The organism is Pseudomonas sp. GW456-E7 (assembly GCF_059424105.1).
Map to the genome: position 1 here is coordinate 57,377 of NZ_JBWKZB010000023.1, position 46,143 is coordinate 103,519.

48 protein-coding genes and 2 tRNA genes (1 of these 50 running past the window's edge) are annotated in these 46,143 nt (G+C 59.1%); 26 read left to right on the forward strand and 24 right to left on the reverse strand.

The genetic code is table 11. The features are described from left to right. From AC07YV_RS16320 to rffA, 13 genes are all read left to right on the forward strand, one after another. Nucleotides 1-105: the end of an OprD family porin gene (locus AC07YV_RS16320; RefSeq protein ID WP_102700244.1), read on the forward strand. Its footprint begins 1,182 nt before the window's first position; 105 of the gene's 1,287 nt are visible here — the last part of the coding sequence; its start codon lies off the left edge, out of view; the stop codon is at nt 103-105. Nucleotides 106-287: 182 nt separating this feature from the next. Continuing rightward, nucleotides 288-875: a PBECR2 nuclease fold domain-containing protein gene (locus AC07YV_RS16325; RefSeq protein WP_494990325.1), complete on the forward strand. Its 588-nt coding sequence runs from the start codon at nt 288-290 to the stop codon at nt 873-875. Between the two features lie 635 nt (nt 876-1,510). After that, nucleotides 1,511-1,732, forward strand: a complete 222-nt coding sequence (locus AC07YV_RS16330; RefSeq protein ID WP_007972813.1) for a tautomerase family protein — start codon at nt 1,511-1,513, stop codon at nt 1,730-1,732. Then, nucleotides 1,729-2,385 (forward strand): DsbA family oxidoreductase, encoded by a 657-nt coding sequence (locus tag AC07YV_RS16335; RefSeq protein ID WP_102700246.1) that lies wholly within the window; start codon nt 1,729-1,731, stop codon nt 2,383-2,385. The genes AC07YV_RS16330 and AC07YV_RS16335 overlap by 4 nt, the downstream gene beginning before the upstream one ends. A gap of 44 nt (nt 2,386-2,429) precedes the next feature. Further along, nucleotides 2,430-3,140, forward strand: coding sequence for an SDR family NAD(P)-dependent oxidoreductase (locus AC07YV_RS16340; protein WP_102700247.1), 711 nt, complete (start codon nt 2,430-2,432; stop codon nt 3,138-3,140). Between the two features lie 398 nt (nt 3,141-3,538). Next, the gene (locus AC07YV_RS16345; RefSeq protein ID WP_146025370.1) at nt 3,539-4,762 is read left to right on the forward strand and encodes a hypothetical protein; all 1,224 of its coding nucleotides are present in this window, start codon (nt 3,539-3,541) and stop codon (nt 4,760-4,762) included. Further along, nucleotides 4,759-5,451: a WbqC family protein gene (locus AC07YV_RS16350; RefSeq protein ID WP_102700249.1), complete on the forward strand. Its 693-nt coding sequence runs from the start codon at nt 4,759-4,761 to the stop codon at nt 5,449-5,451. Before AC07YV_RS16345 ends, AC07YV_RS16350 begins: the two co-directional genes overlap by 4 nt. Next, the gene (locus tag AC07YV_RS16355; protein WP_102700250.1) at nt 5,448-6,389 is read left to right on the forward strand and encodes a glycosyltransferase family 2 protein; all 942 of its coding nucleotides are present in this window, start codon (nt 5,448-5,450) and stop codon (nt 6,387-6,389) included. The genes AC07YV_RS16350 and AC07YV_RS16355 overlap by 4 nt, the downstream gene beginning before the upstream one ends. After that, entirely contained in the window at nt 6,386-7,048 is a 663-nt protein-coding gene (locus AC07YV_RS16360; protein WP_102700251.1) for an acetyltransferase, read from the forward strand. The genes AC07YV_RS16355 and AC07YV_RS16360 overlap by 4 nt, the downstream gene beginning before the upstream one ends. Before the next feature lie 30 nt (nt 7,049-7,078). After that, complete coding sequence (locus AC07YV_RS16365; protein ID WP_102700252.1) at nt 7,079-7,999, forward strand: glycoside hydrolase family protein; 921 nt, start codon at nt 7,079-7,081, stop codon at nt 7,997-7,999. Nucleotides 8,000-8,004: 5 nt separating this feature from the next. Next, nucleotides 8,005-8,415, forward strand: coding sequence for a GtrA family protein (locus tag AC07YV_RS16370; protein ID WP_102700253.1), 411 nt, complete (start codon nt 8,005-8,007; stop codon nt 8,413-8,415). 68 nt (nt 8,416-8,483) lie between these two features. Then, entirely contained in the window at nt 8,484-9,302 is an 819-nt protein-coding gene (locus tag AC07YV_RS16375; RefSeq protein ID WP_494990326.1) for a class I SAM-dependent methyltransferase, read from the forward strand. 50 nt (nt 9,303-9,352) lie between these two features. Beyond that, entirely contained in the window at nt 9,353-10,498 is a 1,146-nt protein-coding gene (gene rffA / locus AC07YV_RS16380; RefSeq protein ID WP_256358946.1) for a dTDP-4-amino-4,6-dideoxygalactose transaminase, read from the forward strand. Nucleotides 10,499-10,819: 321 nt separating this feature from the next. Here the strand turns inward: rffA and AC07YV_RS16385 are convergent, their stop codons facing one another. From AC07YV_RS16385 to AC07YV_RS16420, 8 genes are all read right to left on the reverse strand, one after another. Next, entirely contained in the window at nt 10,820-11,809 is a 990-nt protein-coding gene (locus AC07YV_RS16385; RefSeq protein WP_102700255.1) for an Abi family protein, read from the reverse strand. Between the two features lie 320 nt (nt 11,810-12,129). Continuing rightward, nucleotides 12,130-12,205: transfer RNA gene (locus AC07YV_RS16390), tRNA-Thr, on the reverse strand. A gap of 78 nt (nt 12,206-12,283) precedes the next feature. Then, complete coding sequence (locus tag AC07YV_RS16395; RefSeq protein ID WP_102700256.1) at nt 12,284-13,108, reverse strand: FkbM family methyltransferase; 825 nt, start codon at nt 13,106-13,108, stop codon at nt 12,284-12,286. 343 nt (nt 13,109-13,451) lie between these two features. Continuing rightward, nucleotides 13,452-14,681 carry a methyltransferase gene (locus AC07YV_RS16400; RefSeq protein WP_102700257.1) on the reverse strand — a complete coding sequence of 410 codons (1,230 nt, stop codon included), beginning with the start codon at nt 14,679-14,681 and terminating at the stop codon, nt 13,452-13,454. Further along, nucleotides 14,662-15,351 (reverse strand): ABC transporter permease, encoded by a 690-nt coding sequence (locus tag AC07YV_RS16405; RefSeq protein ID WP_015093059.1) that lies wholly within the window; start codon nt 15,349-15,351, stop codon nt 14,662-14,664. Before AC07YV_RS16405 ends, AC07YV_RS16400 begins: the two co-directional genes overlap by 20 nt. Then, the gene (locus tag AC07YV_RS16410) at nt 15,348-16,043 is read right to left on the reverse strand and encodes an ABC transporter permease (RefSeq protein WP_015093060.1); all 696 of its coding nucleotides are present in this window, start codon (nt 16,041-16,043) and stop codon (nt 15,348-15,350) included. Before AC07YV_RS16410 ends, AC07YV_RS16405 begins: the two co-directional genes overlap by 4 nt. A gap of 72 nt (nt 16,044-16,115) precedes the next feature. After that, nucleotides 16,116-16,865, reverse strand: a complete 750-nt coding sequence (locus AC07YV_RS16415) for an ABC transporter substrate-binding protein (protein ID WP_102700258.1) — start codon at nt 16,863-16,865, stop codon at nt 16,116-16,118. 13 nt (nt 16,866-16,878) lie between these two features. Beyond that, nucleotides 16,879-17,652: an ABC transporter ATP-binding protein gene (locus AC07YV_RS16420; RefSeq protein ID WP_007972784.1), complete on the reverse strand. Its 774-nt coding sequence runs from the start codon at nt 17,650-17,652 to the stop codon at nt 16,879-16,881. Nucleotides 17,653-18,216: 564 nt separating this feature from the next. Here AC07YV_RS16420 and gabP point away from each other — a divergent pair. Then, nucleotides 18,217-19,608, forward strand: a complete 1,392-nt coding sequence (gene gabP / locus AC07YV_RS16425) for a GABA permease (protein ID WP_015093062.1) — start codon at nt 18,217-18,219, stop codon at nt 19,606-19,608. Between the two features lie 71 nt (nt 19,609-19,679). Here the strand turns inward: gabP and AC07YV_RS16430 are convergent, their stop codons facing one another. The 4 genes from AC07YV_RS16430 to AC07YV_RS16445 form a co-directional block, all read right to left on the reverse strand. Next, on the reverse strand, nt 19,680-20,135 hold the full coding sequence (locus AC07YV_RS16430; RefSeq protein ID WP_102700259.1) for a hypothetical protein: 456 nt from the start codon (nt 20,133-20,135) through the stop codon (nt 19,680-19,682). Nucleotides 20,136-20,141: 6 nt separating this feature from the next. Continuing rightward, the gene (locus AC07YV_RS16435) at nt 20,142-20,558 is read right to left on the reverse strand and encodes a hypothetical protein (protein WP_102700260.1); all 417 of its coding nucleotides are present in this window, start codon (nt 20,556-20,558) and stop codon (nt 20,142-20,144) included. A gap of 36 nt (nt 20,559-20,594) precedes the next feature. After that, entirely contained in the window at nt 20,595-21,569 is a 975-nt protein-coding gene (locus AC07YV_RS16440) for an alpha/beta hydrolase family protein (RefSeq protein WP_102700261.1), read from the reverse strand. Nucleotides 21,570-21,637: 68 nt separating this feature from the next. Beyond that, a complete protein-coding gene (locus AC07YV_RS16445; RefSeq protein ID WP_102700262.1) occupies nt 21,638-22,696 on the reverse strand; it encodes a PDDEXK nuclease domain-containing protein in 1,059 nt (352 codons plus the stop codon). 254 nt (nt 22,697-22,950) lie between these two features. On the opposite strand from AC07YV_RS16445, the gene AC07YV_RS16450 reads away from it, so the two are divergent. Continuing rightward, on the forward strand, nt 22,951-23,400 hold the full coding sequence (locus AC07YV_RS16450) for a hypothetical protein (protein WP_102700263.1): 450 nt from the start codon (nt 22,951-22,953) through the stop codon (nt 23,398-23,400). A 30-nt stretch (nt 23,401-23,430) separates the two neighbouring features. Here AC07YV_RS16450 and AC07YV_RS16455 read toward each other — a convergent pair whose 3' ends face one another. The 7 genes from AC07YV_RS16455 to AC07YV_RS16485 all read right to left on the reverse strand — a co-directional run bounded on the left by AC07YV_RS16455 (nt 23,431) and on the right by AC07YV_RS16485 (nt 31,836). Next, nucleotides 23,431-24,237, reverse strand: coding sequence for a TSUP family transporter (locus AC07YV_RS16455; RefSeq protein WP_102700264.1), 807 nt, complete (start codon nt 24,235-24,237; stop codon nt 23,431-23,433). A 530-nt stretch (nt 24,238-24,767) separates the two neighbouring features. Continuing rightward, complete coding sequence (locus AC07YV_RS16460; RefSeq protein ID WP_102700266.1) at nt 24,768-27,401, reverse strand: calcium-binding protein; 2,634 nt, start codon at nt 27,399-27,401, stop codon at nt 24,768-24,770. Between the two features lie 208 nt (nt 27,402-27,609). Then, a tRNA-Phe gene (locus tag AC07YV_RS16465) sits at nt 27,610-27,685 on the reverse strand. 103 nt (nt 27,686-27,788) lie between these two features. Continuing rightward, on the reverse strand, nt 27,789-28,061 hold the full coding sequence (locus AC07YV_RS16470; protein WP_007972770.1) for an oxidative damage protection protein: 273 nt from the start codon (nt 28,059-28,061) through the stop codon (nt 27,789-27,791). Next, nucleotides 28,058-29,125, reverse strand: a complete 1,068-nt coding sequence (gene mutY / locus AC07YV_RS16475; RefSeq protein ID WP_102700267.1) for an A/G-specific adenine glycosylase — start codon at nt 29,123-29,125, stop codon at nt 28,058-28,060. The genes AC07YV_RS16470 and mutY overlap by 4 nt, the downstream gene beginning before the upstream one ends. Beyond that, the gene (locus tag AC07YV_RS16480) at nt 29,122-31,353 is read right to left on the reverse strand and encodes an AsmA family protein (RefSeq protein ID WP_102700268.1); all 2,232 of its coding nucleotides are present in this window, start codon (nt 31,351-31,353) and stop codon (nt 29,122-29,124) included. Before AC07YV_RS16480 ends, mutY begins: the two co-directional genes overlap by 4 nt. A gap of 78 nt (nt 31,354-31,431) precedes the next feature. Then, nucleotides 31,432-31,836 carry an acetyl-CoA sensor PanZ family protein gene (locus AC07YV_RS16485; protein WP_102700269.1) on the reverse strand — a complete coding sequence of 135 codons (405 nt, stop codon included), beginning with the start codon at nt 31,834-31,836 and terminating at the stop codon, nt 31,432-31,434. Nucleotides 31,837-32,061: 225 nt separating this feature from the next. On the opposite strand from AC07YV_RS16485, the gene AC07YV_RS16490 reads away from it, so the two are divergent. The 7 genes from AC07YV_RS16490 to AC07YV_RS16520 all read left to right on the forward strand — a co-directional run bounded on the left by AC07YV_RS16490 (nt 32,062) and on the right by AC07YV_RS16520 (nt 37,879). Then, nucleotides 32,062-33,726, forward strand: coding sequence for an OFA family MFS transporter (locus tag AC07YV_RS16490; RefSeq protein WP_102700270.1), 1,665 nt, complete (start codon nt 32,062-32,064; stop codon nt 33,724-33,726). Nucleotides 33,727-33,995: 269 nt separating this feature from the next. Beyond that, entirely contained in the window at nt 33,996-34,589 is a 594-nt protein-coding gene (gene hisB / locus AC07YV_RS16495; RefSeq protein ID WP_003186751.1) for an imidazoleglycerol-phosphate dehydratase HisB, read from the forward strand. Beyond that, nucleotides 34,589-35,227, forward strand: a complete 639-nt coding sequence (gene hisH / locus AC07YV_RS16500; RefSeq protein ID WP_102700271.1) for an imidazole glycerol phosphate synthase subunit HisH — start codon at nt 34,589-34,591, stop codon at nt 35,225-35,227. The genes hisB and hisH overlap by 1 nt, the downstream gene beginning before the upstream one ends. Further along, nucleotides 35,228-35,485 (forward strand): DUF2164 domain-containing protein, encoded by a 258-nt coding sequence (locus tag AC07YV_RS16505; protein WP_007989200.1) that lies wholly within the window; start codon nt 35,228-35,230, stop codon nt 35,483-35,485. A 42-nt stretch (nt 35,486-35,527) separates the two neighbouring features. After that, entirely contained in the window at nt 35,528-36,265 is a 738-nt protein-coding gene (hisA, locus tag AC07YV_RS16510) for a 1-(5-phosphoribosyl)-5-[(5-phosphoribosylamino)methylideneamino]imidazole-4-carboxamide isomerase (protein ID WP_015093076.1), read from the forward strand. Between the two features lie 9 nt (nt 36,266-36,274). Further along, a complete protein-coding gene (gene hisF / locus AC07YV_RS16515; protein ID WP_007972752.1) occupies nt 36,275-37,045 on the forward strand; it encodes an imidazole glycerol phosphate synthase subunit HisF in 771 nt (256 codons plus the stop codon). Between the two features lie 78 nt (nt 37,046-37,123). Continuing rightward, nucleotides 37,124-37,879 (forward strand): substrate-binding periplasmic protein, encoded by a 756-nt coding sequence (locus AC07YV_RS16520; RefSeq protein ID WP_102700272.1) that lies wholly within the window; start codon nt 37,124-37,126, stop codon nt 37,877-37,879. Nucleotides 37,880-38,022: 143 nt separating this feature from the next. Here AC07YV_RS16520 and AC07YV_RS16525 read toward each other — a convergent pair whose 3' ends face one another. From AC07YV_RS16525 to gpmI, 4 genes are all read right to left on the reverse strand, one after another. Then, nucleotides 38,023-38,799 (reverse strand): divergent polysaccharide deacetylase family protein, encoded by a 777-nt coding sequence (locus tag AC07YV_RS16525; RefSeq protein ID WP_102700273.1) that lies wholly within the window; start codon nt 38,797-38,799, stop codon nt 38,023-38,025. Between the two features lie 2 nt (nt 38,800-38,801). Next, nucleotides 38,802-40,118, reverse strand: coding sequence for a S41 family peptidase (locus AC07YV_RS16530; protein ID WP_102700274.1), 1,317 nt, complete (start codon nt 40,116-40,118; stop codon nt 38,802-38,804). A 31-nt stretch (nt 40,119-40,149) separates the two neighbouring features. Beyond that, entirely contained in the window at nt 40,150-41,445 is a 1,296-nt protein-coding gene (locus AC07YV_RS16535; RefSeq protein ID WP_102700275.1) for a murein hydrolase activator EnvC family protein, read from the reverse strand. Nucleotides 41,446-41,696: 251 nt separating this feature from the next. After that, nucleotides 41,697-43,226 carry a 2,3-bisphosphoglycerate-independent phosphoglycerate mutase gene (gene gpmI / locus AC07YV_RS16540; RefSeq protein ID WP_102700276.1) on the reverse strand — a complete coding sequence of 510 codons (1,530 nt, stop codon included), beginning with the start codon at nt 43,224-43,226 and terminating at the stop codon, nt 41,697-41,699. A 153-nt stretch (nt 43,227-43,379) separates the two neighbouring features. Between gpmI and AC07YV_RS16545 the strand changes: the two genes are divergently transcribed. From AC07YV_RS16545 to secB, 3 genes are read left to right on the forward strand one after another with little or no spacing between them, the layout of a single operon-like run. Next, nucleotides 43,380-43,793, forward strand: a complete 414-nt coding sequence (locus AC07YV_RS16545) for a rhodanese-like domain-containing protein (protein WP_015093082.1) — start codon at nt 43,380-43,382, stop codon at nt 43,791-43,793. A gap of 1 nt (nt 43,794) precedes the next feature. After that, nucleotides 43,795-44,049 carry a glutaredoxin 3 gene (grxC, locus tag AC07YV_RS16550; RefSeq protein ID WP_007972741.1) on the forward strand — a complete coding sequence of 85 codons (255 nt, stop codon included), beginning with the start codon at nt 43,795-43,797 and terminating at the stop codon, nt 44,047-44,049. A 56-nt stretch (nt 44,050-44,105) separates the two neighbouring features. Further along, nucleotides 44,106-44,591 (forward strand): protein-export chaperone SecB, encoded by a 486-nt coding sequence (gene secB / locus AC07YV_RS16555; protein ID WP_060544061.1) that lies wholly within the window; start codon nt 44,106-44,108, stop codon nt 44,589-44,591. A gap of 176 nt (nt 44,592-44,767) precedes the next feature. Here the strand turns inward: secB and AC07YV_RS16560 are convergent, their stop codons facing one another. Then, the gene (locus AC07YV_RS16560; RefSeq protein ID WP_102700277.1) at nt 44,768-45,223 is read right to left on the reverse strand and encodes a tRNA (cytidine(34)-2'-O)-methyltransferase; all 456 of its coding nucleotides are present in this window, start codon (nt 45,221-45,223) and stop codon (nt 44,768-44,770) included. On the opposite strand from AC07YV_RS16560, the gene AC07YV_RS16565 reads away from it, so the two are divergent. Continuing rightward, nucleotides 45,222-45,662 carry a hypothetical protein gene (locus AC07YV_RS16565; RefSeq protein ID WP_102700278.1) on the forward strand — a complete coding sequence of 147 codons (441 nt, stop codon included), beginning with the start codon at nt 45,222-45,224 and terminating at the stop codon, nt 45,660-45,662. The two genes, AC07YV_RS16560 and AC07YV_RS16565, sit on opposite strands and share 2 nt — an antisense overlap. Nucleotides 45,663-46,143 lie beyond the last annotated feature (481 nt).

A 46,143-nucleotide genomic window follows, 5' to 3' on the forward strand; every position in this document is an offset into this window, starting at 1 on the left:
AAACTGCGCAGCTCGGTCCTGCGCGTGTCGCAGAAGTCCAGCGAGTACAACGTCAGCGGCAATGAAGTGCGTGTGTTTGTGGATTACCCGATCAATATTTTCTGATGATGGGGTGTGGTAGCGAGGCCTGATCAGAGGCTGAGAAAGAAAAAGCCCCGACTGGTTCGGGGCTTTTTTGTGGCTCATAGGAATTTTCCAAACGGTTCTTTCAATGGCAATGGCAATGGCGATGCCCTTCAAGATTGTCGGAAGTCTCTGAGGGAAAAAGAGGATCCTCCTGATTTCTCGTGACGATTCAACAGGCTGAAATAGCAGTTGTTACCGTTAGAGATCACCGAATGAAAGTTCCGGGGGTAAAGGAAGCTCCTGATCAGGAAAGCTGGAAGGATCTAGGTTTGCCGGATCTGCGGGACATATCGATACCCTTGGAAACCAAGGGGGTTCGAGAGCTACCAGGGGCCGTTGATGTCTGCTCCGCTCTAAGGCAAGTAGCGCTAGGTTTTGGATTGCATGAAGGGACTGACACGGTGCTGATCGAGACGCCATATTTACCCGTGACGGTTCGGCATGAGCATCTACGTCACATTGTGGAAAAACGCCCTAACGCCCGAGAGCGCTTCACTGAGTTTGCTGTAGATACCCTGAAAAATCCCTTGGAAATCTGGCGGGTTTCCTACAGCGATGGCTCCTATCGTCTCGCCTTCATAGGCGCGTACCACACAAAGTACCAAATGTTGGTAGTGATCCATGTTGACCGTGGGTATGTACTTTGGAACTTCATGAATTGTGACAAAAAGGCGCTGAACAAGCACCGGCACGGCGGGTTGGTTTATCAACGTTACCTATTATCCAAACAAAAAAAGCAGCCTGATTAGGCTGCTTTTTTTGAGAAGCTTGCTTGATATTGTGCTCCCTCAAGCAAGGGAGAAGAGGTCTCACCCGAGCGCTGATTTTCAGGTCATCAACGGGGTTCCTAACGCCGACTATTGCCACCTGAAGGCAGTCGGTTTCGCGCTCTTGTGCAGATTTTCTGTCACGGATGACGCTTGTGTCAACCCGAGCGGTAGCCTTGAGGTTGTGTTGGTCAGGTCGGCGAAGTCGCGCATATCGACATCTACGATGGAGACCAATACAAAATGGAGAAATTGATCGAAGCTACTGAAGAATGTGATTCCTCGGCGGAGATGCGGATAGCAGGTGTGCGCGACCCTCTGAATGAGAGCCGCATCAGCTCTATCGCGCAGGGTGAGACTTAACAAATGCATTCTCGATTCAACGCGAACGTGTCGTCCTCAGCGACATGTCCCGAAGACGTGTCGCAAAAAGTGGAAAATTGCGACACGTAAGCAAATGGACGACAGAAAAAACGGTATTGAGTCCTACAGCAATCATTACACCACGTAACGAATGAAGTTCCCGCTCCCACCTTTATCCCCTCCCGCCAACCCCATACATTCATCTCCAACACCTCTCCCATCATCCCGACGGGAAGGTCACTGGAGTTGCCCTCATGCCTTTCGTAACCGTACGCATCACTCGCGATGGCGTTACCACTGAGCAGAAAGCTCAGGTGATCGCCGAAATCACTGAAACACTGGAACGCGTCCTCAACAAGCGCCCTGACCTGACCCACATCGTGATCGAGGAAGTCGACACCGATAACTGGGGTTACGCCGGTATCACCACCACCCAGTACCGCAAGCAACTGGCCGAGGCGGAGGGCAAGTCATGACGTCCTCCATCACCATCGATTTCATCTCCGATGTGGTGTGCCCCTGGTGCGCGCTGGGGGCGACGGCGCTGGAGCAGGCGATCGAGAACGTGGCTGGGGAAGTTTCGGTCGAGCTGACCTACAAGCCGTTCGAATTGAACCCGAATATGCCGGCTGAAGGTGAGCTAGCGGTCGAGCACCTGATGCGCAAATACGGGCGCACGGCTGAAGACGTCGCCGCCGGCAAGGCCATGCAGATCGCTCGCGGCGAGGCCATCGGCTTCAAATTCGATCTGGAGAAGCGCACGCATTTCTACAACACCTTTGATTCGCACCGCTTGCTGCTGTGGGCGTTGCAGGAAGGGCGGCAAGTCGAGCTGAAGAAGGTGCTGCTGCGGGGCTATTTCAGCGAAGGCCAGAACCCGAGTGATCACCAGGCGCTGGTGAGTCTGGCGACTGAAGCGGGGCTGGACGGGGCAGCTGCACAAGAGGTGCTGGCGTCCGGTGCGTTCGCTGCTGAGGTGCGGGAGCTTGAAGCGTACTACCAGCAGCGCGGCATCAATTCGGTGCCGGCCATGGTGCTGAACGGTCGCCACCTGGTGTCCGGCTCGCAATCGGTCGAGTACTACGAACAGATGTTGAGAGAAATGGCCAAGGCACATGCCGACGCTTGATTACAGATTTTCTACCCCACTTTTAATTGTCAGAGGTCTTCATCATGAGCATTTCGAAAAAAGTCATCGTCATCACCGGCGCATCCCAAGGTCTCGGCGACGGTATGGTCAAAGCCTTTCGTGAACTCGGTTACCGGATCGTCGCCACTTCGCGTTCGATCAAGCCGTCCACCGATCCGGACATTCTCACCGTGGCCGGTGACATCGGTGAGCCGGAAACTGCCCGGCGCGTCATCCGTGAAGCGATGTCCCGTTTCGGTCGCATCGATACCCTGGTCAACAACGCCGGGATCTTCATCGCCAAGCCGTTCACCGCGTACACCGCAGAAGACTACGCCAATGTGTTGTCGGTGAACGTCAATGGCTTCTTCTACATCACCCAACTCGCCATCGCCGAGATGGAAAAGCAAGGCAGCGGCCACGTCGTCAACATCACCACCAGCCTGGTGGACCACGCCATCGACGGCGTGCCATCGGTGTTGGCTTCACTGACCAAGGGCGGCCTCAACGCGGCCACCAAATCCCTGGCCATCGAATACGCCAAGCGCGGGATTCGGGTGAACGCGGTCAGCCCTGGCATCATCAAGACGCCGATGCACGGCGCAGAAACCCATGAAGCACTGGGCAATCTGCACCCGGTCGGGCACATGGGCGAGATAGACGATATTGCGCAGGCGGTCGTGTATCTGGACGGCGCCAAGTTTGTTACTGGCGAAATCCTGCACGTGGATGGCGGGCAGAGTGCAGGTCACTGAGGCCTGATTTTCCGGACGACAGAAACAACAAAGCCCTCGTATTTCTACGAGGGCTTTTTTTTGTAGGGTGCCGGCACCAGGAATCGCCCTCTGGAACTAGTGAATACAAGTGGCTTGTCCCGGCGTTTTTCCATGATTCACAGCACGATGAATCAATTCGCCATTCTCCAGGAGGAGCGCTTCACCAGACCGTACATCTAGATTATGATCGCGCTGCCGCCTGACCGTAATCCTCTATAACTACGGGCCATTCCCCCGATCGCTACCCGATTCTTACCTCGTTTGGCAGCAAATGCCGCGTTGGGCCTCCCGCACTGGCACCAATTATCCCAAGCGTATTGCGAATATTAGAAAAGATGATCTTTATAAAAAATAATAAGCTTTTCTCCTGCTTATACTTGCTGGCAGTCGTCATAACCATCGGCGTGGTGTACTCACTGGGCTTCCGGGAAGCGGCAAGCCAGATTGCGATGGCGCCCGAGCGCCTGAGAAACTTCACGTTCCCCATCTGGGAGCAACACGCTTTTTCGCAGCACGGTTTCCTCGTCTTCTATTCGATGGAGGACTACGCAAAAAAGATCGCGTATTCCAACCACTCCACGGCTTATCTGTTCTACATGTACGCCCTCTATAAAGTGGAAATGTATGTGTCGGCATTACCGATGAGAGTGACAGGGGCTTTCCTGAACATTATTTCGCTGGCAGGCGTTACGTTCTTTTTTCTGTCCCGTCTGGTGGAAAAGCGCCTGGCATTCGGTCAGGGGCTGCTGATTCTGTTATCGGTCGTATTCATGGTGTCGATGCCGGGATTCTGGATTACTTCGGCCAGATTCAACGTCGACAATACGTTCCCATTGATATTTGCGTTCCAGGCGCTGGCTGCGTTCTTGATCTGGAAAAATCCGCAACGGTCCGCAGCGGTCATGACCGTGATCGTGTTGTTTGCCGTGTTTTCTCCGATCTCGGCAGCGTTGCTGGGGCTCGCCTTGATGGTTTGGGCATGCCGCAGCGACGGTCTCGACAGACGGATGTGTCGTCTGGCATTGGTGGCCATCGTTGCGGCCGTTGCCTTCTATCTGCCGTCCCCACTGATATCGAAGGCTCTGGGTTTCACCTCGTCGAACAGCGGCTGGCTGTTTCGCGCTGGCCTGGATGGCGACACCACTTATTTCACCAACATCCTGAAGTCGGTACTTGTTCCGCAGTTCCCGCGGCCATTTGGGACCATCGCCGTGCCGATCCTGTTCCTGGTAGCCCAGTTGGCCTGTTTGCGCATGATCAAACGGCGTGAACCTGCCGGCGTTGCGGCACCGACGGGGACCTCCCCGTTGGCCGGCATCGGCCTGTTCTACTTTCTGCTTTTTTCGCAATACGTGATGACCAGCCTGCTGTGGCCGCAGGCCGTTGCCATACATCCGTACTTGTATGACTACCTGCTGATGGCACCGGTTTTCGTCGCGATTGTTCTGAATTTTGCGTTCAAACCTTCACCGGTTGCGTTGCGTTTCTGGGCGCTGGCGCTGTTGTTCTGCATTTCCTTCCATCTCCAGCAGGTCGCGCAGGCAAAATGCCAAGGGTGTTACTTCCCGGGCGCCTGGGACGCGAGCATCAAGCAACCATGAAGACGGTCGCCATTCTCCAGTCGAACTACATACCCTGGAAGGGCTATTTCGACATGATCGCGGCGGTCGATGAGTTCATCCTCTACGACGACATGCAGTTCACCAAGAACGACTGGCGCAATCGCAACCTGATCAAGACGCCGCAAGGCGTCCAGTGGCTCAGCGTGCCTGTCGGTCAAGGCATCAGCCGCCGCATTCGCGATGTCGAGCTGGCCCCTGCCTGGCAGGTCAAGCACTGGAAAACGCTGCAGAGCAACTATCGGCGTGCGCCTTTCTTCGATGAGGTCGCCCAGTGGCTCGAGCCGCTCTATCTGGCGGAGACCCACACGGGCCTGTCGTCGATGAACCGCAAGTTCATGGAAGCGATTTGCCGATACATCGGTATTGAAACCCGCATTACGAATTGCTGGGACTATGTGTCTGCCGGCGACAAAACCCGGACTGCCCGCCTGGTGGACCTTTGTCAGCAGGCGGGTGCGACACAATACCTGTCGGGGCCGGCGGCAAAGGACTACATCGAGGCGCCGCTGTTCGACGACGCCGGCATTGCGCTGCAATGGTTCGATTACGCCGGCTTCCCCGAGTATCCGCAACTGTGGGGGGAATTCACCCATGGCGTCACCGTCCTGGATCTGCTGTTCAATTGCGGCAAGGACGCGCGCCGTTACATGAGGCATGTCAAAGCATGAAGCTGTCCATCGTCGCCACGCTTTACCGCTCGGCCAAGTTCATCGAGGAGTTCCATCTCCGTGCAAGCCAGGCGGCACAACAACTGGTCGGAGACGATTACGAGATCGTACTGGTCAACGACGGCTCGCCCGATTCAAGCCTGGAACTGGCCGTCCAGTTGAGCGAAGCCGATCACCACGTGGTGGTCGTCGATCTCTCGCGCAACTTCGGCCACCACAAGGCCATGATGACGGGCCTGCGACATGCCCGCGGTGAACGTGTCTTTCTGCTCGATAGCGACCTGGAGGAAGATCCGGCATGGCTGCTCTCGTTCAGCGAGCAGATGGAGCGCGAAGAGGCCGATGTGGTCTACGGTGTCCAGCAGCAGCGAAAAGGCAAGCACTTCGAGCGCTGGACCGGGCAGGTGTTCTACAAGCTCTTCCGTTTCCTCAGTGGGCTGGATATGCCCGACAATATCGTCGTCGCCAGGCTGATGTCGCGCCGCTATGTGGACGCGCTGATTCAGCACGACGAACGCGAGTTGTTCATGGCGGGCCTGTGGGTCATCACCGGTTTCGATCAGCGTGCGCAGACCATCGACAAGCGCAGTCGTGACGAGACGACCTACACGCTGGGCAAGAAAGTGGCGCAACTGGTCAATTCGATTACTGCCTTCAGCAGTGCACCGCTGGTGGGAATCTTCGTGGTGGGCTGCGCGATTTTCCTGCTGTCGGCCGCCTACACGAGCTTTCTCGTCGTCAACTGGCTGCTCCTGGCAAACCCACCCAGCGGCTATACGTCGCTGATGGCTTCGATCTGGCTGCTCGGCGGCCTGATCATCGCATTCGTCGGCGTGGTCGGGATTTATCTCGCCAAGATCTATTCCGAAGTCAAACAGAGACCCTACACTATCGTCCGGAACGTCTACCGTCAGGCTGAGACGCGGAGCATCGAATGAAAAAACTCATTATTTTTGGTCTCACCGACGCCGCCGAGCTCGCACTCTATTATTTTTCCAACGACTCCGACTATCAGGTCGAGGCGTTTGCCGTCGATCCGGCCTACATGCCGGACGACAAGAGCTTCAAGGGATTTCCGGTGGTGGCATTCGATGAAGTCACCCAGATCTACCCGCCAGACCGGTATGTCTTTTTCGTCGCGCTCGGCTATTCCAAGCTCAACCAGATCCGCAAGGAAAAATATCTGGCAGTGAAGGCGCTGGGCTACGAAATGGTCAGCTACATCAGTTCCCGAGCCTCGGTGCTGACAGAGGACATCGGCGAGAACTGCTTCATCCTGGAAGACAATACCGTTCAACCCTTCGTGCGCATCGGCAACAACGTGACCCTGTGGAGCGGCAATCACGTCGGTCACCATTCGCGTATCGAGGACCACTGTTTCCTGGCCTCGCACATCGTCGTATCCGGCCGTGTGACGATCGGGGAAAGCTGTTTTCTCGGCGTCAATGCAACCCTTCGCGATCACGTCACCATCGGCGAGAAATGCATCATCGGCGCCGGTGCCCTGATTCTTGGAGATGCCGCTGCCGAAGGCGTGTACGTCGGACAAGCCACCGAACGGTCGCGCGTGCCGAGTACCCGCGTCCGGAACATCTGAAGACCCTCATCATTGGCGTGAAGACATCCCATGTGGAAAAAACTAGGCAAGATATTCTGCGCAGAAGGGCAGAGCGATTGGTTGCATTCTCACGCGATGATTCCCATTGCTGAGCAAGTGGACGGCGACCTGTATCGCATCTACTTCTCATCGCGTGACAAGCATAATCGCGGACACGGCGGCTTCCTCGAGATCGACATGCAGGACCCGACCAAGGTCTTGCGCGTCCATCCGGATCCGGTCCTCGAACCGGGCGACCTCGGATGTTTCGACGACAGTGGTGCCTTGCCCAATTCGATCGTCAACGTCGGTGGCCGCAAGCTGCTGTACTACACCGGGATCAACCTGGGCGTAACGGTGAAGATCCGCAATTCCATCGGCCTGGCCGAATGGAACGAGGCCACCCAGCGCTTCGAGAAGCTGTTCCGCGGCCCCGTCATCGACCGCACCCGCGATCTTCCTCACTTCGTCGCCACCCCCGAGGTGCAGTTCGAGGCCGGACGATTCCGGGCCTGGTTCACCTCCTGTGTGCGATGGGAGCAAGGCCCTTCGGAAGCGAAGCACTTCTATCATCTCGAGTATGCCGAGTCCGCCGACGGGATCGAGTGGGAGCGCGACGGCACGGTTGCCATCGGGTTCCGTGACGAACACGAGTACGCCCTGGGTGTGCCGCGCGTGCTCAAGGATGCGGACATGTACCGGATGTGGTTCTGCTCCCGCGCCACGAAGGACTGCCCCACCTACCGGATCCGCTACGCGACCTCGTCCGATGGCGTGCAATGGACGCGACACGATGAGCAGGTGGGAATCGACGTATCGGAATCGGGTTGGGATTCGGAGATGATCTGCTACCCGTTCGTCTTCGATCATGCCGGTCGACGCTACATGCTTTATAACGGCAACGGCTATGGCAAGACGGGTTTCGGGATTGCCGTCTGGGGAGACGAGTGATTCTCATGCAGCGCTGGCGGCCCGTGATCAGGCCCATTCTGCGTTACGCAGTCGTCGGCGTCGCCTGCAATGCCATCGGCTATGCGGCCTACCTGGCATTGACGTGGCTGGGCATCCCCTTCAAGCTGGCCATGAGCTTCCTGTACGTGCTTGGCATCTGCATCAGCTTCCTGGGCAACCGCAACTGGGCGTTCGAGCATCGCGGCAACGTCGTGGGGACGGCCTGGCGCTTCGGCCTGGCGCACGCAGCCGGCTATTTGCTCAACCTGGCCTTGCTGACGGTGTTCGTCGACAAGCTGGGATATCCTCATCGGTGGGTCCAGGCCGCTGCCATTTTCGTTGTAGGAGGTTTCTTGTTCGTCGTCTTCAAGCTATTCGTCTTTCGTCATGACCAACCGGATGGGAACCAGGCGTGAAGATCTGTTCTGAATGCGAGACGCCGTACGCCTCGGAGCAATGGACATGTGCCCAGTGTGGACATCAGGTGGCTCGAAAGAACGGTTTTGCCGCGTTTGCGCCAGAACTCGAGGACAAGCAGGAAGGCTTCAAGGCCGACTTCTACGAGACCTACGCGCATCTTGAAAGCGACCATTTCTGGTTCCGGGCGCGTGGCAGTTTGATTACATGGGCGCTGACGAAATATGCGCCGCGCATGCGTTCATTTCTGGAAATCGGGTGCGGTACCGGCTTCATTCTGAGTCGGGTCGCCGTGGCGCTTCCGAAGGCCAGGTTGCTTGGCAGCGAGATGTTCTCGACCGGGCTGAAGTTTGCCTCCTCTCGCTTGCCCGGTGCGGAGTTCGTGCAGATGGATGCGCGCGATATCCCTTACATCGACGAGTTCGAAGCGATTGGCGCGTTCGATGTCATCGAGCACATCGAGGCGGATACCGTGGTGCTCCAGCAGATGCACCGTGCCCTGAAGCCCGGGGGAATCATGCTGTTGACCGTGCCCCAGCATCAGTGGCTGTGGAGCCAGGTGGATGAATATTCCTGCCACGTGCGGCGCTACGATGCCGCCGACCTGCATCGCAAGGTGGAAGAGGCGGGGTTTTCCGTCGTGCGCAGCACATCGTTCGTCTCGTTACTGCTGCCGGCGATGATGATTTCACGCGGCGCCAAGAAGCAACAGCGGGGCGATACGAGCGAGACTGCCGAATTGGCGGTACCCAAGGCGCTCAATGTGCTGTTTGGTTTCGTGATGTGGCTGGAGTGTTTGCTCATCAAGGTGGGCGTGAGTTTTCCGGTCGGTGCTTCCAGGCTGCTTGTCGCCCGGAAAAAGAGTGGATCTCCCCACTTGGCATAACGACGTGATGTCTAGTTCGACCCGACTAAAATCTGCGTGCGAAGGCCCAAATGGTGGAAGACAAAAAGATCCAGTTCAATCGCCCCTACATGACGGGGAAAGAACTTTATTACATCGCTGAAGCCAAGTTCGGCAACATCCTCGCCGGCGATGGCCCGTTCACCAAACGGTGCCATGAGTGGTTGACCGAACGTACCGGTTCGAGCAAGGCCTTGTTGACCCACTCGTGCACGGCAGCGCTGGAAATGTCCGCGTTGTTGTTGGACATCCAGCCGGGCGACGAGGTCATCATGCCCTCGTTCACGTTTGTTTCCACGGCCAATGCCTTCGTTTTGCGCGGCGGGGTTCCCGTGTTCGTCGATATCCGTCCGGATACCCTGAACCTGGACGAGACGCTGATCGAGGCGGCCATCACACCGCGAACCAAGGCAATCGTGCCGGTTCATTATGCGGGCGTGAGTTGCGAGATGGATACGATCATGGAGATCGCCCAGCGTCACAACCTGAAGGTGGTCGAGGATGCGGCGCAGGGGGTCATGGCCGCTTACAAGGGCCGGGCTCTGGGCAGTATCGGTGACTTCGGCGCCTTCAGCTTCCATGAGACCAAGAACGTCATTTCGGGCGAGGGCGGCGCATTGCTGGTCAATGATCCTGCCTATGTGTTGCGCGCAGAAATCATCCGCGAAAAAGGCACTGACCGTAGCCGTTTCTTCCGCGGCGAGGTCGACAAATACACTTGGCAGGAAGTCGGGTCGTCATTCCTTCCAGGGGACGTGACTGCCGCGTTTCTCTGGGCGCAGCTGGAAGAGGCCGAACACATCACGCAGTCGCGGCTTGCCATCTGGCAGCGGTATCACGATTTGCTGGCGCCGCTGGAAACCAGCGGGGCACTGCGCCGCCCTATCGTGCCGGCCGACTGCCAGCACAACGCGCACATGTACTACGTGCTGCTGCCCGCCGACGTGCCGCGACAACCGGTGCTCGATGGCCTCAAGCGAGAGGGCATCAATTCGGTCTTCCATTACGTGCCCCTGCACTCCTCGCCGGCCGGCCAGCGTTACGGCCGTGTCCATGGCGCCATGGACAACACGGTGAACCTCTCGGAACGCTTGCTGCGACTGCCGCTGTGGGTAGGCATGTCGGACGAGCAGCAGGAACGTGTGGTGGAAGTCTTGCGGGGCGAGCTGTGTCGCTGACTCGACAGGCACTCTTGCTGGAGCTTGGCACGATCCCGAGTCCGAGTTATATCGCAGCTGATTTCGGCTCGGCGCGTTCTTTGTAGCCCAGGAAGGTCAGGCACTCCGCCAGTGTGCGTGGTCTGAAGCGAGTTTCGGCTTCATTGCGCTATCTGGGGAGTCCTTTCGGCGTAAAACCAGCGCGGGAGCCCACCGAGCAGTGCAGCGAGGTTGTTGATCTATATGGTGCCGGCACCAGACGAACGGTATGTTTCGGGGGGCGCGGACTTCGAAGGAGTGGCCGGGGGATAGTGCAGACGATGCTAGCAGTTTCTGGCTTCCTTATTCCAAACACCATTGCTGCTGATGTTTCCAGTCATTTGGAAATCCCATAAGTCTCAAATAACCCAGTTCCTGCTGATCCATGATTTCGGCCAGGCGAAGTTTCCACTGGCTGTCTGGACTGATCAGGTCGGTTAGATAGGCCAGTATCGTCAATACGATGTATAGCCGCTGCTTGGGCTGAGGCCGGTCAGCAGGTGCATTTTGGATGATCCACTCTTTGGGTAAGGCCGGTCGTATCGAGAGCTCTCGGTTCCATAGCCGTGAGTGATGGGCGCAGCAGTTTCGAATGAAAGTCAGGGTGTGTAGCCAGGAGGCCAATACATCGAAAGGCAGATTGAATCTGGCGGCGATAGCTTTCTTATCGGCACTTCTGCCTATGGCATTGAAGAGAGTAGATACCGTCCCAAGGCTGAGTTCTTCAAGAACCGCCCAAGCGGGCGGCAGCTCAGGGTAGGCATAGGTCGCTCCGTAATATCGGAAGTAGTTATCGCGCATGCGGTTTTCGATCCGCTGTTGCTGGAGCCCTTCGGCCTGTCGACCATTTTTTATGCGCTCAATATCACGTCTGAGTTTGTTGCGCTCTTTATTCAATTGCTCCCGCAGCGGGCGCAATAACTCGAGATGCGCGTATGACGAGGAGAAGACTGACGCGTCAGCTATCCAGTCAGGCCCATATTTAGGGCACATGTGATTGCTGATAGTCGCTCGTATGGCGACTTCGACACGTTCGATGGCATCCATGGTTATGCGTCGCAACGAACCATCGAAGCGGTAGATGTCGACAACTGCTTTCAGGGTGCTACCGGGCTTGAAGGTATGTTCAGGGTCTGGCTCCTGGAAGGGACGCATATAGGGGCTCAGGCGAAACAGCGTGACCACTTCGAGAAAACGCATGGCCCGATCGTCGTTGGCGACGTGCAGGCCTCGTTGCTTTAGCAGTTCCATTTGCTGTTCTACGCTGAGGGCCGGCTTGTCGAAGGGCCTCATGTAGTTTTCTCCAGGCAAAAAAAACCCGCACGATTTGAGCTTGCTGACTGGGTCAACCTAGGCTTGGCGGGTGTGTTGGGGTGCATTATAGGTAGCTGGAGGAGGTCGTCAACTTCATGCTGAAGTGAAATTGTAACGGGTAGGTGTTCAGGCAGATTTGGGTGGGCAACCGGATCCGCGTTGGGATCGAAATCTGAAGATCAAAAGATCGCAGCCTTCGGCAACTCCTACAGGGCGGGGCGGGGTGCTATTTAGGCGTTGGATTTCTGGATGCCAGAAACAACAAAGCCCCCGTATTTCTACGAGGGCTTTGTTTTGTATGGTGCCGGCACCAGGAATCGAACCCGGGACCTACTGATTACAAGTCAGTTGCTCTACCATCTGAGCTATACCGGCGTGTCAGGGCGACGATTATAGCGATTGGATAGGTTCTGTAAACCCCTGAATTCTGACTATTTTTACGCGGGCTTCGGGTCAGGCGCGCAGCAGGGTTTTCTTGAGTTTCTGAATGGCTTTCCAGGTTCGACTGTTTTGCATTGCGCGTAGCTGTGCTTCGGCCTGTTCGGCGCGTTGCAGGGCGGCGGCGAGTTGCTGTTCGGCATCGCCGACGGGGTGGCTGAAGTTGTGGCCTTTGCAGAACTGGAACTCGTCCAGGTTGCACGGCGGGATGTCGAAGGCGGGTTTGAGGTTCAGGTGTTCTTCGGCGAGGTAGTAGGTATTGATGCCGTCGAACAGGATGGACTGGTAGCCGGCGCCGGTAACGAGGGTTTCCCAGGTCTGGTCGCGCTCCCACGGGGTTTCGATGAGGATGACCCACGGCCGCCACTGGGTGAAGTCCATGCCGCGCAGGACGGTCTCTTCGTGGCCTTCGACGTCGATCTTCAGGAAGTGGATAGCGCGGCCCTGGGCATGTTCTTCGCAAATGGATGCCAGGGTGCGGGATTGGACGGTTTGGCTGCGCACGTCCATGCCGGCGTCTTTGTGCATCTGTGCCATGGCCGGGTCGACGGTCGAGAGGCCGGTGTCGGCGATGCCGTAGAAGGTCAGGCTGTCGGCGCTTTCGCCGGCCACGCATTGCAGGTTGGTGTCCTTGGGGCGTTGCTGGCACAGGGCTTCGTAGTAGTTGGGCATCGGTTCGACGTTGATACCGGTCCAGCCGTTGTCGTAGAAGGCCTTGGTGACCGAGTCATGGGTGGGGTCGTTTGCCCCGACGTCGATGTAGAAGCCGTTCTCGACGGTCTTGAGGGCGCGCCACAGGCGTATGTCTTCGAAATTCTGTGCGTAGGAAATGAACGTCACTGGCGCATCCTGTCGGAGGAATGTTCTTGTTCGTGGCCGCGCTGCCGGCGCCCTTGAGTGTGTGTATATCAAGAGTAGTGAAAGGGTGCAATTTCCCCTGTCTGCGGTCCGGGATTAGGCGTTTATGTCGTTTTGGTTAAATGCTTATGCACAATGGCATTGGCGGCGCACTGGGTTTAGGCCGAATTTGTGGATCCGTTCTCATTTGTCCGCAAATGCCTGTTTTTTCGATTTTTTATGCGGGTGTACAAAAAATGAACAGTGTGGATTTAGCCCTGAAACAGGCGTAGATATTGGATCCACGATTATTTCATCAACAGAGTTATCCACAGGGCGAATGTGTTTAAGCGCGTTCGGCCAGGAGCAGGAAATTACGCGGCGTGAGCGGGGTTTTGCAGAAGGTGCCGACGCGGATGCTATAGCCCTGCTCGGCGAGGAAAAGTGCCCGGTCAAGAACCAGCCAAAGCTCCAGCGGACGTCGGAAAAGTCCACGTAGTAGTTCAAGGTTGCGCACTTCGGCCAGTCGCTGCCAACCGGCGGCTTCGAGGGCTGGCCAATTTTGCGGGCCGACTGTGGATAACTCTTTGAGTGCGGCCAGGTGATGGCAGTAATCGGCGAAGGGTTTGTCCAGCCAGGCGCTGGGCAGGGAAGGGGTTGGCAGGTACTCGTCCATGCCGCGCAGTTGCCGTTGCAGCAAGTCGAAACCCAGGCGTCGGGCCATGGAGATGTCGCGTTGACGGCGTACGCGGGCGCCAGCGGTGACGGTTTCGCTCATGGGCAGCGCGAGATCGTCGAGGGAAAGCTGTAGGCCGGAGCCTTGGGCGGCCGAGGAAATCGGCGAGTATTGGGCAAGACTGATCCGGTTGTAGCAACACGGTGCAATGGCGAGTTGTTTGCAGCCTGTGGCGCTGGCGAGTTGAATCAGCCGCACATGCAAATCACCGCAGGCGTGAAGCGCGACGGGCGTGTGATGTGCACTCAGTAAACATGCTGCGTCTGCCGCGAGCACATCCTGTTCAATGTGCAGCGCATGCAGGTGATGACGCTGGCTGAGTGCCTGGCCGCTGGTTACCAGTGCCGGGTCGTATTCCAGGCAAGTCAGTTGTTGCCCCGGTTGCAGCAGGCGGCGCCCCAAGTGTCCCTTGCCCGAGCACCAGTCCAGCCAATGCTTCGGTGCTTCGGAAAACTGCAATCGACTGGCGAAGGCTTCGATCTGCTGCCATTTGCGCCCCGGTACATCGACGTTCAGTCGATGGCCGGCCGCTTCTAGTGCGTGTGCAGGCAATTCATCCACAGCACTCAAGGCAACGGACATCGATGCCAAGGAAGCAAAGGGTTCCGGCGCATTCAGAAGGGCGGGTTGATTGTGGGCGCTTTCCGCGTCTTCCAGCGACCGCTCGCGTAGCCATTCGGCCAGAGCTGGGTAGGACGCTTCCCAGGGAAGCTGCAGATGAGTGAACGGTCGAGGTTTCCACAGTGCCTGATGCTCTGTCAGAAACGTATCCAGCGCGGTGAAGCGGGCGAGCAGGGCCTCGCCCGTCAACACACCCGTATCAACGCCCTTGGCAGGCATCGACGCGCAACCAGCGCTCCAGCAGCTTGAAGCCGCGCACCAGCACGTATGCCATTACCAGGTAGAACATGCCCGCGGCGAAGAAGATCTCCACCGGCAGGTAGGTCCGGGCAATGATGGTGCGGGCCATGCCGGTCAGTTCAAGCAGGGTCACGGTACTGGCCAGGGCGCTGGCCTTGAGCATCAGGATCACTTCGTTGCTGTAGGCCGGCAGGCCGATGCGCGCCGCGCGCGGCAGCATGATGAAGAACAGCGCCTTGGGTTTGGACATGCCCAGTGCTCGCGCCGCTTCGATCTCGCCCGGTGGAATTGCCTGAATGGCGCCGCGCAGGATTTCGGCGATATAGGCCGCCGTGTGCAAGGTCATGGTCGCCGTGGCGCACCAGAACGGATCGCGCAGATAGGGCCACATCGAGCTGTTACGGATCGCGTCGAACTGCGCCAGGCCGTAGTAGACCAGGAACAGCTGAACCAGCAGCGGCGTGCCCCGGAAAAAGAAGATGTAGCCGTAGGGAAAGGCCCGCACCCACCACAGGCGCGACGAGCGGGCGATGCCCAGCGGAATGGCCAGCAGCAAACCGGCGATCACGGCGATGGCCACCAATTCCAGGGTCAGGGTCGCGCCCTGGGCCAGTTTCGGCAGCCACTTGATGATGACTTCCCAGTTCATTGGGTGCTCCTCGCGAAGCCGCGGGCGGCGCGCTTTTCCAGGAAGTGCATGCCGGTCATCGCCAGCACCGTCAGGCTCAGGTACATGAACGCGGCCACCATATAGAAGGTGAACGGCTGTTTGGACACGGTCACGCCGATTTGCGCGTGACGCATGATTTCTTCCAGGCCGATCACCGACACCAGCGCAGTGTCTTTCATCAGGATCATGAACAGGTTGCCCAGGCCGGGCAGGGCGATGCGCCACATCTGCGGCATGATCAGCCGGGTGAAGATGCGCCACTTCGACAGGCCCAGGGCCACGCCGGCTTCGCGATGGCCTTTGGGGATGGCGAGGATCGCGCCGCGGAACACTTCCGTGGCGTAGGCGCCGAAGCACAGGCCCAGCGCAATCACGCCAGCGGCGAAGGCGTTGAGTTCGAGGTCGGGGTTGCCGAAGAACTCGCCCAGGGCACGCATCAGGTTGACTGTGCCGAAGTAGATCAGCAGCACCCAGAGCAATTCCGGGATGCCGCGAACCAGGGTCGAATAAGTGCCGCCAAGCCATTGCAGCGGCTTGTACGGGGAAGTCTTGGCCAAGGCGCCGAGCAGACCGAGCACCAGCCCCAGGCACAGGGCCGAGAGTGCCAGTTTCACAGTCATCAGCGCGCCAGCGGCGAGCGCCGGGCCGAATCCGTAGAGGTCGATAATCATGGATTTCTTTTCAAATCGCGGCAGGCAAGGCCGAGAACCGGCGCCATCAGGCGCCGGTCGGGCAGGTCAGAATCAATAGATGCTGAACGGGAAGTACTTGTCGTTGATTTTCTTGTAGGTGCCGTCAGCGACGATTTCTTTCAGCGCGGTGTTCAGCTTCGCGCGGATCGGATCGTTTTTACGCACGGCAATGCCGATCTTGTCGCTTTCTTCCACCGGGTCGCCCTTGAACTCGTAGCTACGGCCAGCGTCGCTTTTCAGCCACTCGTAGTTGACGTACTTGTCGGCCAGGATGCCGTCCAGACGGCCGGAAGTCAGGTCGAGGTAGGCGTTTTCCTGGGTGTCGTAGAGCTTGATGGTGATGTCGTCACCATAGTTGTCTTCCAGGAAGGTACCGGCCAGGGTCGCGCGCTGGGCGCCGATGATCTTGCCTTTGACCGAGGCCTTGTCGGTCTTGAAGTCGACGTCTTTCTTGGCGATGAACTGCAGCTTGTTGGAGTAGTACGGGTCGGTGAAGTCCACCGCTTGCTTGCGCTCGTCGGTGATCGACATCGAGGAGATCAGGAAGTCGAACTTCTTGGCGTTCAGGGCCGGGATGATGCCGTCCCAGTCGGAGGTCACGACGGTGCACTCGACTTTCATCTTGGCGCACAGGGCGTCGCCGATCTCTTTGTCGAAGCCGACGACATTGCCACTGGCATCTTTATTGTTGAACGGCGGGTAGGCCGCTTCGATGCCCATCTTCAGGGTTTCGGCCATGGCACCGGCGCTGAACGCCAGGGTGACGGCGGCAGCCAGGAAGACCTTTTTGTAGTTCTGCATGTGGGTAGCTCCGTTAGCGGTTGCTGGACATGAATTGTTTGCAGCGCGCCGAAAGCGGGTTTTCAAACACCTGCTGTGGCGATCCTTGCTCTTCTACCAGGCCCTGGTGGAGGAACACCACTTCGCTGGAGACCTGACGGGCGAAGCCCATTTCGTGGGTCACGAGCAGCATGGTGCGGCCTTCTTCGGCCAGCGCGCGGATGACATTAAGTACTTCCTGGACCATTTCCGGGTCAAGCGCGGAGGTGGGCTCGTCGAACAGGATGACCTTGGGCTGCATGGCCAGGGTGCGGGCGATAGCCGCGCGTTGTTGCTGGCCGCCGGACAATTGCGCGGGGTAGGCGTGGCGCTTGTCGGCGATACCGACCTTGGCCAGCAGGGCTTCGGCGACTTCGATGGCTTCGGCCTTGCTCTGGCCGAGCACGCGGCGCGGGGCCTCGATGATGTTGTCGAGCACGCTCATGTGCGGCCACAGGTTAAAGTTTTGAAACACAAAACCGATTTCGCTGCGCAGGCGATTGATCTGCTTGCCGTCGGCGGCCACCAGCTCGCCGTTCTTCGCAGCCTTGAGCTTGAGTTCTTCGCCGGCGACCAGGATCTGGCCCTGGTGCGGGTTCTCCAGCAGGTTGATGCAGCGCAGGAACGTGGACTTGCCGGAGCCGGAGGAACCCAGGATCGAGATCACATCGCCGTCGCGGGCGGTCAGCGAGATGCCTTTGAGCACCTCCAGCGAACCGTAGCGTTTGTGCAAGTTGCGGATTTCAAGCGCGGGCGTGGCCTCAGCCATGTGCGTTCCTCATATATGTTGCGCTCCTGCTGTTGGCGGCCTTCCTGGCGAGGCGGCCAACCTAGCATAGCGTTTCAATGGCAGCCAACAGCGCTACGGACAGTAAACGGCTGGCGTGTGGCAGGTTGTCGCATCGGCGCAGCAGACTGTCGCCCCATCAACAACCGAACAGCCGTTTGAACCTTGCCTGTCGATAAAAAGCGCGGTGGCTGTCGCAAAAAAAGGCGCGATGTTGCCAGCTTTGACGGGGTGTTGGAAGCGCTATCCGGCCAAATGCACCCGTTGTGCACTTTTAATGTGCGCAGACCCATTTTCAGGTGTGTTTCCGATGCGCGGATTTGCCCCGCAAAGTGGGTCGCAGGGTAACGTTCTGGCAAAGTGCCATTAAATTCAATGGGTTGCGATGACCGTCCGGTCTAAGCGAGATCACCGGACTAGAGGGATTTGAAACATTTTGGCGCAATTATTGCGTGCAGAATCCAGAACGCCCCGTTGGCTTCTTTTTACGAGAAGGATCGCTGAACGGGATGCACGCATTCGCTTTTCCTTACAAAGGTAGTTTCAATGAGCAGTACCCAAAGCTCTAACGGCCTCGAACAGGGGCTCAAACCGCGTCATGTGACCATGCTGTCGATTGCCGGGGTTATCGGCGCCGGCTTGTTCGTCGGCTCGGGTCACGCCATCGCCGCTGCAGGTCCGGCTGTTCTGTTGGCTTACGCCGCCGCCGGCATGTTGGTGGTGCTGGTGATGCGCATGCTCGGCGAAATGGCCGTTGCCTCGCCGGACACCGGTTCGTTTTCGACTTACGCCGACCGCGCGATCGGTCACTGGGCTGGTTTCACCATCGGCTGGTTGTACTGGTGGTTCTGGGTTCTGGTGATCCCGTTGGAAGCCAACGCTGCCGCGACCATCCTGCATGCCTGGTTCCCTGGTGTGGACATCTGGGCCTTCGCCCTGGTCATCACAATGCTGCTGACCGTGACCAACCTGTTCAGCGTGAAGAACTACGGTGAATTCGAGTTCTGGTTTGCCCTGATCAAAGTGTTGGCCATCATCGGTTTCATCATTCTCGGCGTAGCGGCGATCTTCGGCTTCCTGCCGAACAGCCAGGTCAGCGGCGTTTCGCATCTGTTCGACACCCAAGGCTTCCTGCCAAACGGCATGGGCGCGGTACTGGGCGCGATCCTGACCACCATGTTCTCCTTCATGGGCACCGAGATCGTGACCATCGCGGCCGCGGAATCGAAAAACCCTGGCAAGCAAATCTCCAAGGCCACCAACTCGGTGATCTGGCGGATCGGCTTGTTCTACCTCGTGTCGATCTTCATCGTCGTGGCCCTGGTGCCTTGGAACGACCCGGTACTGGCAAGCCTGGGCTCCTACCAGACCGTGCTTGAACGCATGGGCATCCCGAACGCCAAGATGATTGTCGACATTGTGGTACTGGTTGCTGTGACCAGCTGCCTGAACTCGGCGCTCTACACCTCGTCGCGGATGCTGTTCTCCCTGGGCAAGCGCGGTGATGCACCGGCCATGTCCACGCGCACCAACAAAAGTGGCACGCCTTACTGGGCGGTAATGTTGTCCACCGGCGCTGCGTTCCTGGCCACATTCGCCAACTACGTGGCCCCGGCTGCCGTGTTCGAATTCCTGCTGGCCAGCTCCGGCGCCATCGCGCTGCTGGTGTACCTGGTGATCGCGATTTCGCAACTGCGCATGCGCAAGCAGCGTATGGCCCGTGGTGAGAAAATCGTCTTCAGCATGTGGCTGTTCCCGGGCCTGACCTACGCGGTGATCGTCTTCATCGTTGCGGCCCTGACCATCATGCTGTTCCAGGATGCCCATCGTGTGGAAATCCTCGCGACCGGCTTGCTTAGCGCCCTGGTAGTGGCGGCCGGCTTGCTGGTGGCTCGCCGTCGCAAACTGGAAAAACGTGGCGCGGTGGTGCTTAACTGATCCATATCGCGTAATGCAAAACGGCCGCTGTCAGTGATGACAAGCGGCCGTTTTTGTTTGTGCCGTAACCCTTACTCGGCTTTTTCTTCCGGCGTTTCCTGCGACTCGCGGTAGGCGTCCAGCGCAGTGCCGAAGTCAGTAATGAACTGTGGCTCGCTCAGCCATGCCTGGGCGGCGTCGCGGTCCATGCCGTCGGCCCACATGCGGTAGTCGATCAGCATGTCGGCGGCCAGGTGGGTGGCGGCCATGCCTTCGTCGTCGGCGTTTTCCATGTCCAGCAGTTCTGGGTGGTCAACGATGATAAAGGCGAGGTTCGTCAGCAGGACCGAGAGCATTTCGCTGCGGCTGACGGCTTCGGCGTCACGCATTTTGCTGAACATTGCCAGGGTGTATTCCGGGATCGGCTCGGCGAGGTGGCCGAGTTCATCATCGTCCAGTGCAGCGGGTTTCCTGCCGTGGATATTGATCTGCTTGGCTTTGGCTTTTGCACGCTTGGCGCGTTTCTGTTGCTTGTTCAGGGAGGCCATGGGAACTCAGTTCGGTTTCTGTTGGGTTTGCGCGGCAATGGCGTCGGACGCCGCCACATAGTCGGCCTGGAAGGCCGGAGATTCGATCCACGCCAGGGCGCCGGCTTCGTCTGTTTCGGCCGACCATTGGCGATATTCGATCAGCGCGGCGAGGATGAAGTCCATCGCGCCATCTTCGCCTTCCTGCTCGTACACCAGTTCCAGCAACGGGTCTTCGAGGAAGGCCGTGCACATGGCTTGCTGGCTGGTCTTTTCGGCGTCGATCATTTTCTTGAACAGTTCGGTGAGGTCCACCGATTCGAAGTCGATGCGATCGTCGTTCGGGTCCAGTTCGACCGGCGCGGCGGCCCGCTGGGTGCGGTTCTGCTTGGCCTTGGCCTTGGCGCGGGAGGCGCGTTTGTGCTGCTTGTTGGCGGAGGCCATGGGCGTCGTTCCGTATTCGTTGAAAGGGCAATTGACTTAGCTTCGCGGCACTCGCCGCCCGGGGGTATCGGGGGCCAGTTCGCCGTTTTGCAGCCAGGCCAATGCAATGGGCCATAGTGTGGCTTGGTATGGGCTGCGAAAAAAGGCGAAATGTCCGACTTCTTCTTCGCCGATGTCTTCAGGGTGGATACGCAGGTGAGCGTTTGTACTGCCGGTGAAGTAGTTGAGCAGGCGCTCGATGGCCGGGACCGTGCCGTAAGGATCATCGCTGATGCTGATGGCCAGGGTTTGTGCGGTGACATCGGCAAAGGGCAGTTGCCCGCTTGTTGTGCCGATCGCGCGGCCGCTGGAGCGTTTTTCGTAACGGGCAGTGGACAGGCTCCAGTCACGGACCACGCCGGCGGGTGTGTCCTCGAGCCATCCGAGGCGCTTTCCCGGAAAGTAGCCGTAGATCACTGTCACCAGTGGCATCAGCACATGCCACTTGGCAAACATCCGCCAGCGATGGGCGGGCGCATAGTCGCGCCAGTAGGCGAATTGCGCACCGACCGTCACCAGACGCCGGATCAGGTGCCCGGACGCCCCCAGGCCCGCTGCGCAGCCGCCAAAGCTGTGGCCGACCACATCGATAGGCTGCCCGGGGAACTCACGCTGTGCGCGCTTGAGCATCGCCTCGAAATCCAGCGCTCCCCAATCGGTCCATGAAGCCTTCAGGCCTTTGAGCGATGCCGGCCGCGACTCGCCGATGCCGCGGTAGTCATAGGTGATGACATCGAAGCCATGATCGAACAGGTAGTCGGCGAAGCGCGAGTAATGACGACAACGAACCGAGGTGGCGGCGTTGATGATCACGATCGGACGAGCGGCATCCCGAGAAGGGTGTCGCCAGGTGAAGCCACCGAGGACGAAGCCGTCTGCAGCGGTTTCCTTGAATGGTTCGCCGGACGCGACGCATTGCAATGGCAACTCGATTTGAGTTGGAGCGAGTGAAGGCGTGTCCTGCAAATTCATCGGCGTCGGACCTTTGCGGGTAGCTGCCAACGATAGTCTTGATGGCGTTGATGAACAATCCATTGGCCTCAACGCAGTGATTGTTCGAGCAGTCGTTCTTCAAGAGCCGCCCGTTCCCGATCCAGTTCGATACAGAGTTCCTCTTCACTCGGCAGGACGAGCTTGTACTTGCTGGTGAACAGTTGTTCGTTTCCTTCAAGCACCGAGTAACGCACCACGGATTCATCCTTTTGCGCACAGAGAATGATGCCGACAGTGGGGCCGTCTTCCACGCCGCGTTTCAGGTAGTCGTACATGCGCACGTACATGTCCATCTGCCCCACATCCTGATGGGTCAGTTCACCGCGCTTGATATCGAAGATCACGAAGCACTTGAGCAAGTAGTTGTAGAACACCAGGTTGATGTAGAAGTCTTTGCTGTCGGTACTGATGCGTTGCTGGCGGGCAATGAACGCGAAGCCCTTGCCCAGTTCCAGCAAGAAGCCTTGCATTTGGTCGATCAACGCCTGTTCGATCTCGCTTTCCTGGAGCTTGCCGGCATTGGGTAAACCCAGAAACTCCAGGACCACCGGATCACGGATGAAATCCCGAGGGCTGGCCTTCATGTTTTGAATGTTGGTGGCGGCCTCCTGCTTGACACTGCCGCGATCGCGGCTCGCCAGCAGGCGTTCGTAGTACAGCGTATTGATCTGGCGCTCCAGGGCGCGGCTTGACCAGTTTTGGGTGGCTGATTCGTTCATGTACCAGAGACGGGCACTGTCGTTGTCGACCCGAAGCAGGTGGCGGTAGTGGGTCCAGCTCAATTCGAGACGCAGTGCGTCGCGAATTGGAAAGGCTTGATAGAACAGGTGCATGTACCGAAGGTTGGAAGCGTCAAATCCCTTTCCGAATTCCGCAGTCAGCCCTTTGGCCAGGGTCGGCAATAACTCTTTGCCGTACCTCGTGCGTCGCGCGCCATTCTGTTCGAACTCAACGATGTGTCGACCAATCTGCCAGCAGGTTTGCACCTGAACGGTATCGACCGCCCGAAGCACCTTCTGACGTGCCTGATGGATCAATTTGCCAAGGCTACCCAGCAGTGAAGCCAGATAGGGGTCGTGAGTGTCGTTGGGTGTGAGGGCTGTCATGAGGTCTTCCGCAGCAGATTGGACAGCGAAAGAGCATGACCAGTGAGCCCCCTTCGAAGCTGCCGGGAGTGACTGAAAAACAGGCAGGAAAAACCGGATTCACTGGCAGGACGTGTCGGAGGGCAGGCGAGGGCTGAGGAGCAAATGGCGTAGTACGTTTCGTACTCAGGCCAAATCAATCTAAAACCCCTCCCTGCGACTGGAAATCCAACGAATGTAACGATTGGGTTCTGCAGAACCCGGGAGTCGTCATCATGAAGTACCTCCATTCACTCCTGTTGCCACTCACCGCCGTCGGCGTGCTGATGTTTCCATCGATGTCGCCCGCCGCCAGCCTTGATCCGATCGACAGCACTGGCGTGCAGGTGCAGCGCCAGGAGCAAAACGGCATCGCCTACCTGTCCGGCGGTATCGGCGAGGATGAGTCCAGGGCCATCCAGCAGACCACCGGCTATAACCTGCACATGACGTTCTCTGTCGGGACGGAAAATGAATACATTCCTGACGTGAGCGTGGTCATTCAGAAAGCTCCGGGGCAAACCGTGCTGACACTCAATAACGCCGGTCCGTTGGTTTACGTGAAGCTGCCTGCCGGTAAATACACGGTCATTGCGACGCGCAACGGCGAAACCCGGCAGGACGTTGCCGATGTTGGCAGTGGTGCAGCCCGTAACCTGGTTTTTCATTGGAATGATGCGAGTTAGCGAGAGGCTCTAAGCCCTGAGTCCTGCGACTCAGGGTTTTTCGTTATTAACGCCCGCGTACGCTTGGAGGAGAGCAACGCGCAAAGGGTTGGTTTCTACGCTCAGCAGCTTGATGGCCAAGGCGCAGCAGACCACGATCAACATGGGTTTGATCAGCCGTGGTCCGACCCGGACAGCGGCCCGTGCACCCAATTGAGCGCCGATGAAGGCCGCCAAAGCCATGGCTATGGCTACCGGCCAGATAATCACACCTTTGGTGATAAAGACCGACAGAGAGCCGAGATTGCAAGAGGCGTTGCCAAGCTTGGTAAAACTCATGGCCCGCATCATGCCCAGGCCGCAGAGCAGTACAAATCCGACAATGAAGAAAGAGCCCACGCCGGGGCCAAATATACCGTCGTAAAAACCCAGGATCGGCGCCACGGTAAACGAAAACAGCAGAACACCAATTCTCTTGCGTCGATCTTCATTGGCCAGCTTTGGAGAAAACGCAAAATAGATAGCTACCAGAATCAGCATGATAGGCACGCAAACTTCCAGATAGTGCTTATCAATAGAGCTGACCAGCAAGGCCCCACTGGCGCCACCAATAAACCCGCAAATAACCAGGAAACGGCCTTCGCGCCACTCGATCAATCCTTTGCGAGCAAAGGTCACCGTTGCCGAAACAGTTGCCGAAGCGGCCTGGAACTTGTTCGTTGCAATTGCACTGATCGGATCTACACCTGCCAGAAACAATGCAGGCAAGGTGATCAAACCGCCCCCACCGGCAATCGCATCAAAAAAGCCGGCGCAAAAAGCGACAAGCGCCAACATGCCAATTACATCCAAGGACATTGCATTCTCTCTTTATGGTTATTGGCCAGTCATCACATGACGGGTCGTCCAACAGCCTGATCACATAAGGACTCAGCCCTGCAGCACTAACGGGTCCTCTGAAACAACGATGGGGGTAGAAAATTTTGAAAGTCCGAAAATACGAACCAAGACCCGTCTGTTGTCTCTGATGACATCGCGACAGTGCAGAGCCCGGATGTTATTGATGACCATGGCCGATTTTTGGGTCAGCGTATGTCATCCGATTCGGTTAAAGCATACGGAGCGTTCCGACAGACCCGAGAGACTGCCAGGAATGGCCGATCATAAATACCTGACGCATCTGGGCCTTACCCCCGGCAAGCGTTACAGGCGCTTGCTGGCATGGCGAAAGGGCGATAGGGCGGAGGGGGAATTGATGCTTCGCCCGGCGTTTCGATGGTATCTGGAGCGGTGCCTCATCAAATCCCGGGCATAAAAAAACCCTGAATCCTGCGATTCAGGGTTTTCGGTATTGGGTGCCGGTGTTATGCCGGTACAACCACCCTCTATCAGGCAATCAGATCGGCAGTTTGCAGGTTGCTCACCCCCAGCAACTGGATTTCGAACTCAGCGGCGGTGTCGGCGTCGGTGCTGCCGTAGAGAATGCCGCCGGCGAACCGTATCTGCCCCGTGGCATTGCTGCTGAACGCGCTGGAACCGATGAAGCTGAACGCATCGTTGGCCGACGTCGCCAGGTTGGCGTCCAGGGTCGACAGGTCGATCTTGTCGCCTTCGCTGGTCTTGAAGTCGCCAATGACATCGCGCAGGGCGGCGCCCAGGCCCATTTCACTCAGGGCATTGAAGTCGAACTTGTCGGCTCCGGTGCCACCATAAAGCTTGTCCAGGCCCGTGCCGCCGATCAACAGATCGTTGCCGGCTCCACCGGTGAGCGTGTCGTTGCCGGCACCGCCGGTGAGGGTGTTGGCAAGTGCATTGCCGGTGAGTGTGTCGTTGTAGGCGCTGCCCGTGAGGTTTTCGAAGTTCAACAGGGTGTCTGAACCGGAACCGCCGGTGGCTTGTGCAGTGGTCAGCCCCAGGTTAGCCGTGACCGCTGCCGTGGCATAGGCATAGGACAAGGTGTCGATGCCGGCGCCACCATTGAGGACGTTGTTGCCGGTCCCGGCGTCGATGACGTTGTTGAGGCTGTTACCGGTGCCGCTGGCATTGCCGGTCGCCAGCAGGCGCAGGTTCTCGACATTGTCCGTCAGGGTGTAGGCGCCAAGGAAGCTGTAGACGCTATCGGTGCCGCCGGTGCTGGCCGTGGCATTGGTTTCGGTGACGATATCGCCGGCATTGTCGACATAGTAGCGGTCCGAGCCATCGCCACCGACCATGCGGTCGGCACCGGCAACGCCATTGAGAATGTCATTGCCGGCACCACCCGTGAGAGTGTTGGCAAGCGCATTACCGGTCAGGGTGTCGTGATAGGCGCTGCCCGTGAGGTTTTCGAAGTTCAACAGGGTGTCTGTGCCGGAGCCACCGGTGGCTTGCGCGGTGGTCAGGCTCAGGCTGGCAGTTACCGCCGCCGTGGCATAGGCATAGGACGCGGTATCGATACCGGCGCCGCCATTGAGGATGTTGTTGCCGGCCCCGGCGTCGATGATGTTGTTGAGGCTGTTGCCGGTGCCGTTGGCAGCGCCGACCGCCAGCAGACGCAGGTTTTCGACGTTGTCTCCCAGGGTGTAGGCGCCGAGGAAGCTATAGACGCTATCGGTGCCGCCGGTGCTGGCCGTGGCATTGGTTTCGCTGACGATATCGCCGGCATTGTCGACGTAGTAGCGGTCCGAGCCATCGCCGCCGATCAGGCGGTCGGCCCCGGCGCCGCCATCGAGCGAGTCATTGCCTGCACCGCCGTTCAGATGGTCGTTGGCGCGGCCACCTGTAAGCGTGTCATTGCCCGCGCCGCTGTCGATGATCACGCTGCCGGTACCGGTCCAGGTCAGGGTGTTGGCCAGGGCATCGCCTGTCAGGCTGGAAACCTTGTTGCCGTTCGCGTCAAAGCGCTGGGTGTAAACGTCAACTTGCCCGCTCGCCTTCGAGGACTCCCAGGCAACCACATAGCCGCCATCGGCCAATGCAGTCACCTGGGAGAACAATTGATTGTCGGTGGTCGTGGTGTTGATGCGGGTTTCTGTGCCCACCTTGACGCCGCTGGCATTGAAGCGCTGGCAGAAGATGCCATTGACATCACCGGTGCCCTGGCCTGCCCAGGTCACCAGATAACCGCCGTCCGTCATGGCGGTGACATTAGGCTCTTCCTGATTGCCTGCGGTGGTGGTGTTGACCCGGGTTTCCACGCCCACTTTTACGCCAGCGGCATTGAAAAGCTGCGCGTAGATATCGGCCGGTGCATCGGTTTCGTCGTTGCCATCGCCATCATCGGGAGCCGATTGCCAGGTGACGACGTAGTTACCGTTACTCAGGACCTTCACGACAGGGTCTGTCTGATCGTCGGCAACCCTGGTACTGATGCGGACTTCTGCGCCCGACTTGCTGCCGTCGGCCTTGAACCGCTGACCGAAGATGCCGGCTGTATCGTCTTTTCCGTTGCCCTCCCAAACCACCATCATGCCGCCATCGGCAAGGTCGGTGACGGTAGGGCCATCCTGGTCGTACTGAGTGGTGGTAGAGACGCGTGTTTCCACCCCGACCTTTGCCCCGCTGGCGTCATAGCGCTGCAGGTAACCGCCCCAACCGCTGCCGTCCTGGCCGAACGAAGCCCAGGTCACCACGAAACCGCCGTCCTTCAGCGAGGTGATCTCCGGGCTGTCCTGCGTGCCGATTCTGGTTGTGTTGACGATGAACTCGCTTCCAACCTTGACGCCATTGGCGTTGTAGACCTGGGCGGCGATGTCGGCCATGTCGTCGAAGGTATCCGACTTCCAGGCGACCACGTAGCCGCCGTTGGCCAATGCGGTGATGGTGGGATCTTCCTGTGCGCTGTTGTTCACTTTGTTGACGAGGGCTGGCCCGCCGTCCTGCACGCCGCTGGCGTTATAGCGCTGGGTGTAGATGTAATCGGTGGTGCTTGTTCCCTGATCGCTCCACGCCACGATGTAACCGCCATCTTTCAGAGCCGTGAGGGAGGGCTCGGAATGATAGCCAGTTGTAGGGTTGACGCGGATTTCGCCCAGGGTTGGCATTGCAAATTCCTTTTATGCAAAGAAAACGGAAGTGGCTGGCAGTTTACAGCGCAAAACGATGGCGTCAAATTGCCATCATTCGTCGGAAGTATCGGGTGGGGGGAGTTAAAGCAGGGTGGAGAGTGACTTGGTCTGGAGGTGGTCCAGCGGCCATTGAATCGCAGGCATAAAAAAACCCTGAATCTTGCGATTCAGGGTTTTCGGTATTTGGTGCCCAGAGACGGAATCGAACCGCCGACACGGGGATTTTCAATCCCCTGCTCTACCGACTGAGCTATCTGGGCAACGGGGCGCATTAAACGGGTTTTTCAGGGGGGCGTCAAGCAAGTTTTCAAAAAAATTTTAATTATTACCGTCGCTTACGTTCCGACCCCCGAAAAATCGGGGTTATTCCGATGGCGGTACGTAGCCTTCGGCCTTGGCGTAATCCTCGCCGGAGAAGTACTTGTCCATTTCGCCCTGAAGATATTTGCGATCTTCGGCGTTCATCATGTTCAGGCGTTTTTCATTGATCAGCAGGGTCTGGTGTTTTTGCCAGTCGGCCCAGGCCTTCGCCGAGACGTGGTCAAAAATGTCCTGGCCTTTGGCGCCCGGGAAGGGAGCGCGCTCCAGGCCTGGCAATTCTTCTTTGTACTTGCGGCACATGATGGTGCGGGTCATGACGACTCTCCTGCGTTCAATACGGCGGCCGCGCGTTCGAGCAAGGTTTTGACCGGGGCGGCAAGGCCCAGGCGCGGCGGGGTGGCGAGGTTATACCAGAGCCAGTCGGCCTCGGCCACGTGATGGCCGGTCTCCTGGACCTGAACCAGCCAGGGTTCGATGGATAACTGAAAATGGCTGAAGGTGTGCACCAGGCTCGGCAATGCCTGTTGGGTGCCCAGTTCCAGCGAGTGCTGCGTTGCCAGATGAGGCAGGTCGTCGAGGTCGTCGAGTTCCGGCAGGCTCCACAAGCCGCCCCAGAGGCCCGTAGAGGGGCGACGGTAAAGCAGGATGGCGCCTTCGGTGTTGGCCAGCATCGGCATCAGCGTGCGCTTCTGCGGGATGGCCTTGCGCGGCTTGGGGATCGGGTAACGGGTTTCCAGGCCGAGCATGTGCGCCTCGCAGCCTTTTTCCAGCGGGCACAGCAGGCAGCTCGGTTTGCTGCGGGTGCAGAGCGTGGCACCGAGGTCCATCATCGCCTGGGTGTAGGCGTTGACCCGGTCGTGAGGCGTAAAGCGCTCAGCGTTGGCCCAGAGCTGTCTGGCGACCTTCGGCTCGCCCGGGTAGCCCTCTTGCGCGGTAAAACGCGCCAGGACGCGTTTGACGTTGCCGTCGAGGATCGGCGCGCGCAGGCCCATGCTGATGCTGGCAATGGCGCCAGCGGTGGACAGGCCGATCCCCGGCAGATCCGTGAGCTTTTCCACGTCCCGGGGAAATTCGCCGCCGTACTGCTCGACGACGATCTTCGCGGTCTTCTGCAAATTGCGCGCACGGGTGTAGTAACCCAGGCCGGTCCACAGGTGCAGCACTTCGTCTTCCGGTGCCGCCGCCAGGGTTTCGACCGTTGGCAACGAGGCCATGAAGCGGTCGAAGTAGTTCAGCACGGTGCTGACCTGGGTCTGCTGCAGCATGATTTCCGAGACCCATACCCGATACGGGTTGATGTCCTGCTGCCAAGGCAAATCGTGACGGCCGTGGCGGTCGAACCAGTCCAGCACCGCCGTTGAAAACTGCTCGGCTCTCATCGCTTGAACAGGTCCTTGAGCGCGTCTTTCAGTTTCGGGTCGACTTTGTCGCCCCATTTTTCGTCGATTTTTTCGCTGATCCTCTCGCCAGCCAACTTGGTCGCGACCTGGCTCATGCGGTCGTTATCCAAACGGCAAGCCTTGGCGCCCAGCTCCAGCGGGCCACGGCAGCGCAGCGGCCACTCGATGCCGACAAACTTGTCGCCGACCTGACAGGCCGGGTCCGGCATGGCGCTGGTATCGCCTTCGACGATGATGCCGACACGGTAGTCCATGCCCAGCACGCGCAGATCGATGTCACCGTCACCTTTGACGGTCATGCCCGGGATGCGCACTTTCAGGTCCGGGTTGCTGGCTACGCCGTTACGCAAGGTCAGGTTGCCCTTGAGCTCCTGGAACGGAGTGTCCTTGCCGCGTGGCTCGCCGCTGAGGGTTTTGCGGTTGAGCGTGGCGATGCCTTTGCACAGCTGTTGCTCAAGGTTGGCGTTGAGCAGCACGCCATTGTTGATGACGAAACTGGCGTTGCCGTTGAGGGTTTCGATCAACGCCTTCTGGCTGTTGCCGTTGCCGGTCAGGTTGCTGTTGAGCGTGACCAGGCCCTTGACCGGTGGATTCTTGCCCTGGCTTTCGAGGATTTTTTCCGCCGGTACCCGGCTGATCTTCGTCTGCAGATTCAGCGCCGGCACTGGCTGGCGCACATCGAGCGTGCCGGTGGTTTCGAAGTTGCCCTCGTACAGGTCGCCGCGCAGGTTGGCCAGCGTCAGCAGGCCGCCCTGGCCGGTGGCCTTGAGCGCAGCGTTATGGATCGGCAGTTTTTGCAGGGTCAGCTGACCGAAGGTCAGGTCGGCGTCCACATCGAGCTTGCTCAAGCGTTCCACTGGCAACAGGCGCTCGCTGCTCCACGCGTCCTTGGTCGGCGCGGGTGGCAACGGCGTGCTGCCGGCGCCGGCCATGGCATCGGCTTCGGTGCTGGCGACTTCGGCCTGGCGCACTTGCGTCGCGCTATTGGCCTCGGCGGATTTCGGCGGCAGGTAACGGTCGACGTTGAAGGTGTCGGCCTTGAGCACGGCGCGCAGCGATTGCTTGGCGAAGTCTTCGACGGCAATGCGGCCGCTGAAGGTGCTGTCGTCGACTTTCAGGTTGAGGTCGTCGAGCGCCAGGCTGGTCGGTGTCGCGGCCAACCGGCTGACCAGCTCGACTTTGCTCAGGCTGCCTTCGGCCATGGCCGGGAGTTTCTGGCCGATGCTGTCGACGAATTTCGCCAGGTCGAACTGGGCAATCGAGATGCCGCCACTGACCTGTGGGGTCTTGTCCAGATCGTTGACCTTCAGTTCACCCAGTGCCCGCAACTGGTTGGCGGAGATCTTGATGCCGGTCCACTCGGCAACGTTGGCGGCCTTGTCCAGCACCAGCTGGCCCTGGGCGGAAAACGTCACGGCCTTGCCTTGGAAGGGGTCGCCGGTCACTTCACCCGACAGCCTCATGTCTTCGAACTGATAGCGCTGCAGTGCACGTGCGATGCGCACCTCACCGTTGAGTTCGGTACGCACCCGCAGTGCCGGCTGGTTGGCTGACAGGAAAGCCGTGAGCTTGAGCGGAATGTTGACGGAGTCATGGACCGCGCCGGTGCTCAACTGAATGCTTTCGGCACTGAAGGTCTTGCCGGTTCGTTCGTCGGTGTATTCGACCCGTGCGTTGTTCACGGTCAGGCTGTCGATGTCCAGGCGGATCGGCTGGGGCGGTTTTTCCGCCGCGTCGCTGGTTTCGGGCGCAGGTTCGGTAGCGGCTGGCGGGGTGCCGGTCGCGTCGGTGCTGGCTGTTGCAGGCAGCTTGCCGATGTCCTCCCAGTTGCCATGACCCTCCTTGTCGCGGTTCAGGCGCAGGTTCAGGCCTTCGACGCGCACGTCGCTCATCTGCACTTCACGGCGCAGCAATGGCAGTACGCGCACCGAAAGGCCGAGCATCTGCAAGTCGGCGTACGGCTCGGTCGGTTTGACCATGGTCGCGACACTGGCGTCGTGCAGCTCCAGGCCCAGCCACGGGAACAGGCTCCAGCCGATATCGCCATTGAGCGTCAGCTCGATGTGGGCTTTGTCGCGGGCAATCTGGCGAATCTCGTCTTTGTAGTCGTTGGGATCGAAGAGGTGGGTCAGGGCAAAGCCCAGCGCCACAATGATCAGCAACAACCCGAGAAGTACCAGACCCAGGATTTTGCCGAACGCTTTCATGGGCGAGTCCTTGTAATTAGTCGAATTCAAAATTTAGCCGAGGAGTATAGCGCCCCCGAACAGACGACCGGTCAGTGATCACGCCGGCAATACATCCAGTGGCAGTTTCAGCTTGGCGGCCAGCGCCTGCGCCTCCAGATGCCCGGCAGGCGCCAGCAGGCGCAGCGGCATACCCGATTGCGCGGCCATTTTTTGCGCTTCGGCCACCAGTCGCTCGGCAACACCACGGCGACGGGTAATTTTTCGCACACATATTTGTGACAAATGCCAGGCGTCTTGGTGCCTTTGCAGGCGGGCCGCGCCCAGCAGGCGATCATTGAAGCGTCCGGCGATCAGTGTGCCGTCTTGTAAACAGTCTTCGATCAACTGCGCCTCGCCGGAAAACGGGGCGAACAACCAGTCTGGAGCGTCGCGGTAGATCTTCTGCAGATCCTGCCGATCCTGGGGCGTGGCTTGATTGAGCGGCTCGACAATGATCGGCATGGTGATTCCTGTGGGGTCATGAAGCGATGGAGATCAGACGACGTACAAAAGGTGATGTCAGTTTGGTTTTTCTGTCACTGGCAGATGGTAACCTTTGCCCGTTCGTCCGTCCTTCTGCGACCTGTTGTCGCACAACAAGGCGCTCCACCAAAAAACGGTCATGTCTGCGTGCATAAAGGCCGGGAGCGTGGCTGGCGAACCCTACTAATAATTGGGGGAAATACAATGACCACGAGCATCACGGCGGACGGCCTTAGCGCCGACCAGCCCGCGTTCCTGTCCAAGGAGCGGATCATCGCCAAGCCCGGCTTCAACCGTTGGCTGGTGCCACCGGCCGCGCTGGCCATCCACTTGTGCATCGGCATGGCCTACGGCTTTTCGGTGTTCTGGTTGCCGCTGTCCAAGGCGCTGGGCATCACGGCTCCAGTGGCCTGCGTAGCGGACATGGGTTTTATCGCACAGGTCTTTTCGTCCCAGTGTGACTGGCCGATCTCGATGCTCGGCTGGATCTACACCCTGTTCTTCATCTTCCTGGGGTGCTCGGCTGCCATCTGGGGTGGCTGGCTGGAACATGCCGGGCCACGCAAGGCTGGCGTAGTGTCGGCATTGTGCTGGTGCGGCGGTCTGCTGATTTCGGCGCTGGGCGTGTATACCCACCAGATCTGGCTGATGTGGATCGGCTCCGGGGTCATTGGTGGTATCGGCCTGGGCCTGGGCTACATTTCGCCGGTGTCGACCCTGATCAAGTGGTTCCCGGACAAGCGCGGCATGGCCACCGGCATGGCGATCATGGGCTTCGGCGGTGGTGCGATGGTCGGTGCTCCGCTGGCGGCAGCGCTGATGGGGCATTTCGCTTCGCCAACCAGCGTCGGCGTGTGGCAGAGCTTCCTGGTCATGGCCGCGATCTACTTCGTGTTCATGATCGGTGGCGCATTGTCCTACCGCGTCCCGCCAACCGGCTGGAAGCCTGAAGGCTGGACCGCCCCGGCGAAAAAAGCCTCGAACGCGATGATTACTCATCGTCATGTTCACGTGAATGTGGCCTGGAAGACGCCGCAGTTCCGTCTGGTGTGGCTGGTGCTGTGCCTGAACGTATCGGCGGGTATCGGCATCCTCGGCATGGCGTCGCCGCTGCTGCAGGAAGTGTTCGGTGGCAAGTTGCTGGGCAATGACCTGGCGTTCGGCCAACTCGACGCTTCGCAACTGGCTTCGATCGCCGCCATCGCGGCCGGTTTCACCGGTTTGCTGAGCCTGTTCAACATCGGCGGACGTTTCTTCTGGGCTTCGTTCTCGGATTACCTGGGTCGCAAAAACACCTACTTCGTGTTCTTCGCCTTGGGCTTTGCCCTGTACGGACTGATTCCGAACCTCGGTCATCTGGGCAGCATCGCGCTGTTCGTGGCGGCGTTCTGCGTCATCCTGTCGATGTACGGCGGTGGTTTCGCGACTGTTCCTGCGTATCTGGCGGACCTGTTCGGTACGCAAATGGTCGGTGCGATTCACGGTCGTCTGCTGACGGCGTGGGCGGCGGCCGGCGTGCTCGGTCCAGTGCTGGTGAACTACCTGCGTGAATATCAGCTGAGCATCGGCGTCGAGCGTGCAGCAGCGTACGACATCACGCTGTACATCCTCGCCGGCCTGCTGGTGCTGGGTTTCCTGTGCAACCTGCTGGTGCGCCCGGTGGCGGACAAGTACTTCATGACCGACGCCGAACTGGCCGCCGAGCAGGCGCTGGGCCATGACAAAGGCGCTGACAGCAGCACCGTGCTGGAGTGGAAAGCCGCGCCTGGCACCAAGCCGCTGGCGGTGGCGGCGTGGCTGGTGGTGGGTATTCCGTTGGCGTGGGGTGTGTGGGTGACCTTGCAAAAAACCGCGGTGTTGTTCCACTAACACCAAGGTAAGCCACAGCCCCTGTGGGAGCGGGCTTGCTCGCGAAGAGGGAGTATCAGTCGACATAATTGTGGGCTGATCCACCGCTTTCGCGAGCAAGCCCGCTCCCACTTTTGTTCTGTGTTGCACCTGAATGGCTTGTACTGACATGTACATCGCTGGCACCCCCGGATTCACTCCGTCAGTGATATCACCTCGCGTGTTTCTGTTTGGCGCCCGCACGCCTATAATGGCTGCCTTTTTCGCCCAATGATTTTGCGGAGCTGGTGATGGCCGAACGTAAGGCGTCTGTCGAGCGCGACACTCTGGAAACCCAGATCAAAGCCTCGATCAACCTCGATGGCACCGGAAAGGCCCGATTCGATATCGGTGTACCTTTTCTTGAGCACATGCTGGACCAGATCGCCCGTCACGGGCTGATCGACCTGGATATTGTCAGCAAGGGCGACCTGCATATCGATGACCACCACACTGTGGAAGACGTCGGTATCACCCTCGGCCAGGCCTTCACCAAAGCCATCGGCGACAAGAAAGGCATCCGTCGCTACGGTCACGCCTACGTGCCGCTCGATGAAGCGCTGTCGCGCGTGGTGATCGATTTCTCCGGCCGTCCAGGCCTGCAGATGCATGTTCCCTACACCCGTGCCACCGTCGGTGGTTTCGACGTTGACCTGTTCCAGGAATTCTTCCAGGGCTTCGTCAACCACGCCAACGTCACCTTGCACATCGACAATCTGCGTGGGCACAACACCCACCACCAGATCGAAACCGTGTTCAAGGCTTTCGGTCGCGCCCTGCGCATGGCCGTCGAGCTCGATGACCGCATGGCCGGGCAAATGCCTTCGACCAAGGGCGTCCTGTAATGCAGACAGTCGCGGTTATCGATTACGGCATGGGCAACCTGCACTCGGTGGCCAAGGCCCTCGAGCACGTCGGTGCCGGCAAGGTGCTGATCACCAGCGATGCCAACGTGATTCGCGAAGCCGACCGGGTGGTTTTCCCCGGCGTCGGCGCCATTCGCGATTGCATGGCGGAGATCCGTCGCCTCGGCTTCGATTCGCTGGTGCGTGAAGTCAGCCAGGACCGTCCGTTCCTTGGCATCTGTGTGGGCATGCAAGCCTTGCTCGACACCAGCGAAGAGAACGACGGCGTCGACTGCATCGGCCTGTTCCCGGGCGCGGTGAAGTTCTTCGGCAAGGATCTGGTCGAGGATGGTGAGCACCTGAAAGTCCCGCACATGGGCTGGAACGAAGTGAAGCAGAAGGTCAGTCACCCGCTGTGGCATGACATTCCGGACCTGGCGCGTTTCTACTTCGTGCACAGCTACTACATCGCCGCCGCCAACACGCGGCAGGTGGTGGGTGGTGGTCACTACGGTGTCGATTTCGCCGCGGCGCTGGCCGAAGGCTCGCGTTTCGCCGTGCAGTTCCACCCGGAGAAAAGCCATACCCATGGCCTGCAGTTGCTGCAGAACTTCGCTGCGTGGGACGGTCGCTGGTAAATGGCCGTCAAGAAGAAACCGCCGATTCTGACCCTTACTCCCGAGCAGGAGAGCGAGGCCAATCGCAAGATCAAGCGTTTCATGGAAGACCGCTTCGAACTCGACCTCGGCTCTTTCGAGGCGGCGGAGATTCTTGAGCTGTTTACCCGTGAAATTGCTCCGCACTATTACAACAGGGCGATTTTCGATGTGCAGGCGCACCTCAAAGAGAGGTTCGAAAGCATCGAAAGCGACCTGTGGGCGCTCGAGAAAAACTGATTTCCGAGCCAAGCTGAACATTCAAATTTGAAGGTTTGCCAGATGCTGATTATTCCCGCTATCGATCTTAAAGACGGTGCCTGTGTTCGTCTGCGCCAGGGCCGCATGGAAGATTCCACAGTGTTCTCCGATGACCCGGTGAGCATGGCTGCCAAGTGGGTGGAGGGCGGTTGCCGCCGTCTGCATCTGGTCGACCTGAACGGCGCGTTCGAAGGCCAGCCGGTCAACGGCGAAGTGGTCACCGCCATCGCCAAGCGTTATCCGAACCTGCCGATCCAGATCGGCGGCGGTATCCGCTCCCTGGAAACCATCGAGCACTACGTGAAAGCGGGCGTTAGCTACGTGATCATCGGCACCAAGGCCGTGAAAGATCCGGCCTTCGTTGCCGAAGCCTGCCGCGCGTTCCCGGGTAAGGTGATCGTCGGCCTGGACGCCAAGGACGGTTTCGTCGCCACCGACGGCTGGGCTGAAATCAGCACCATCCAGGTGATCGACCTGGCGAAGCAGTTCGAAGCCGACGGCGTCTCCGCCATCGTTTACACCGACATCGCCAAAGACGGCATGATGCAGGGCTGCAACGTTCCGTTCACCGCGGCACTGGCTGCTGCCACTTCGATTCCGGTGATCGCTTCTGGCGGTATCCACAACCTGGGCGACATCAAGACCCTGCTCGACGCCAAGGCGCCGGGCATCATCGGCGCCATTACCGGCCGTGCGATTTACGAAGGCACCCTCGATGTCGCCGAAGCGCAAGCTTTCTGCGATTCGTACAAAGGCTGAGGACTGATCATGGCGCTGGCCAAACGCATCATCCCTTGCCTGGACGTGGACAACGGCCGGGTGGTCAAGGGTGTGAAATTCGAAAACATCCGCGACGCCGGTGACCCGGTGGAAATCGCCCGTCGCTACGACGAGCAGGGCGCCGACGAGATTACCTTTCTCGACATCACTGCCAGCGTCGATGGCCGCGACACCACGCTGCACACCGTCGAGCGCATGGCCAGCCAGGTGTTCATCCCGCTAACCGTGGGCGGTGGCGTACGCACCGTGCAGGACATCCGCAACCTGCTCAATGCCGGCGCGGACAAGGTTTCGATCAACACCGCTGCGGTGTTCAACCCTGAGTTCGTCGGCGAAGCCGCGCAGCATTTCGGTTCGCAGTGCATCGTGGTCGCGATCGACGCGAAGAAGGTTTCCGGGCCGGGCGAAACCCCGCGCTGGGAAATCTTCACCCACGGTGGGCGCAAGCCAACCGGCCTCGACGCCGTTGAGTGGGCAAAGAAAATGGAAGGCCTGGGTGCCGGTGAGATCCTGCTGACCAGCATGGACCAGGACGGCATGAAAAACGGTTTCGACCTGGGCGTCACCCGCGCCATCAGCGATGCGCTGGGCATTCCGGTGATCGCTTCCGGTGGCGTCGGCAACCTGCAACACCTGGCCGACGGCATTATCGAAGGTCACGCCAGCGCGGTTCTGGCGGCGAGTATTTTCCACTTCGGCGAATACACCGTGCAGGAAGCCAAGGCTTATATGGCCCATCGCGGAATTGTGATGCGCTGAATAAACCAATGCAGGCCAGTGGACATCATGGCGTGCCCAAGGCACTCTTGGGTACGCCATGGATTTCGGTAGCCAGACATGCTTAAACGCTTTCTTCTCGTCCTTGCCAGCGCTTCTCTGTTGTTCATCAGCGGAGCACACGCAAAAGACAGTCCCGATGCCGACATGGTGTTGCTGACTGAAAATTTCCCGCCCTACAACATGGCGAAGAATGGCAAGAACTTCGCTCAGGACGAGAACATCGATGGCATCGCCACCGATATCGTCCGCGAAATATTCAAGCGTGCCAACATTACCTACAGTCTGACGCTGCGTTTCCCTTGGGAGCGAATCTACAAACTCACCCTGGAAAAACCCGGCTATGGCGTGTTTGTCATGGCGCGGTTGCCGGATCGCGAGAAGCTGTTCAAATGGGTCGGTCCAATCGGCCCGGACGACTGGATCATGCTGGCCAAGGCTGACAGCAAGATCACCCTCGAAACCTTGAATGATGCGCGCAAGTACAAGATCGGCGCCTACAAGGGCGACGCGATTGCCGAGACGCTGGCCAAGCAGGGGCTCAATCCGATTGTTGTACTGCGCGATCAGGACAACGCGAAAAAACTGGTCAACGGGCAGATCGACCTGTGGGCCACCGGTGACCCGGCCGGGCGCTATCTGGCGCGTCAGGAAGGGGTCAACGGGTTGAAAACCGTACTGCGTTTCAACAGTGCGGAACTGTACCTGGCACTGAACAAGGACGTGCCGGACGAGACGGTGGCCAAGCTCCAGGCGGCGCTGGACCAGATGCGCAAGGAAGGCAAGGTCGACGAGATCATGGCGCGGTATCTATAGGATTCAACACCAACCCTTCAGTCATGCCCGGACCACTGTGGGAGCGAGCTTGCTCGCGATGGCGTCGTGTCAGTCGACAACATTGGTGAAGGACAGATCGCTATCGCGAGCAAGCTCGCTCCCACAGGGGACGCTGTGTAGCTCTAGCGGTACACCCCATCCTTCCCATGCGCCGCAGTCGCCCGATTACCGCGCACACTGATCATCTGCCGGACATCAATCCACTCGATGCCCTGAGCCTTCAGCTTCGGCAACTCCCGCTCCAGCACCGCGAGCGTCTGTGGATACGGATGCCCGATCATCACCGCCGAACCTTGCTTGCGCGCGAGGCTGATCGCTGTCTGTAACTGGCTGAAGATCGCGGCTTCGGTCCGTTCATCGTCGAGAAACACATCCCGCGAAACGCTGGCCAGACCCATTTTCTGCGCTTCGGCCGCGGCCACGGTCCGGGCGCTGGTGCGGCTGTCGACGAAGAATTTGTGTCGTTGTTGCAAGTCTGCCATCAACCAGGCCATGGCCGCGGGTTGTGCGGTCATGCGGCTGCCCATGTGATTGTTGATGCCGCTGGTGTACGGGACCCTTTTGAAGGCGGCGTTCAGGCGCTTTTCCAGCTCTTCGACAGGCAATTCGGGATGCCAGGCGAACGGTCCGGTGGCCGGATCCATGGGCATGTGCAGAATGACGATTTTTCCGGCGCGATGGGCTTCGCGGGCGAATTCGGTGGCGTGAGGTGTGTCGGGCATGATCGCCGTGGTCACCGGGCCGGGCAGGGCCAACACGCGGCGATCCCGGGGCAGGTTCTGCCCCAGGTCATCGATGATCAGCGTCAGGTAGGCTTTTTGCGGGGTAGTCGAGGCGGGCGTTGCGTGAACAACACCCGCCAGACAGCAAAGCAGACCGAGAATGTACCGCAGGCGCATCCTCAACGGCCGGACGTGATGCTCAGCCCTTTGAGCAGGCTCAGGGCCTGGGCCAGCTGGTAATCATCGTCCTGTGGCATCGGCTTGGCCTTGCTGGAGCCGGTCGGTTTGTCCGCACCGCCGTTGCCGTTGCCCAGGTGACCCTGCAAGTCGGCTTCCTTGAAGTAGTCGTTGTCCTGCTCGCTGGTGATCTTGGCCTTGCGCACTTCGATGTCCGGGACGATGCCCTGGGCCTGGATGGAGCGGCCATTCGGCGTGTAGTACAGCGCCGTGGTGATCTTCAATGCACGATCATTGTTCAGTGGCAGCACGGTTTGCACCGAGCCCTTGCCGAAACTGTTGGTGCCCATCACCACGGCGCGTTTCTGGTCCTGCAGGGCGCCGGCGACAATTTCCGAAGCCGAGGCGCTGCCGCCGTTGATCAGCACGACCATTGGCACGGCTTCGCTTTCGTCCTTGCCGGTGGCAGAGAAACGCAGCTCGGAGTTGGCGATGCGGCCCTTGGTGTAGACGATCAGGCCCTTGGTGATGAAGTGGTCGACCACTTCCACCGCCGCCTGCAACACGCCACCCGGGTTGTTGCGCAGATCGAGGATGATGCCCTTGAGCTTCTTGCCGTTCTCCTTGCGCAGCTTGGCCAGCGCCTTGGAAACCTCTTCTCCGGTCTTGACCTGGAACTGGGTGATGCGGATGTAGCCGTAGCCCGATTCCAGCAGCTGGCTCTTCACGCTCTTCACCTGGATGACGGCGCGGGACAGGGTCACGTCGAACGGCGTGCCGCCGTCGCGTACCAGGGTCAGGGTGATTTTCTGGCCGATCTTGCCGCGCATCTTGTCGACGGCTTCGGTCATGCTCTGGCCGCGGGTGGGCTGGCCGTTGATCTTGACGATGAAGTCGCCGGCCTGAATGCCGGCCTTGGAAGCAGGAGTGTCGTCAATCGGCGACACTACCTTGATGAAGCCGTCTTCGGCGCCGACTTCGATGCCCAGGCCGCCGAATTCGCCACTGGTGCTTTCCTGCAACTCGGCGAAATCTTCAGGGCCGAGGTAAGCCGAATGCGGGTCGAGGTTGCTGAGCATGCCCTTGATGGCGTTTTCCAGCAGGGTCTTGTCGTCCACCGGTTCGACATAAGCGGCCTTGATCCGGTCCATCACCTCGGCAAAGGTGCGCAACTCATCCAGCGGCAGTGGCGCCTTGGTGGTCGCAGCAGTGCCCGCAGGCGCAACCGCCGGGGCCGGTTGAGCGGCAAACGCCAGAGGCGCGCCGATCACCAGGGCGATCGTCAGGGCCAGCGAGGTAAGGCGGGACAAATGCAGCATGTCTAACAAACTCCTGAATTAGGTATCGCGCTTATCCTTGCGCGCGGCACCATTGCGCCGGATCACTCGGGTGACCCTGCTGACGAATAGCAAAATACAGCGCTGGCGTGTCCTGCCCGCCACTGTTGCCGACAGTGGAGATGGACTCACCGGCTTTAACCACATCACCCGCAGACTTGAGCAGCGTCTGGTTGTGACCATAAAGACTCAAAAAACCGTTGCCGTGGTCGAGGATCACCAGCAACCCGGCGCCTCGCAGCCAGTCGGCAAACACTACACGACCTCCATGCACAGCATGCACGGTGCTGCCGGCAGACGCGCCGATCATCACGCCATCCCACTTGGTCCGGGCATCGTCGCCACGGCTTTCACCGTAGCGCGCCAACAGTCGACCATCGACAGGCCAGGGAAGTTTGCCGCGGGTTGACGCAAACGGACCACCAAAGGTCTCGCCGGAACTGGAAACCAGTGCGCCAGGTGTCGATCTGACCGGTTTGCGTGGGGCGTCGTCGCCGGCATCTGCCTGCGCCTGGGCCTCACGTAAACGCTTTTTTTCGGCTTCCTGCTGGGCAATCAGCGCTTTTTGCCGCGCTTCTTCTGCCTCACGGGCCTGGCGGGCCAAGGTTTCTTCAATGGTTTTAAGGACTTTAGACAGGTCTGCCTGATCCTGCTCGCGCGCCGCCAGTTTCTGATCGCGAGCCTTTACGTCGTCATTGAGCTTGGCCAGGACTTGCTGGCGCTCCTTGCGGACTTTCTCGAGCTCGTCACGCTGGGTGTCGAGGCTGCTTTGCTGCACCAGCAGTTGCGCCTGCTGCATGGCGATGTCTTTCTCGACATTGGACAGTTGGCGCAGGGTTTCGTTGAAATTCTTCAGCTGCTCCAGGCGAGCCTGGCTCAGGTAGTCGTAATAGGTGAGGGTGCGGGCGAATCTTTCCGGATTCTGCTGGTTGAGCAGCAGCTTGAGGTATTCCTGACGACCGTTCTGATAGGCCGCCCGGGCCTGAATGGCGATCAGTCGTTGCTGTTCAATGCGCGCGCTCTGGAGTTTTTTTTTCTCCGCATCGAGTCGCTGCAGCTCGGCTTCGCTTTTCTTCAGCTCTTTTTGCAGGGCATCGACCTGCTTCTCGAGCTTGCCCATTTCAGTTTCGGTGCCCTTGAGCTCTTTCTGCACGCCGGACTTTTCTTCCTGCAACTTGCCCAGCAGCTTCTTCAGCTCGGCAATGTCCTGACGCGTGGCGTCCAACTGTTGTTGGGTGTTTGCGCGCTCGTCAGCAAAGGCCGGTTGGAGCAGGCAAGTCAGAGCTAGGGCTATCAGGACGCGAAGCATAGGGGCGGGCGGCACCAGGGAAAGGGACGGCCTAGTATGCCCGCCATGGGCGGCAAAAAAAATGCCCATTTCTGACTGTGTGATGACTGGAGCAAGCGACAGACTGAATTCCATTTCAAAAACTCCAAAAACCACTGTGGGAGCGAGCTTGCTCGCGATGGCGTCCGATCATTCAACATAGATGTTGGCTGTCAGATTGCTATCGCGAGCAAGCTCGCTCCCACAGATTTTGTGGCGTTTTGGAAATCCGGTCAGACCAGAATCGAAGTCCCGGTCATTTCCGCCGGTTGCTCAAGGCCCAACAGCTTCAGCATGGTCGGCGCCACGTCCGCCAGCACGCCGCCTTCGCGGACCTTCAGGTCGCGCTTGCCGACATAGATGAATGGCACCGGCTCGGTGGTGTGCGCAGTGTGCGCCTGGCCGGTGGTTGTATCGGACATTTGCTCGACGTTGCCATGGTCAGCGGTGATCAAGGCTTCGCCGCCGACTTTTTCCAGGGCATCGACGATGCGGCCCACGCACAGGTCAAGGCATTCAACAGCCTTGACCGCCGCTTCGAACACGCCGCTGTGGCCGACCATGTCGCCGTTGGCGTAGTTGACCACGATCACGTCGTAGCGCTGGTTTTCGATGGCGTCGACGATGCGGTCGGTGACTTCCGGCGCACTCATTTCCGGTTGCAGGTCATAGGTGGCGACTTTCGGCGACGGAATCAGGATGCGTTCTTCGCCCGGGAACGGTTCTTCGCGGCCGCCGGAGAAAAAGAAGGTCACGTGGGCGTATTTTTCGGTTTCGGCGATGCGCAGCTGGGTCTTGCCGTTTTTTGCCAGGTAGTCGCCCAGCACGTTTTCCAGGCTGCCGGCGGCGAAGGCGGACGGGGCAGGAATGCTCGCGGCGTATTGGGTCAGCATGACGAAACCGGCCAGTTTCGGCTGGCGGGCTCGCTCGAACTCACTGAAGTTGTCTTCGACGAACACACGAGTCAGCTCGCGGGCGCGGTCGGCGCGGAAATTCATGAACACCACGGCATCGCCGTCTTCGACTTTTACCGGCTCGCCGATGGAGGTTGCCTTGACGAATTCGTCGCTCTCGCCGCGCTCGTAGGCTGCTTCCAGGCCTTCCTGGGCGGTGGCGGCGTTGAATTCGCCCTGGCCATCGACAATCAGGTTGTAGGCCTGGGAGACACGGTCCCAACGGTTGTCGCGGTCCATGGCGTAGTAACGGCCGATCAGGCTGGCGATTCGGCCTTTGCCCAGGGCCTGGAAAGTGGCGTCGAGCAGTTCGATCGAGGACTGCGCACTTTTTGGCGGCGTGTCACGGCCGTCGAGGAAGGCGTGCAGGTAGATGTTTTGAGCGCCGCGCTTGAAGGCCAGTTCGGCCATGGCGACCAGGTGGTCCTGGTGGCTGTGCACGCCGCCATCGGACAGCAGGCCCATGAAATGCACGGCTTTGCCGGCGGCGACGGCTTTGTCCACGGCCGCGCAGATGGTCGGGTTCTCGAAGAACTCGCCGTCGCGGATCGATTTGGTGACGCGAGTGAAGTCCTGATACACCACGCGACCGGCGCCGAGGTTCATGTGACCGACTTCGGAGTTGCCCATCTGGCCATCCGGAAGACCGACGTCCATGCCGCTGCCCGAGATCAGGCCGTTCGGCACGGTGGCCCACAGGCGGTCCAGTACAGGCTTCTTCGCCGCGAAAATGGCGTTGGATTCGGGGCTGTCACTGTGACCGAAGCCGTCGAGAATCATCAGGACCAAAGGTTTAGGCGTGGTAGTCATGGAATCCACTCGTGGCTGAGATAAAAAGGAGCAATGGAAAAGGGAGTGGCAGTTTAAAGCGAAGTTCCGGCCGCGTCACCGCCGGACGGGGTTTGGCCCACCATAGTGGCTGTGTATACTGGCCGACATTTTAACGCCCTGGAACCTCCTTCGATGGTTGCTAACCTGATTCAATTCGCCACTAACCACTACATTCTCGTCGGTATCTTCGTCGTACTGCTGGCGTTGCTGATTGCCTATCAAATGCAGGGCGGCGGCCGTAGCCTGAGCACTGGCGAACTGACCGGCCTGGTCAACAAGGACGCAGGCGTGGTGATCGACATTCGTCCAACCAAGGATTTCGCCGCCGGTCACATTGTCGGCGCGCTGAACATTCCTCAGGACAAACTGATCGCCCGCGTTGGCGAGCTGGAAAAGCACAAGGCCAAGACCATCATCCTGGTCGATGCCATGGGCCAGACCGCCGGCACTCACGCCCGCGAATTGATGAAATCCGGCTTCACCGCCGCCAAGCTGTCCGGCGGTATCTCCAGCTGGAAAGCCGACAATCTGCCGCTGGTGAAGTGATATGAGCAACGTCGTCGTCTATTCCAGCGATTACTGCCCTTACTGCTCGCGAGCCAAATACCTGCTCGAGAACAAAGGCGTGGCCTTCGAAGAGATCAAGGTCGATGGCAAGCCGCAGGTGCGCGCTGCGATGGCCCAGAAGGCCGGACGTACGTCCGTGCCGCAAATCTGGATCGGCAGCACCCACGTGGGCGGTTGTGATGATTTGTTCGCCCTGGAGCGCGCCGGCAAACTCGACGCGCTGCTCAGGGCCTGACGGCAATACCCCAAACAAGCAAACCTAAAAGAACCCTGGATCAAGAAGGATCTGCGATGACTGACCAACAGAACACTGCTGCGACCGAAGAAGAAACTGCACCGCAATTCTCCTTGCAGCGCATTTATGTGCGTGACCTGTCCTTCGAAGCTCCGAAAAGCCCGGCGATCTTCCGCCAGCAGTGGGAGCCGAGCGTCGCCCTGGATCTGAACACCCGTCAAAAGGCACTGGAATCGGACTTCCATGAAGTCGTGCTGACCCTGTCGGTTACCGTGAAAAACGGTGACGAAGTGGCGTTCATCGCTGAAGTGCAACAGGCCGGTATCTTCCTGATCAAGAACCTGGACGATGCTTCGATGAGCCACACCCTGGGTGCGTTCTGCCCGAACATCCTGTTCCCGTACGCTCGCGAAACCCTGGACAGCCTGGTGACCCGCGGTTCGTTCCCGGCACTGATGCTGGCCCCGGTGAACTTCGATGCACTGTACGCACAAGAGCTGCAACGCATGCAGGCTGCCGGCGAGACGCCGACCGTTCAGTAAAAGCTTCGTTTGCTCCATGAAAAAAGCGCCTTTGAAGGCGCTTTTTTCATGGAGCAAACGAAACCGCTGGATGCACGGCCCCCTGTAGGAGCTGCCGAAGGCTGCGATCTTTTGACTTTGATTTTTCAAGATCAAAAGATCGCAGCCTTCGGCAGCTCCTACATTGGGTCGTGGTGTTACTTGAAGTCGTTCTGGCGCCAGGCTTCGTACACGGCCACCGCCACGGTATTCGACAGGTTCAGGCTGCGGCAGCCTTCGCGCATCGGCAGGCGCAGGCGTTGCTCAGGGGGCAGGGCGTCCAGCACCTCGGCGGGCAAACCCCGGCTTTCCGGGCCGAACAGGAACGCATCGCCAGGGGCGAAGCTGGCATCGTGGAATGGCCGCGAGCCCTTGGTGGTGAAGGCGAACAGCCGTGGATGGCCGAGGCTTTCCAGGCAGCTGGGGAGGTCGGCGTGACGTTGCAAGGTGGCATACTCGTGGTAGTCGAGGCCGGCGCGGCGCAGGCGCTTGTCGTCCATCTCGAAGCCCAGCGGCTCGATCAAATGCAGGTGGCAGCCACTGTTGGCGCACAGCCTGATAACGTTGCCGGTATTCGGCGGAATTTCTGGTTGGAAAAGGATGACGTGAAACATGCACGGCTCCGAAGGTAAAGATGACGCGCATTCTACGCCGCAAGCAGGTGTGCGTTCGAAACTATTCCTGCGGGTGATGGGCTCGCTGGCGATCGTCGGGATGATGATCGGCCTGATGATCGGTCGCCTGACCACGCCAGACCCGAGTCAGTTGCAGCAGGTAGAGGTGACGGGCGACGGGCTGGTGGTGTGGTTCAACAACGAACCCAAGGTCCATGGCGAAATCGTCGACGGCAGTGTCGCGCTGCTGTTTGGCGCCGAGGGCCAGGCGCAGAAAGGCCAGCTCAAGCTTGGCGGCAAGGATGTGAACTGGCGGGTACGTTCAAGCGATGGAGGGTTGCTGCTGACGCTGGTGGCGGCCCGGCCGCTGCTGGGCGAGTGGGCCGGTAGCGAGGTCGATGACCGCTGGCGGCTGGAGATCCATCTCCGGGAGCAATAAAAGAGGGAATCCCCGGCCTGCCTGTACCAAGGTTCCCGAAACGGGAGGCTCGTCGCGAGTGCGGTGTGAGCCTGGTGTAAAGAAGGAACCCCTGACCTGCCTGTATCAAGGGCCCCAAAACGGCTGGGCTCGTCGCGGCTGCGGTGTGAGCCCGGTGTAAAGAGGGGAATCCCCGGCCTGCCTGTACCAAGGTCCCCGAAACCGGGTCGGTGATTTGAATCACCTGAAAGGGTTATTGCAGGGGGCGTGCCAGGTTTTCATATGTGGTAACAGAAAATTCTGAAGTAATACTCAAGGCCCCGTAATTCGGGGCTTTGGTGTTTTTTGGGGGTGAGTTTTGCGGCAGATGGAGGCGGTGTTTCGATTTAGCTTTCGTGCGCGATTGCGGTTCACGGTGCATTCAGTCGGTGCATTGATGGCTCTAAAAGCATCGCGAGCAAGCTCGCTCCCACAGGGTTCAATGGTGTCTACACGATAGTGA

Coding starts and splice junctions, on each gene's coding strand:
- hisF (WP_007972752.1), top strand. CDS start 36,275: ATGGCGCTGGCCAAACGCATCATCCCTTGCCTGGACGTGGACAACGGC.
- AC07YV_RS16415 (WP_102700258.1), bottom strand. CDS start 16,865: ATGCAGAACTACAAAAAGGTCTTCCTGGCTGCCGCCGTCACCCTGGCG.
- AC07YV_RS16340 (WP_102700247.1), top strand. CDS start 2,430: ATGAGCATTTCGAAAAAAGTCATCGTCATCACCGGCGCATCCCAAGGT.
- AC07YV_RS16490 (WP_102700270.1), top strand. CDS start 32,062: ATGACCACGAGCATCACGGCGGACGGCCTTAGCGCCGACCAGCCCGCG.
- AC07YV_RS16450 (WP_102700263.1), top strand. CDS start 22,951: ATGAAGTACCTCCATTCACTCCTGTTGCCACTCACCGCCGTCGGCGTG.
- AC07YV_RS16435 (WP_102700260.1), bottom strand. CDS start 20,558: ATGGCCTCCGCCAACAAGCAGCACAAACGCGCCTCCCGCGCCAAGGCC.
- hisH (WP_102700271.1), top strand. CDS start 34,589: ATGCAGACAGTCGCGGTTATCGATTACGGCATGGGCAACCTGCACTCG.
- AC07YV_RS16335 (WP_102700246.1), top strand. CDS start 1,729: ATGACGTCCTCCATCACCATCGATTTCATCTCCGATGTGGTGTGCCCC.
- AC07YV_RS16445 (WP_102700262.1), bottom strand. CDS start 22,696: ATGACAGCCCTCACACCCAACGACACTCACGACCCCTATCTGGCTTCA.
- AC07YV_RS16420 (WP_007972784.1), bottom strand. CDS start 17,652: ATGGCTGAGGCCACGCCCGCGCTTGAAATCCGCAACTTGCACAAACGC.
- hisA (WP_015093076.1), top strand. CDS start 35,528: ATGCTGATTATTCCCGCTATCGATCTTAAAGACGGTGCCTGTGTTCGT.
- AC07YV_RS16455 (WP_102700264.1), bottom strand. CDS start 24,237: ATGTCCTTGGATGTAATTGGCATGTTGGCGCTTGTCGCTTTTTGCGCC.
- AC07YV_RS16520 (WP_102700272.1), top strand. CDS start 37,124: ATGCTTAAACGCTTTCTTCTCGTCCTTGCCAGCGCTTCTCTGTTGTTC.
- gpmI (WP_102700276.1), bottom strand. CDS start 43,226: ATGACTACCACGCCTAAACCTTTGGTCCTGATGATTCTCGACGGCTTC.
- grxC (WP_007972741.1), top strand. CDS start 43,795: ATGAGCAACGTCGTCGTCTATTCCAGCGATTACTGCCCTTACTGCTCG.
- AC07YV_RS16405 (WP_015093059.1), bottom strand. CDS start 15,351: ATGAACTGGGAAGTCATCATCAAGTGGCTGCCGAAACTGGCCCAGGGC.
- AC07YV_RS16355 (WP_102700250.1), top strand. CDS start 5,448: ATGAAGCTGTCCATCGTCGCCACGCTTTACCGCTCGGCCAAGTTCATC.
- AC07YV_RS16410 (WP_015093060.1), bottom strand. CDS start 16,043: ATGATTATCGACCTCTACGGATTCGGCCCGGCGCTCGCCGCTGGCGCG.
- AC07YV_RS16525 (WP_102700273.1), bottom strand. CDS start 38,799: ATGCGCCTGCGGTACATTCTCGGTCTGCTTTGCTGTCTGGCGGGTGTT.
- AC07YV_RS16440 (WP_102700261.1), bottom strand. CDS start 21,569: ATGAATTTGCAGGACACGCCTTCACTCGCTCCAACTCAAATCGAGTTG.
- AC07YV_RS16400 (WP_102700257.1), bottom strand. CDS start 14,681: ATGCCTGCCAAGGGCGTTGATACGGGTGTGTTGACGGGCGAGGCCCTG.
- AC07YV_RS16430 (WP_102700259.1), bottom strand. CDS start 20,135: ATGGCCTCCCTGAACAAGCAACAGAAACGCGCCAAGCGTGCAAAAGCC.
- AC07YV_RS16560 (WP_102700277.1), bottom strand. CDS start 45,223: ATGTTTCACGTCATCCTTTTCCAACCAGAAATTCCGCCGAATACCGGC.
- AC07YV_RS16480 (WP_102700268.1), bottom strand. CDS start 31,353: ATGAAAGCGTTCGGCAAAATCCTGGGTCTGGTACTTCTCGGGTTGTTG.
- AC07YV_RS16330 (WP_007972813.1), top strand. CDS start 1,511: ATGCCTTTCGTAACCGTACGCATCACTCGCGATGGCGTTACCACTGAG.
- AC07YV_RS16365 (WP_102700252.1), top strand. CDS start 7,079: ATGTGGAAAAAACTAGGCAAGATATTCTGCGCAGAAGGGCAGAGCGAT.
- AC07YV_RS16385 (WP_102700255.1), bottom strand. CDS start 11,809: ATGAGGCCCTTCGACAAGCCGGCCCTCAGCGTAGAACAGCAAATGGAA.
- AC07YV_RS16530 (WP_102700274.1), bottom strand. CDS start 40,118: ATGCTGCATTTGTCCCGCCTTACCTCGCTGGCCCTGACGATCGCCCTG.
- gabP (WP_015093062.1), top strand. CDS start 18,217: ATGAGCAGTACCCAAAGCTCTAACGGCCTCGAACAGGGGCTCAAACCG.
- AC07YV_RS16460 (WP_102700266.1), bottom strand. CDS start 27,401: ATGCCAACCCTGGGCGAAATCCGCGTCAACCCTACAACTGGCTATCAT.
- mutY (WP_102700267.1), bottom strand. CDS start 29,125: ATGAGAGCCGAGCAGTTTTCAACGGCGGTGCTGGACTGGTTCGACCGC.
- AC07YV_RS16350 (WP_102700249.1), top strand. CDS start 4,759: ATGAAGACGGTCGCCATTCTCCAGTCGAACTACATACCCTGGAAGGGC.
- AC07YV_RS16485 (WP_102700269.1), bottom strand. CDS start 31,836: ATGCCGATCATTGTCGAGCCGCTCAATCAAGCCACGCCCCAGGATCGG.
- AC07YV_RS16505 (WP_007989200.1), top strand. CDS start 35,228: ATGGCCGTCAAGAAGAAACCGCCGATTCTGACCCTTACTCCCGAGCAG.
- secB (WP_060544061.1), top strand. CDS start 44,106: ATGACTGACCAACAGAACACTGCTGCGACCGAAGAAGAAACTGCACCG.
- rffA (WP_256358946.1), top strand. CDS start 9,353: ATGGTGGAAGACAAAAAGATCCAGTTCAATCGCCCCTACATGACGGGG.
- AC07YV_RS16535 (WP_102700275.1), bottom strand. CDS start 41,445: ATGCTTCGCGTCCTGATAGCCCTAGCTCTGACTTGCCTGCTCCAACCG.
- AC07YV_RS16370 (WP_102700253.1), top strand. CDS start 8,005: ATGCAGCGCTGGCGGCCCGTGATCAGGCCCATTCTGCGTTACGCAGTC.
- AC07YV_RS16470 (WP_007972770.1), bottom strand. CDS start 28,061: ATGACCCGCACCATCATGTGCCGCAAGTACAAAGAAGAATTGCCAGGC.
- hisB (WP_003186751.1), top strand. CDS start 33,996: ATGGCCGAACGTAAGGCGTCTGTCGAGCGCGACACTCTGGAAACCCAG.
- AC07YV_RS16545 (WP_015093082.1), top strand. CDS start 43,380: ATGGTTGCTAACCTGATTCAATTCGCCACTAACCACTACATTCTCGTC.
- AC07YV_RS16360 (WP_102700251.1), top strand. CDS start 6,386: ATGAAAAAACTCATTATTTTTGGTCTCACCGACGCCGCCGAGCTCGCA.
- AC07YV_RS16565 (WP_102700278.1), top strand. CDS start 45,222: ATGCACGGCTCCGAAGGTAAAGATGACGCGCATTCTACGCCGCAAGCA.